50 protein-coding genes are annotated in these 56662 nt (G+C 71.8%); 29 read left to right on the forward strand and 21 right to left on the reverse strand.

What is annotated here, in order from left to right:
- Positions 1–118: 118 nt before the first annotated feature.
- The 3 genes from MMF93_RS25830 to MMF93_RS25840 form a co-directional block, all read right to left on the reverse strand.
- On the reverse strand, positions 119–490 hold the full coding sequence (locus MMF93_RS25830; protein WP_242755232.1) for a hypothetical protein: 372 nt from the start codon (positions 488–490) through the stop codon (positions 119–121).
- A gap of 104 nt (positions 491–594) precedes the next feature.
- On the reverse strand, positions 595–1380 hold the full coding sequence (locus MMF93_RS25835; RefSeq protein ID WP_242757782.1) for an anti-sigma factor: 786 nt from the start codon (positions 1378–1380) through the stop codon (positions 595–597).
- A gap of 2 nt (positions 1381–1382) precedes the next feature.
- A complete protein-coding gene (locus MMF93_RS25840; protein WP_114021356.1) occupies positions 1383–1967 on the reverse strand; it encodes a sigma-70 family RNA polymerase sigma factor in 585 nt (194 codons plus the stop codon).
- A 336-nt stretch (positions 1968–2303) separates the two neighbouring features.
- Here MMF93_RS25840 and MMF93_RS25845 point away from each other — a divergent pair, with 336 nt between their 5' ends.
- Positions 2304–3455, forward strand: coding sequence for a DUF5954 family protein (locus tag MMF93_RS25845; RefSeq protein ID WP_242755234.1), 1152 nt, complete (start codon positions 2304–2306; stop codon positions 3453–3455).
- Between the two features lie 24 nt (positions 3456–3479).
- Here the strand turns inward: MMF93_RS25845 and MMF93_RS25850 are convergent, their stop codons facing one another.
- From MMF93_RS25850 to MMF93_RS25875, 6 genes are all read right to left on the reverse strand, one after another.
- Complete coding sequence (locus MMF93_RS25850; RefSeq protein ID WP_242755236.1) at positions 3480–4922, reverse strand: amino acid permease; 1443 nt, start codon at positions 4920–4922, stop codon at positions 3480–3482.
- Positions 4923–5109: 187 nt separating this feature from the next.
- Entirely contained in the window at positions 5110–6120 is a 1011-nt protein-coding gene (gene argF, locus MMF93_RS25855) for an ornithine carbamoyltransferase (protein WP_242755238.1), read from the reverse strand.
- Positions 6121–6206: 86 nt separating this feature from the next.
- Complete coding sequence (locus MMF93_RS25860) at positions 6207–7466, reverse strand: arginine deiminase (RefSeq protein ID WP_242755240.1); 1260 nt, start codon at positions 7464–7466, stop codon at positions 6207–6209.
- A 177-nt stretch (positions 7467–7643) separates the two neighbouring features.
- A complete protein-coding gene (gene mmuM, locus MMF93_RS25865; protein ID WP_242755241.1) occupies positions 7644–8579 on the reverse strand; it encodes a homocysteine S-methyltransferase in 936 nt (311 codons plus the stop codon).
- A complete protein-coding gene (locus MMF93_RS25870) occupies positions 8576–9499 on the reverse strand; it encodes an LLM class F420-dependent oxidoreductase (RefSeq protein WP_242755243.1) in 924 nt (307 codons plus the stop codon). The genes mmuM and MMF93_RS25870 overlap by 4 nt, the downstream gene beginning before the upstream one ends.
- Before the next feature lie 44 nt (positions 9500–9543).
- Positions 9544–10182, reverse strand: a complete 639-nt coding sequence (locus MMF93_RS25875; RefSeq protein WP_242755245.1) for a TetR/AcrR family transcriptional regulator — start codon at positions 10180–10182, stop codon at positions 9544–9546.
- Positions 10183–10254: 72 nt separating this feature from the next.
- Here MMF93_RS25875 and MMF93_RS25880 point away from each other — a divergent pair, with 72 nt between their 5' ends.
- The gene (locus MMF93_RS25880; protein WP_242755247.1) at positions 10255–10659 is read left to right on the forward strand and encodes a nuclear transport factor 2 family protein; all 405 of its coding nucleotides are present in this window, start codon (positions 10255–10257) and stop codon (positions 10657–10659) included.
- Positions 10656–10928: a heavy-metal-associated domain-containing protein gene (locus tag MMF93_RS25885; protein ID WP_242755249.1), complete on the forward strand. Its 273-nt coding sequence runs from the start codon at positions 10656–10658 to the stop codon at positions 10926–10928. Before MMF93_RS25880 ends, MMF93_RS25885 begins: the two co-directional genes overlap by 4 nt.
- 80 nt (positions 10929–11008) lie before the next feature.
- Here the strand turns inward: MMF93_RS25885 and MMF93_RS25890 are convergent, their stop codons facing one another.
- The 3 genes from MMF93_RS25890 to MMF93_RS25900 all read right to left on the reverse strand — a co-directional run bounded on the left by MMF93_RS25890 (position 11009) and on the right by MMF93_RS25900 (position 13295).
- Entirely contained in the window at positions 11009–11467 is a 459-nt protein-coding gene (locus MMF93_RS25890) for a DUF6099 family protein (protein ID WP_114017473.1), read from the reverse strand.
- Between the two features lie 104 nt (positions 11468–11571).
- On the reverse strand, positions 11572–11901 hold the full coding sequence (locus MMF93_RS25895; protein ID WP_114021513.1) for a nucleotide pyrophosphohydrolase: 330 nt from the start codon (positions 11899–11901) through the stop codon (positions 11572–11574).
- 158 nt (positions 11902–12059) lie between these two features.
- Positions 12060–13295 (reverse strand): AAA family ATPase, encoded by a 1236-nt coding sequence (locus tag MMF93_RS25900; RefSeq protein ID WP_242755251.1) that lies wholly within the window; start codon positions 13293–13295, stop codon positions 12060–12062.
- Between the two features lie 213 nt (positions 13296–13508).
- Here MMF93_RS25900 and MMF93_RS25905 point away from each other — a divergent pair, with 213 nt between their 5' ends.
- The 3 genes from MMF93_RS25905 (at position 13509) to MMF93_RS25915 (ending at position 17042) form a co-directional block, all read left to right on the forward strand.
- Positions 13509–14336, forward strand: a complete 828-nt coding sequence (locus tag MMF93_RS25905) for an enoyl-CoA hydratase family protein (protein WP_242755252.1) — start codon at positions 13509–13511, stop codon at positions 14334–14336.
- A 32-nt stretch (positions 14337–14368) separates the two neighbouring features.
- Positions 14369–16687, forward strand: coding sequence for a bifunctional salicylyl-CoA 5-hydroxylase/oxidoreductase (locus tag MMF93_RS25910; RefSeq protein WP_242755253.1), 2319 nt, complete (start codon positions 14369–14371; stop codon positions 16685–16687).
- Positions 16688–16772: 85 nt separating this feature from the next.
- Positions 16773–17042 (forward strand): DUF3099 domain-containing protein, encoded by a 270-nt coding sequence (locus tag MMF93_RS25915; RefSeq protein ID WP_242755254.1) that lies wholly within the window; start codon positions 16773–16775, stop codon positions 17040–17042.
- A 21-nt stretch (positions 17043–17063) separates the two neighbouring features.
- On the opposite strand, the gene MMF93_RS25920 is transcribed toward MMF93_RS25915, so the two are convergent.
- Together MMF93_RS25920 and MMF93_RS25925 are read right to left on the reverse strand one after the other, a co-directional pair.
- Positions 17064–17951 (reverse strand): PaaX family transcriptional regulator, encoded by an 888-nt coding sequence (locus MMF93_RS25920; protein WP_242755255.1) that lies wholly within the window; start codon positions 17949–17951, stop codon positions 17064–17066.
- Between the two features lie 4 nt (positions 17952–17955).
- Complete coding sequence (locus MMF93_RS25925; protein WP_242755256.1) at positions 17956–19749, reverse strand: AMP-binding protein; 1794 nt, start codon at positions 19747–19749, stop codon at positions 17956–17958.
- A gap of 169 nt (positions 19750–19918) precedes the next feature.
- On the opposite strand from MMF93_RS25925, the gene MMF93_RS25930 reads away from it, so the two are divergent.
- Positions 19919–21274 carry an acyl-CoA dehydrogenase family protein gene (locus MMF93_RS25930; RefSeq protein WP_242755257.1) on the forward strand — a complete coding sequence of 452 codons (1356 nt, stop codon included), beginning with the start codon at positions 19919–19921 and terminating at the stop codon, positions 21272–21274.
- Positions 21271–21747: a RidA family protein gene (locus tag MMF93_RS25935; protein WP_242755259.1), complete on the forward strand. Its 477-nt coding sequence runs from the start codon at positions 21271–21273 to the stop codon at positions 21745–21747. Before MMF93_RS25930 ends, MMF93_RS25935 begins: the two co-directional genes overlap by 4 nt.
- 100 nt (positions 21748–21847) lie before the next feature.
- On the opposite strand, the gene MMF93_RS25940 is transcribed toward MMF93_RS25935, so the two are convergent.
- Positions 21848–22432, reverse strand: coding sequence for a CGNR zinc finger domain-containing protein (locus MMF93_RS25940; RefSeq protein WP_423835526.1), 585 nt, complete (start codon positions 22430–22432; stop codon positions 21848–21850).
- Positions 22433–22505: 73 nt separating this feature from the next.
- On the opposite strand from MMF93_RS25940, the gene MMF93_RS25945 reads away from it, so the two are divergent.
- From MMF93_RS25945 to MMF93_RS25955, 3 genes are all read left to right on the forward strand, one after another.
- Positions 22506–23750, forward strand: coding sequence for an MFS transporter (locus MMF93_RS25945; RefSeq protein WP_242755263.1), 1245 nt, complete (start codon positions 22506–22508; stop codon positions 23748–23750).
- A 211-nt stretch (positions 23751–23961) separates the two neighbouring features.
- The gene (locus MMF93_RS25950) at positions 23962–25146 is read left to right on the forward strand and encodes an NAD(P)/FAD-dependent oxidoreductase (protein WP_242755265.1); all 1185 of its coding nucleotides are present in this window, start codon (positions 23962–23964) and stop codon (positions 25144–25146) included.
- Positions 25147–25329: 183 nt separating this feature from the next.
- Positions 25330–25692 (forward strand): Tn3 family transposase, encoded by a 363-nt coding sequence (locus MMF93_RS25955; protein ID WP_423835527.1) that lies wholly within the window; start codon positions 25330–25332, stop codon positions 25690–25692.
- 74 nt (positions 25693–25766) lie between these two features.
- On the opposite strand, the gene MMF93_RS25960 is transcribed toward MMF93_RS25955, so the two are convergent.
- Entirely contained in the window at positions 25767–26459 is a 693-nt protein-coding gene (locus MMF93_RS25960) for a TetR/AcrR family transcriptional regulator (protein WP_242755267.1), read from the reverse strand.
- A gap of 107 nt (positions 26460–26566) precedes the next feature.
- Between MMF93_RS25960 and MMF93_RS25965 the strand changes: the two genes are divergently transcribed.
- The 6 genes from MMF93_RS25965 to MMF93_RS25990 all read left to right on the forward strand — a co-directional run bounded on the left by MMF93_RS25965 (position 26567) and on the right by MMF93_RS25990 (position 32836).
- Entirely contained in the window at positions 26567–27991 is a 1425-nt protein-coding gene (locus MMF93_RS25965) for an MFS transporter (protein ID WP_242755269.1), read from the forward strand.
- 200 nt (positions 27992–28191) lie between these two features.
- Positions 28192–29361, forward strand: coding sequence for a recombinase family protein (locus tag MMF93_RS25970; RefSeq protein ID WP_242755272.1), 1170 nt, complete (start codon positions 28192–28194; stop codon positions 29359–29361).
- Between the two features lie 102 nt (positions 29362–29463).
- Positions 29464–30105 (forward strand): histidine phosphatase family protein, encoded by a 642-nt coding sequence (locus MMF93_RS25975; protein WP_114021379.1) that lies wholly within the window; start codon positions 29464–29466, stop codon positions 30103–30105.
- Between the two features lie 141 nt (positions 30106–30246).
- Positions 30247–30513 (forward strand): hypothetical protein, encoded by a 267-nt coding sequence (locus MMF93_RS25980; RefSeq protein ID WP_242755274.1) that lies wholly within the window; start codon positions 30247–30249, stop codon positions 30511–30513.
- 279 nt (positions 30514–30792) lie between these two features.
- Entirely contained in the window at positions 30793–31713 is a 921-nt protein-coding gene (locus tag MMF93_RS25985; RefSeq protein WP_242755276.1) for a sugar phosphate isomerase/epimerase family protein, read from the forward strand.
- 1 nt (position 31714) lies between these two features.
- Complete coding sequence (locus tag MMF93_RS25990; RefSeq protein WP_242755277.1) at positions 31715–32836, forward strand: Gfo/Idh/MocA family protein; 1122 nt, start codon at positions 31715–31717, stop codon at positions 32834–32836.
- On the opposite strand, the gene MMF93_RS25995 is transcribed toward MMF93_RS25990, so the two are convergent.
- Positions 32725–33738 carry an MBL fold metallo-hydrolase gene (locus MMF93_RS25995; protein ID WP_242755278.1) on the reverse strand — a complete coding sequence of 338 codons (1014 nt, stop codon included), beginning with the start codon at positions 33736–33738 and terminating at the stop codon, positions 32725–32727. The genes MMF93_RS25990 and MMF93_RS25995 overlap by 112 nt on opposite strands.
- Before the next feature lie 131 nt (positions 33739–33869).
- Between MMF93_RS25995 and MMF93_RS26000 the strand changes: the two genes are divergently transcribed.
- The 4 genes from MMF93_RS26000 to MMF93_RS26015 all read left to right on the forward strand — a co-directional run bounded on the left by MMF93_RS26000 (position 33870) and on the right by MMF93_RS26015 (position 37099).
- Positions 33870–34094 carry a hypothetical protein gene (locus MMF93_RS26000; RefSeq protein ID WP_242755279.1) on the forward strand — a complete coding sequence of 75 codons (225 nt, stop codon included), beginning with the start codon at positions 33870–33872 and terminating at the stop codon, positions 34092–34094.
- On the forward strand, positions 34081–35493 hold the full coding sequence (locus tag MMF93_RS26005) for an amidase (RefSeq protein ID WP_242755280.1): 1413 nt from the start codon (positions 34081–34083) through the stop codon (positions 35491–35493). The genes MMF93_RS26000 and MMF93_RS26005 overlap by 14 nt, the downstream gene beginning before the upstream one ends.
- A gap of 99 nt (positions 35494–35592) precedes the next feature.
- Entirely contained in the window at positions 35593–36156 is a 564-nt protein-coding gene (locus tag MMF93_RS26010) for a TetR/AcrR family transcriptional regulator (RefSeq protein ID WP_242755281.1), read from the forward strand.
- Between the two features lie 127 nt (positions 36157–36283).
- Positions 36284–37099, forward strand: coding sequence for an SAM-dependent methyltransferase (locus MMF93_RS26015; protein WP_242755282.1), 816 nt, complete (start codon positions 36284–36286; stop codon positions 37097–37099).
- Positions 37100–37190: 91 nt separating this feature from the next.
- Here the strand turns inward: MMF93_RS26015 and MMF93_RS26020 are convergent, their stop codons facing one another.
- Entirely contained in the window at positions 37191–38720 is a 1530-nt protein-coding gene (locus MMF93_RS26020) for a helix-turn-helix domain-containing protein (RefSeq protein ID WP_242755284.1), read from the reverse strand.
- 199 nt (positions 38721–38919) lie between these two features.
- Between MMF93_RS26020 and MMF93_RS26025 the strand changes: the two genes are divergently transcribed.
- Positions 38920–39378: a DNA-binding protein gene (locus tag MMF93_RS26025; RefSeq protein WP_242755286.1), complete on the forward strand. Its 459-nt coding sequence runs from the start codon at positions 38920–38922 to the stop codon at positions 39376–39378.
- A 1254-nt stretch (positions 39379–40632) separates the two neighbouring features.
- On the opposite strand, the gene MMF93_RS26030 is transcribed toward MMF93_RS26025, so the two are convergent.
- Positions 40633–42054: an APC family permease gene (locus tag MMF93_RS26030; protein WP_242757783.1), complete on the reverse strand. Its 1422-nt coding sequence runs from the start codon at positions 42052–42054 to the stop codon at positions 40633–40635.
- A 263-nt stretch (positions 42055–42317) separates the two neighbouring features.
- Here MMF93_RS26030 and acnA point away from each other — a divergent pair, with 263 nt between their 5' ends.
- Entirely contained in the window at positions 42318–45050 is a 2733-nt protein-coding gene (acnA, locus tag MMF93_RS26035) for an aconitate hydratase AcnA (RefSeq protein WP_242755287.1), read from the forward strand.
- An 84-nt stretch (positions 45051–45134) separates the two neighbouring features.
- On the opposite strand, the gene MMF93_RS26040 is transcribed toward acnA, so the two are convergent.
- Positions 45135–45458, reverse strand: coding sequence for a hypothetical protein (locus MMF93_RS26040; protein WP_242755288.1), 324 nt, complete (start codon positions 45456–45458; stop codon positions 45135–45137).
- Positions 45459–45708: 250 nt separating this feature from the next.
- Positions 45709–49104, reverse strand: coding sequence for a GH92 family glycosyl hydrolase (locus tag MMF93_RS26045; protein ID WP_242755289.1), 3396 nt, complete (start codon positions 49102–49104; stop codon positions 45709–45711).
- 484 nt (positions 49105–49588) lie between these two features.
- On the opposite strand from MMF93_RS26045, the gene ngcE reads away from it, so the two are divergent.
- The 6 genes from ngcE to MMF93_RS26075 all read left to right on the forward strand — a co-directional run bounded on the left by ngcE (position 49589) and on the right by MMF93_RS26075 (position 56551).
- Positions 49589–51016 carry an N-acetylglucosamine/diacetylchitobiose ABC transporter substrate-binding protein gene (gene ngcE / locus MMF93_RS26050; protein WP_242755290.1) on the forward strand — a complete coding sequence of 476 codons (1428 nt, stop codon included), beginning with the start codon at positions 49589–49591 and terminating at the stop codon, positions 51014–51016.
- 42 nt (positions 51017–51058) lie between these two features.
- Positions 51059–52114: a carbohydrate ABC transporter permease gene (locus MMF93_RS26055; protein ID WP_423835528.1), complete on the forward strand. Its 1056-nt coding sequence runs from the start codon at positions 51059–51061 to the stop codon at positions 52112–52114.
- A gap of 13 nt (positions 52115–52127) precedes the next feature.
- Positions 52128–53105: a carbohydrate ABC transporter permease gene (locus MMF93_RS26060; protein WP_242755291.1), complete on the forward strand. Its 978-nt coding sequence runs from the start codon at positions 52128–52130 to the stop codon at positions 53103–53105.
- Positions 53106–53386: 281 nt separating this feature from the next.
- Entirely contained in the window at positions 53387–54649 is a 1263-nt protein-coding gene (locus tag MMF93_RS26065) for an extracellular solute-binding protein (RefSeq protein WP_242755292.1), read from the forward strand.
- Between the two features lie 46 nt (positions 54650–54695).
- A complete protein-coding gene (locus MMF93_RS26070) occupies positions 54696–55646 on the forward strand; it encodes a carbohydrate ABC transporter permease (protein ID WP_242755294.1) in 951 nt (316 codons plus the stop codon).
- Positions 55646–56551 (forward strand): carbohydrate ABC transporter permease, encoded by a 906-nt coding sequence (locus MMF93_RS26075; RefSeq protein WP_114021396.1) that lies wholly within the window; start codon positions 55646–55648, stop codon positions 56549–56551. Before MMF93_RS26070 ends, MMF93_RS26075 begins: the two co-directional genes overlap by 1 nt.
- Positions 56552–56662 lie beyond the last annotated feature (111 nt).

The raw sequence follows: 56662 nt of genomic DNA on the forward strand, positions 1-56662 counted from the left end.
CAGCCGCGAGGGACCGGCCCAGCCGCAGAGGGCCTGACCCAGCCGCAAACGACCACTCAGGCCAGAAGCCCGGCCGGCCCGCAAGGGACCGGCACTCAGCCGGAACCGGGCGACCGGCTCAGCCGGTCGCCCGCCCGCCGCACAGCGCGGCCAGCGACAGCGCGCCCCAGCCCACCGACACGGCCACCGCTTTGCCGCGGGTCTTCGCCGGCAGCGTGGTGCCCAACAGCGCCGCGTCACCGAGGTCGGCGGCGATGCGCACCCAGGCGGCCGTCCGCAGCGCCGCCCCTTCGGGTGCGAGCGCCAGCGCGATGCCGCTGGCCGCGTCCCGCCAGGCCAGCGGGCGCAGCGAGGTGCGGGTGTGCGGCGCGGTGCGGCCCGCCTCGTCCACCAGCCCGGACGGCTTGGCCAGCAACTCGGGTCTGGCGGTGACGGCGATCCCGTAGGCGGCCGTGGCGACTCCGACGGCTCGTAGCAGACCGACCCGCATCCTTCTCCTCCGCTTCTCCGGCCACCGGCCGACTCGGCGGGCCCGGCTCGTCACCGTGCCGGGACCCGCGTCTTCCTTCCGTACCCCGTAGGTCCCTCCCCTTCCTAGGCCTGCTGGGCGGGGAAGTTCACCAGGACCACCGGTTCGGACGTCGGCTTCGTCGAGCCACCGCTGGGCTCCACCGTCACGCCCATGCCCGAAGCGTCGCCCAGGGGGCCTTCCAACAGCCAGGCGTCGTCGGAGGAGGCGTCCATCAGACCGGCCGAGCGCATCGTGCCGTGGTCGGCGTACCACAGCTGGTAGGTCTTGCCCTCGGGAGCCTGCGGCAGCCGGGAGGCGACGAACGCGGCACGGTCCTGGTCGCGGGAGACGACGACCGTTCCGCTGCCCCCGCCGGGGAGGTCCTTGGCGGGGACGGTCCGCGCGTCCGGCGCCGAGAGCACCTCGGCCAACCGGGCGGCCCGGTTCTGGGCGCTCTGGCCGCTCTCCTGTGCCTGTTCGGCCCGCTGGTACTGCCATACGGCCACGCCGCCGAAGCCGGCCGCGACCGCGAGGCAGGCCGCCAGCGCGAAGGTGGGCCACGTGCGCGCGGCGCGCCGCCGCAGACCGCGCGGGGCGGCCGCGCGGGGTGTGTCGCTCGGTGGCTGCTGCCGTGGCGGCGGCTCCTGGCGGACCTCGCCGATCCGGTGCAGCACCTCGGCCCGCATCCGGGGCGAGGGCTGTTCGGCCAGCGCCAGCCCCACCCTGGCGGCGGTGGCCCGCAACTCGGCGACCTCGACGCTGCACGCCGCGCAGTCGCCCAGGTGCCGCTCGAAGGCGGCCTCCTCGTCCGGCTGGAGCGCGTGCACCGCGTAGGCGCCGGTCAGCGTGTGCAGTTCCGTCGTCGTCATCGTCATGCCCCCACCCCCAGGCAGTCCCGCAGGCGGATCAGTCCGTCCCGCAGCCGTGTCTTGACCGTGCCCAGCGGCTGGGCGAGCAGTTCGGCGACCTCGCGGTAGGTCAGCCCTTTGTAGTAGGCGAGCGTCACGGACTGGCGCTGGATCTCGGTCAGTGTGCGCAGACAGCGGCGCACCTGCTCGCGCTCCAGACGGGCCTCGACCTGTTCGACGACGTGGTCGTAGTCGGGTGTGCGGTCCAGCCGGGCGGCGCGCTCCTCGCGGTCGCTGGCGGCCTGGGCCGAGCGGGCGCGGTCCACGGCGCGGCGGTGGGCCAACGTCATGATCCAGGTCATCGCGCTGCCCTTGTCGGGGTTGAAGTGGGTGGCCAGCCGCCACACCTCGACCAGGACCTCCTGGGTGACCTCCTCGGACTGGGAGGGGTCGCGGAGCACCGAGCGTACGAGGCCCAGGACGGGCCCCGCGACCCGGTCGTAGAGCTCGGCGAAGGCGTCCTGGTCGCCCTTGGCGGCCTGGGTCAGGAGCGCGTCGGGGTCGGACTGCGCCTCGGCGCGGCTGGAGATGCGGACCGGCTCCTTCACCGGATGTCACCTCCGGCCGGGGCCGAGGGGCGGGGAATGGCGGCTGCTGTCATGCGCTCCTCCTGGAAGAACTGTCCATCTCGCATTCGTCGCCCGGCGCCGCACGGATGGGTCCGTGCGGGATTCCGGGGGCCAGGAGAGACGTCCGTGCTGTGCGGAGCACGGTACCGGCCTGCGGGCGGTCTCCGGCGGTGGCGGGTCGCTCCGCCCGCACGGGGCAGAGGAGGGGTGGAGCGGGGAGGGGGAGGGGGCTCGTACGCAGGTGCGATTCGAGGCGGATCGGGGAGTACGTCCAACTCGCCCCGCACACACGGTAGTCATGAGCATACTGACGGCATGCATGGTGAGCGTGACAGTGGCTGCGGCAACGACAGCGACAGGGGCAATCGCAGGGGCAGTGACGACGTGCCGGCCTACCGGACGATCCGCGTGGCGCCCGTCGTGGAGCCCGTCGCGGCGCTGGCGGACGAGGAGGCCTGGCTGGCCCGGGAGCGCTACCCGGTCCTGATGGGGTTCCGCCCGGTCTTCGGCGCGGCCCGGGAGCGGGAGGAGGGCGGGTGGCAGCTGCTCTCCTCCTTCGGGGCGCCCACTCCGCAGAGCGCACGGGACGGGCTGGCCTCGCACTTCAGGCGCCGCGCCCGCGAGGCTCAGCAGGCAGGCCGCCAGGAGAGCGGCGCCGCCTGCCAGGCTGCCGCCGAACGCCTCGACTGGGAAGTGCTGGATGAGCTGACGGTGCTGGAGGAGCGCTACCGCGTCGTGCGCGCCGAGAACGTCATCCGTGCCGGGCGCGACGGGCCCGAGCCGCCGCGCCCCTCCGACCCCGATCCGGCCGAACCGGGCGCCGCGAACCGGTTGTCCGACCGTACCGAGGGCTTCGTGCTCGACACCGTCATCCCCACCGGGCCCTCCGAGGGCATTCTCAAGGCGGAGCTTCTCGCCCTCGCCCACCGCGAGGGCGACCCGCCGCGGGTGCGGGAGGACGCGCGGAAGGCCGCCGTCAGCCATCCGGGCGGCGTGCTGCTGCCACCCGTCTTCCTGTTCGCGGAGAAGGAGGGCGGCGCCTGGCGTTCGGAGACCGGCGACGGCGGCACCCCGCAGGAGGCGCGGGACGCGCTCACCATGCTGCTGCGGGTGCTCGCCCCGGCCATGCAGGGGCTCGACGAGGCGACCCGCACCGTCTACCGGGAGGCCGCCGACCGGCTCGACGCGGAGCGCGGGAACGAGCTGAGCTTCGGCGGGCGCCACCTGCGCCTCGTCCGCGTCGAACGGTTCGTCCGGATCGGCCCCGACGGGCCCGAGGGCCCTCGTCCCTCCGACTACGACCCGGACGAGCCGGTCATGGTCCAGGACATGCGACTGCGCGCCGAGGGCACGTCGGCGGACGAGGACCCCGAGGAGGAGGACCCGGAGTTCACGGCGCGCGTCGAGATGCTGCAACGCCTCACCGAGGAGGAGATGGCCCGCAGAGGCCGACGCGACGAGGGATAGCCCGCCCCGGCGGGCCCCGGAGCCTCAGCGCCTCGCGCTGCCGATCTCCCCGTCCGGCGCCGCCTGTGCCCGCGCCAGCCGGGAGCGCCGCCGCCCGTAGCAGGAGTAGACCAGCGCGCCGACGGCCACGAAGACCGCGAACTGGGCCCAGGTGACCAGCGGCAGTCCGTACATCAGGTAGAGGCTGAAGCCCACCCCGAGCAGGGGCGCCACCGGGTAGAAGGGCACCCGGAAACGGCGCTGGAGCCCGGGGTGGGAGCGGCGCAGCGCGAGGACGCAGATATTGACGACGGCCATGATCGCCAGCGTGCCGATCACCGTCATGTCCAGCACGACGTCCAGCGGTACGACGGCGGCGGGCACGGCGAAGACGACGGCGACGATCCACGTGTTGGCCACCGGCGTCGAGGTCTTCGGCGAGATGCGTTCGAACACCTTGGGCATCAGTCCGTCGCGGGACATGGACATCAGGATGCGTGTCTGCCCGTACATCACCGCCAGCACCACGGAGGCGATGGCCACCACGGCGCCCAGTGCGATGACGGTCGAGCCGAAGGTGGATCCCGTCGCGTGGTTGACGATGAGCGAGAGCGCCGCGGGCTTGCCGCCGACCTGCTCCCAGGGCATCGCGCCGAGGGCCGCGACCGAGACCAGGCAGTAGAGCAGCGCCACGCAGCCGATGGTCACCAGGATGGCGAGCGGCAGGTTCCTGCGCGGGTTCTTGACCTCCTCGCCTGCCGTGGAGATCGCGTCGAAGCCGATGAAGGAGAAGAACGCCAGTGACGCGCCCGCGCCGATGCCGCCGATGCCCTCGGGGGCGAACGGCGACAGATTGCCCGACTGGAACGCGGTGAAGGCGATCGCGCAGAACAGGACGAGGATGCCGACCTTGATCACGGCCATCGCCGCCGTCGCCCGCGCGCTCTCCCGCACGCCCCGCACCAGCAGGACGGCGGCGAGCAGCATCACGATCACCGCCGGCACGTTGACGACGCCGCCGTGGCCCGGCGCGTCCGCGAGGGCGGCCGGGATACGCCAGCCCACGGTGTGCTCCAGCAGCTCGTTGAGGTACTGCCCCCAGCCGATGGCCACCGCCGAGACGGAGACGCCGTACTCCAGCAGCAGGCACCAGCCCACCAGGAAGGCGGCGCGCTCCCCGAGCGAGGCGTAGGTGTAGGAGTACGAGCTGCCGGAGACCGGCATGGCGCCGCCCAGCTCGGCGAACGAGAAGGCGGTGAAGACGCAGGTCAGTGCGGCCAGGACGAACGAGACGATGACGGCGGGCCCGGCCTCGGCCACGGTGTCGGACAGCCCGACGAAGATGCCGGTGCCGACGATCGCGCCGATGCCGAAGCACACCAGCTGGAACGGGCCGATGGTGCGCTTGAGGCCGTTCCCCTCCAGGTCGGCGCCGGATTCGGAGATCAGCTGTTCGGGGGACTTCAGGCGCAGGCCGGTGCGGGGCATGGAGCTTCCAGAGGCGGTGCGGGGTGTGCACGGGGTGGGTGCACGCGGGACGTTCACAGCAGAAGGGTCCGGGCGGATGGCCCGGACCCTTCGAGCTGGTTCCATCGTAACGGCCGTTTATGCATGACCCCGCATTTATGCGTATGACTATGCACACAGGGCCGGGCACGGCGGCGCCTCGGCCGCCTCACCCCAGGGTCGCCACCAGTACGGCCTTGATCGTGTGCATCCGGTTCTCGGCCTCGTCGAAGACGACCGAGTGCGCGGACTCGAACACCTCGTCGGTGACCTCCAGCGAGGTCAGCCCGTGGCGCTCGTGGATCTCCCGGGCCACCGCCGTCCCCAGGTCGTGGAAGGCGGGCAGGCAGTGCAGGAAGCGCACGGCGGGGTTGCCCGTCGCCCGCAGCACGTCCATGGTCACCGCGTAGGGGCGCAGGAGCGCGATCCGCTCGTCCCACACCTGCGGAGGCTCGCCCATCGAGACCCACACGTCGGTGGTGAGGAAGTCCGCGCCCCGCACGCCCTCCTCGACCTCCTCGGTGAGCGTGATCCGGGCCCCGGTGCTCTCGGCCAGCGCCCGCGCCCGCGCCGTCACCGACTCCTCGGGCCACAGCGACCTGGGCGCGACGATCCGCACGTCCATGCCCAGCAGCGCGCCTGTCACCAGGTAGGAGTTGCCCATGTTGCTGCGGGCGTCGCCCAGGTAGGCGTACGAAAGATCGCCCAGGCCGCGGCCCTGCGGCGCGTGCTCGGTCATCGTCAGCGCGTCCGCGAGCATCTGGGTCGGATGCCACTGGTCGGTCAGCCCGTTGTAGACGGGCACCCCGGCGTGTGCGGCCAGCTCCTCGACGATCTCCTGACCGCTGCCGCGGTACTGGATCCCGTCGTACATCCGTCCGAGAACGCGCGCGGTGTCCTTGACCGACTCCTTCTTGCCCAGGTGGGAGCCGGACGGATCGAGGTAGGTGGTGTGCGCGCCCTGATCGGCCGCGGCGACCTCGAACGAGCAGCGCGTGCGGGTGGAGGACTTCTCGAAGATCAGCGCGATGTTGCGTCCGGTCAGCCGCTGGTCATCCCGCTCGGTTCCGGCCCGCTTGGCCTCCTTGAGCCGGGCCGCGAGCCCGATCAGGCCACGGAACTCCTCCGGGGTGAAGTCCAGCTCCTTCAGGAAGTGGCGGCCTGCCAGATCTGCTGCCATGTCGCTCCTCGTTCGCGCTACTGCTGCCGTTGGAATTGTATACGGTATGTAGAATCTCTATGCGGCCTGCCCGGGGACGGGCAGAGTCACACCGCGTCCCGCTCCACCGGGCAGCTCATGCAGCGCGGCCCACCGCGCCCGCGCCCCAGCTCGCCTCCGGGGATCTCCACCACCTCGACCCCCTCCTGCCGCAGATGGGTGTTGGTGGTCACGTTCCGGTCGTACGCCAGGACGACACCGGGCTCCAGCGCCAGCACGTTGCACCCGTCGTCCCACTGCTCCCGCTCCGCCGCCCGCACGTCCTGCGTCGGAGTGAGCACCCGGATCCGCTCCAGCCCGAGCGCGGCCGCGATCGCGCGGTGCATGCCCTCCGGCGGGTGGTCGGTGACCTTCAGCTCCGGCCCGCCCGCGGAACCCGGCACCCCCGGCTCGATCGTGTACGAGCGGAGCATGCCCAGCCCCTCGTACTGGGTGAAGGTCTCCCCGTCGACCATCGTCATCACCGTGTCCAGGTGCATGAACGCCCGCCGCTTGGGCATGTCGAGCGCCACGATGGACCGGGCCGAGCCCCGCGCGAACAGGCCGCGAGCCAGCGTCTCGACGGCCTGCGGAGTGGTCCGCTCGCTCATGCCGACGAGCACGGCGCCGTTTCCCAGCACGAGCACGTCGCCGCCCTCGATGGTCGAGGGGGAGGGGCGCCCCGACGCGCCGCCGGCCCAGGTGTGGAACCCGCCCTCCTCGGCGGCTGCCGCGGCGGCGAACAGCGGATGATGCCGGTAGACGGCCTCGAAGTGGACGGTCTCCCGCTGCCGCGCCGGCCACCGCATCGCGTTGATGCAGACCCCGTCGTAGACCCATGCCGACGAGTCGCGGGTGAAGATGTGATTGGGCAGCGGAGCGAGCAGGAAGTCGTCCTCTTCCATGACGTGGAAGCGGACCGAGGTCGGCTCGGCGTAGCGCTCCAGGTACTCCCGCTTGGTCATGCCCCCGATCAGCGCCTCGGTCAGCTCGGGCGTCGGCATCCGGTCGAAGGATCCCCGCAGGTGCCCGGCGGCCAGTGGCCCGTACTCCTGTTCGTCGAAGACCCGGTCCAGCACCAGCGCGCGGGCGGCCGGCACGTCCATCGCCCCGGCCAGCAGGTCACCGAAGAGGTGCACCTCGACGCCGCGTTCGCGCAGCGTGCCGACGAACGCGTCGTGCTCCTGGCGGGCGCGGCGCACCCACAGCACGTCGTCGAAGAGGAGATCGTCCTTGTTCGTGGGGGTGAGCCTCTTCAGTTCGAGGCCAGGGCGGTGCACGATGACGCGGCGCAGCCGCCCGGTCTCGGAGTCGACATGGAATCCCATGCGCTCATCCTGGCGGAGTGCTCGTGCCCTCGCGAGCATTCCCCGCAGCCGCCGCAGCCGCCGCAGCCGCCGCAGCCGCCGCAGCCGCCGCAGCCGCCGCAGCCGCCGCAGCCCCCCGCCTCGGAGCCGGACCGGCCCACGGCACGTGTCCCGCACCAGCTCCGCGGCGGCTCGGGCTCAGGAATCGGACACGCGGCACCGAGCGCGGTCGAGCACGACGCCGACCTCGGCGATGTCCCGCGGCCCCACCCGGCAGCACCCGCCGACCAGCCGCGCTCCCTGCGACACCCACTCCGCGGCGAGGGACGGCGCGAACGACGGTGCGCCCGTCCACGCGGCCCGCCCGGCATCCCAGCCCTCACCGCTGTTGGGATACGCGACGAGCGGCACTCCGGGACAGGCGCGAGCCGCGGCCTCCAGCGCCGGCGCCACCTCGTGCGCCGTACAGCAGTTGACGCCGACCGCGAGCACCTGCGCGTTCCCCGCGGCGACGGCGAAGGCCTCCTCCAGCGGCTGGCCCGCCCGCGTACGCCCGCCCGCGACGGTGTAGCTCAGCCACACCGGCACCCCGCAGCCGGCCGCCGCCCGCAGCAGGGCCTCGGCCTCGACCGCGTCGGGCACCGTCTCGGCGGCCAGCACATCGGGCGCGCCGGCCACCAGCGCCTCGATCCGCGGCCGGTGGAAGGCCGCGAGGTCGGCGACGCCGAGCCCGTACCGCCCCCGGTACTCGCTCCCGTCGGCGAGGACCGCTCCGTACGGGCCGACGGACCCGGCGACCCACACCGCCTCGCCGGTGGTGCGCACCGCCGCCGCACGGGCCAGCTCCACGCTGCGCCCGAACAGCGCCCGCGCCTCGTCCGCGGTCCGCCCGTGCCGGGCGAAGCCCTCGAACGACGCCTGGTAGGCGGAGGTGATCAGCACCCGCGCCCCCGCCCGCGCATAGGCGGCGTGCGCCGCCTCGATCTCCTGCGGCGCCTCGGCCAGCAGCCTGGCCGACCACAGGTCGTCGTCCAGCTGGTGGCCCTGGGCCGCCAGCTGGTTGGAGAGCCCGCCGTCGAGGAGGACGGGGCCGGCGCGCAGGGCTTCGGCGAGCGGGGGGCGGCGGGGCGTCATGCCAGCTTGGCCTGCACCTGGTCGGCGATCAGGGACAGGTGGTCCAGGTCGCTCAGGTCGAGGATCTGCAGGTAGATCCGGGTGCTGCCCAGCTCGCCGTAGCGGCCGATCTTGTCGATGACCTCCTCGGGCGAGCCTGCCAGGCCGTTCTCCTTCAGCTCGGCCACGTCGCGGCCGATGGCGGCGGCGCGGCGCGCGACCTCGGCGTCGTCCTTGCCGACGCAGGCGACCAGCGCGTTGGAGTACACCAGCTCGGAGGCGTCGCGGCCGCGCTCCTCGGCCGCCGCCCGCACCCGCCCGAACTGCCGCTCGCTGTCGTCCAGCGAGCCGAACGGCACGTTGAACTCGTCCGCGTACCGCGCCGCCAGCCGCGGGGTGCGCTTGGCGCCGAAGCCGCCGACCAGCACGGGGATCCGCTCCTGGTACGGCTTGGGCAGCGCGGGGGAGTCCTTGAGCTGGTAGTAGGTGCCGTCGTAGTCGAACTTCTGCCCGACCGGGGTCTCCCAGAGCCCCGTGATGATCGCCAGCTGCTCCTCCAGCCGGCCGAACTTCTCCTTCGGGAACGGGATGCCGTAAGCGGTGTGCTCGTCCTCGTACCAGCCCGAGCCGAGGCCGAAGTCGACCCGGCCCTGCGACATGGCGTCCACCTGGGCGACCTGGATCGCCAGCGTGCCGGGCAGCCGGAAGGTGCCCGCCGTCATCAGCGTGCCCAGCCGGATGCGGCTGGTCTCCCGGGCGAGCCCCGCGAGGGTGATCCAGGCGTCCGTGGGCCCGGGCAGACCGGCGGAGTCCCCCATGGCCAGGTAGTGGTCTGAGCGGTAGAAGGCGTCGAAGCCGAGGTCCTCGGTGGCCTTCGCGACCTTCAGCAGTGTGTCGTAGTCGGCCCCCTGCTGGGGCTCGGTGAAGATTCGCAGTCGCATGCCCCCCATCTTGCCCGGTGGACCTGCCGACCCGCCGCGCCCCCTCACCGGCGGGCCCCGCTCTTCGCCTGGTCGCACTGGCCGTCCTGCCCGTCCTGGACCTCCGCGCCGAGCAGCCGCAGCACGCTGGTGCGCAGGGTGCTGCGGGCCTCCTCGGCGGCAAGCCGTCCGGCGTCCGCCTCGCCGCTCGACGCGTGGGCCAGTGCGATCGTGGCGGCGACGAGCCAGTCGGGCGAGGCGTGTCCGTCGAACTCCCCGCTCGCCTGCCCGCGCCGCACGACCCGTCCCAGCAGGTCGGCGACGGGAGCGTGCCGGGCGCGGTCCTCTCCGGCGCTCGCGGGCACGGTGGCGGCCTGCCGCGCCAGCGCGGGGTAGTGCCCGGCGGTCCGCTCGGCGGCGTCGAGCAGCCGCAGCAGCGCTTCCGCGGCCGGCCCTTCGTCGGGGGCGGTCTCCTCCATCGCGGCGACGGTCCGCTCGGTGAGGTGGTCGACCACTCCGGCCAGCAGCCGTTCGCGGGAGGGGAAGTGGGCGTAGACGGTCTGCCGGGTCACCCCCGCGGCCCGGCCGACGGCTTCGATGCCCGCATCGGGGCGCTCGTTGAGCAGCCCGAGTGCTGCGTCGAGGATCGCGGCCCGGCTGCGGCGGGCGTCGGCGCGGCGGGGCGGGGTCGGCGAACGCGTCATCTCTTACACCTTGTCAAGAATCGAGGGCTCATCATATCTTACAAGCTGTAAGAGATCGGGAGAAGGGATCCCATGAGACCGCTCGACAGCGCCGATCCGCACGGCTTCCTCGCCGCGTTCTTCACCGCGTTCCACCACGACCTCGTACACGGCGACGAGGACGCCGAAACCGTCGTCGACCGCTACCACACCCCGGACGTCGTCCAGTTCGCCGACGGCCACCGCATGGACCGGGACAAGCTCATCGCGCACACCAGGCCCACCCGCAAGCACAAGCCCTCGCTCACGGTGGAGGTCCACGACGCGCTGGCGGACGGCGACCGGATCGCCGCCCGCTACGCGCTCCACGTGCGCGACCGCGGACGGAACCTCAAGGTCGAGGTCTCCTTCTTCGGTCGGTTCGCACCCGAAGGGCGCCTGCGCAGCGCCCACATGCTCACGCGCACCCTTCCGCGAGAGCAGAAGGACACCGCATGACCACGCGGACCTACACCGTGCTCGGCATGGCCTGCGGCCACTGCGCCGGCTTCGTCACCGAGGAGCTGCGAGGCGTTCCCGGGGTGACCGCCGTGGTGGTCGACGTCGAGGGTGATGCCGTCACCGTGACCAGCACCCGCGCTCTCGCCCTCGGCGAGGTCCGTGCCGCCGTCGACGAGGCGGGTTACGAACTCGCCTCCGAGGAAGGAGGGGAGGGAGAGGAAGCGGGGGAGGGAGGGGAGCCGGCGCGGGCGCGGCGGCGCCAGTAGCGCGCGCCGTCACCGTGCCGACCGCAGGCGTACACGCGTGTGCGACCAGGGCGCACCTTGGTCCCGCGCACCGCCGGGCGCTACGCCAGGCTGCCGCGCTCGCGCATCGACAGGGCGCGCAGGATGGCGGCGACGCGGTCACCGGACTCGTCGGCGGCGTCGATGGCCTCCATGCACTGCCAGTAGAGCGCCTCGTCCTCGGCGGTGACCGCGACACCCACCAGTGCGACCCCCGCCTCGCCGAGGAGGGCGCCGAGGTCGTCGAGGGTGCGGCGGGGATCGTCGATCGCCGACAACTGGGCCGCGCGGACGCCGCCCGCGCGCGCGACGGTGTGGTGTCTGGAGCCACCGGCCCTGGTGCCCACCTCGCTCAGCCCCAGCGCCTCCGACCGCACCGCCGGTGGACCGCTGACCGCGAGATGGCTGCCCACCGCCACGGCGAGGGCCTGGGCCTGCCAGGCTTCCGTCACGATCTGGGCGACGTCGGCGCTGAGCGCGAGCGCCTGCCGTGTGGCGGCGATGAGCCGTACAGCATCCATCTGCTTCCCCCTCACTGGTCGCTACCCAGCGTGACTGTCAATGGCCAGCTCCGCCAGGGGGTTTCGGGTTTTTGTGGATAAAAAGGCTCGTGTGGATAACTCCGTCACTCCATAGAGTGACCGGTTCCGGGCCTCGGGAAACGCGTTTCGTTCCTCTCGATCTTCGCTTCCAGTGCCGCGAGGGGATCGACCCCCACCACGTGGCAGAACTGGAGGAGGTAGGCGAGCACATCGGCGACCTCGTCCTCCACCCGTGCGGCCGATGCGCTCTCGGCCATCACGCGCGCCGACTGCTCCGGGGTCAACCACTGGAAGATCTCCACCAGTTCGGCCGCCTCGACGCTCAGCGCGGCCGCCAGGTTCTTCGGCGTGTGGTACTGCCCCCAGTCCCGTTCCGCCGCGAACCGCGCCAGGCGCTGCTGGAGCCCGGTCACGCTGCGGGCCCCCGCCCCTGCGGGTGCATCGCCGTCCGCGTGCGCGCCCCCGTCTGCGTGTGCGCCGCCATTCCGGGGCGCGCCGGAGTCACCGCGCGCCCCGTCCTCGCGGCCGCCGTCGCCGTATGTGCCGTCGTGCGTCTCGTCGTGCGTCTCGTTCACGCTCCAAGGTCTACCAGGCACACGCCCTCCCTCCGCGCGGCCTCCCGTGCCAGGAGGCCGCCCTGTGTGCCCGTCGCCAGCAGCCGTACGTGGCCGCGCTCGCTCATCCGGTCCGCCAGCGCCAGCAGCGCGGCCGTCTGGCGCTCGTCCAGCCCGCCGTCGAGGCCGTCTGCCAGTACCGTCATCGCCCGCCGGGCGGCAGGCACCTCCTCCACCGTGTCCACCGACAGCACGCCGGGGCCCGTCAGCAGCACCAGTGCCAAGGCCAGGAAGCGCAGTTCGCCGTCGCCCAACCACGCCACTGGTGTGACGGCGCCCGCCTGCTCGCGCGCCAGTACGGCCCGCACCAGGCCCGACCCGCACTCCTCGGCGCGCAGTTCGGCCACCGTGCCCGTGCCGCCGTCGCGCACCGCCGCCAGGAGCGCCGCGTGCCGGGTGGCGCACTCCGCGCGCGTGCGGCGCAGCACGTCGGCGAGGTTGGCGCAGTCACCGTGCAGCATCCCGTCCCGCACCGCGACCGGGTCCCGCATCCTGGCCGGTACCGGAGCGCAGCCGAAGGCCGACCGCAGCGCGACGACGACCTGTTCGGCGGCCTGGAGCAGCGCCCGTTCGGCCCGCGTCGTGCCCGCCATGCGCAGCGGCAGCAGGGGGAGCGTCAGCCGGTCGTCGGGGAAGGGCGTGCGCAGCGCGCGGGCCGCTCCCGCCGCACGGCAGGTGGCCTCCACCGCGTGCCGTGCCGGGTCCCGCAGGGCGGTCGCCAGCAGCGTGGTGCCGTGCGCGTCGGTCAGCCGCTCGCCGACCACGCGCAGTTCCGGTTCGGCCTGCACCGCGACGTCGAACCGCAACGGCCCCGCGGGCCCCGCCACGGCGCAACCGAGCCGGAAGCCGCGCCGGCCCTGCCGGTCCGGGCGCGCGGCCTGCGGTACGTACGGGGACGGCTCGCCGCGGCCGGCCGTGAAGACGTCGTCCAAGGCGGCTCCCGCCGCGAGCCGGGCCAGGGCCTCGTAGCCCTGGAGCACGCTGGTCCTTCCGCTCCCGCTGGGGCCCGTCACCACGGTCAGCGGCTCCAGCGGAACGGTCCGTGCCCGCAGTGCCCGGAACGCCGACAGGTGCAGCGCGGTGACCACCGGTGCCCGCACGGCTCGTGTGTCCGGCACGGCTCGTGTGGACTGCCCGGCGTGCTGTGCCGCCGCCGTGGGCGCCGTGCGGCGCTCCGGTGCCGTGGTTGCCATACGGCAGACCGTACGCAGCCGGCCGCGCGGCGAACCGTTCCCGCGCAGCGGGCTTCGCCCGATCCGGTGAACTCCCGCTGGGCGCAGGGACATCCGGCAGCTCGCGTCTATCGCGTACTCGTGACGGTGGTCACGGACAGGTGATACTTTCGGGCGCGTGGTGGCCCGGGTGCCCACCCGGGCGCGTTCGCCGATCCAGCGACGGAGGCCCGTATGAGCCCGTTCACCGGTTCCGCTCAACGCACCGCCCGCTGGCGGCATCTGGAAGTGCGCGAAGAGGACGGGGTCACCACCGTCACGCTGGCGCGGCCCGCGAAGCTGAACGCCCTGACGTTCGAGGCGTACGCGGACCTGCGCGACCTGCTCGCGGAGCTCTCGCACCGGGAGCGCCCGCGGGCGCTCGTGCTGGCGGGCGAGGGGCGCGGCTTCTGCTCGGGCGGTGACGTGGACGAGATCATCGGCGCCACCCTCGGTATGGACACCGCCAGGCTGCTGGACTTCAACCGGATGACGGGGCAGGTGGTGCGGGCGATCCGGGAGGCGCCGTTCCCCGTGGTGGCCGCCGTGCACGGCGTTGCCGCGGGCGCGGGCGCCGTGCTGGCGCTCGCCGCCGACTTCCGGGTCGCCGACCCGAGCGCGCGGTTCGCCTTCCTGTTCACCAAGGTCGGCCTCTCCGGCGGCGACATGGGCGCCGCCTATCTGCTGCCCCGCGTCGTCGGCCTCGGCCATGCGACGCGGATCCTGATGCTGGGCGAGCCGGTGCGGGCACCGGAGGCCGAGCGCATCGGACTGCTGAGCCAGGTGGTGGACGAGGGCGAGACCCAGCGGGCCGCGGGGGAGCTCGCCCGGCGGCTGGCGGACGGCCCGGCACTGGCCCACGCGCAGACCAAGGCGCTGCTCACCGCCGAACTCGACCTTCCGCTCTCCGGCGCGGTCGAACTGGACGCCGCCACCCAGGCGCTGCTGATGCACGGTGAGGACTACCAGGAGTTCCACGCCGCCTTCACCGCCAAGCGACCGCCCGTCTGGCGGGGACGGTGAACCGCAGGCCCGGCGGGGACGGCGGTCCGCCGGTGACCGCGCGGCCCGCCCAGCCGACCGGAGCCAGGGCCCTCCGGGTCGCCGTCATCGGTGGCGGGCCCGGCGGGCTCTACGCGGCACTGCTGCTCAAGCGCCTCGACCCGGCGCGGGAGGTCACCGTCTACGAACGGGGCGCGCGAGAGGACACGTACGGGTTCGGCGTCGTCCTCTCCGACGAGACCGTCGGCGGCATCGAGAACGCCGACCCCGACGTGTTCGCCACGCTGCGCGCCCACATGGTGCGCTGGGACGCCATCGAGGTCGCCCACCGCGGCCGCGTCCTCAGCTCCGCGGGGCACGGATTCGCCGCGCTGGGCCGCCGCACCCTGCTGTCCGTGCTGCACGAGCGGTGCCGCGAGCTGGGGGTCGGGCTGCGCTTCTCCACCGAGGCGCCGCCGGCCGCCGAGCTGGCACGCTCCTGCGACCTCGTCGTCGCCGCCGACGGCGTGCACAGCGCCACCCGCACCGCGCACGCCGACGTGTTCGGACCCACCGTCACCCCCCACCGCTGCCGTTACATATGGCTGGCCGCCGACTTCGCTCTCGACGCCTTCCGCTTCGAGATCGCCGAGACGGAGCACGGGGTGGTGCAGCTGCACGCCTACCCGTTCGCGGGAGACGCCTCCACGGCCGTCGTCGAGACCCGGGAGGAGGTGTGGCGGGCCGCCGGGTTCGACGCGCTGGACGAGCACGCCTCGGCCGCCGCCTGCGCGCGGCTCTTCCCCGAGACCCTGGGCGGGCGGCCACTGCGCGGCAACACCTCGCAGTGGACCGCCTTCCGTACCGTCGTCAACGAGCGCTGGTGGCACCGCGGCGCCGCCGGCGGCCACATCGTGCTGCTCGGCGACGCGGCGCACACCGCGCACTTCTCCATCGGCTCGGGCACCAAGCTCGCGGTGGAGGACGCGCTCGCGCTCGCCGCCTGCCTGCGTGAGCAGCCCGACCTGCCGGCGGCGCTGGCCGCGTACGAGGCCGAGCGGCAGCCGGTCGTACGCTCCACGCAGCGGGCGGCGAGCGCGAGCCTGACCTGGTTCGAGGAACTGGCCGAGTACACCGGGCAGCCGCCGTACAGGTTCGCCTTCAACCTGCTCACGCGCAGCCGCCGTGTCACCCACGACAACCTGCGGCTGCGCGACGCCGCCTTCGTCGCGGCGGCCGAACGCGAGGCGGGCGTACCCGAGGGCACGCCACCGATGTTCACGCCCTTCAGGATGCGCGGGCTGACCCTGCGCAACCGCGTCGTCGTCTCCCCGATGGACATGTACAGCTCCCAAGACGGTGTGCCCGGCGACTTCCACCTCGTCCACCTGGGCGCGCGGGCGCTGGGCGGGGCCGGACTGGTCATGACGGAGATGGTGTGCGTCTCCCCGCGCGGGCGCATCACACCCGGGTGCGCGGGGCTGTGGAACGACGCACAGGAGGACGCCTGGCGCCGCGTCACCGCGTTCGTGCACGCCCGATCGCCGACGGCCGCCATCGGCGTCCAGCTCGGTCACGCGGGCCGCAAGGGCTCCACGAAGCTGATGTGGGAAGGGATCGACGAACCGCTGCCCGAGGGCAACTGGCCGCTGGTCGCGCCCTCCCCGCTGCCCTACCGTCCGGGTGTCAGCCAGGTCCCGCAGGCGCTCACACCGGTGCAGCTGGCAGCGGTGCGCGACCAGTTCGCCGCGGCGGCGAGCCGCGCCGCACGGGCGGGGTTCGACCTGCTGGAGCTGCACTGCGCGCACGGCTACCTGCTGTCCGGGTTCCTCTCCCCGCTGACCAACCGGCGCACCGACGCCTACGGCGGCGCACTGGCCGCCAGACTGCGCTACCCCCTGGAGGTGTTCGACGCGGTGCGCGAGGCCTGGCCCGCCGACCGTCCCATGACGGTGCGGATCTCCGCGACCGACTGGGCGGAGGGCGGCACCACGGGCGACGACGCGGTCCGCATCGCCGCCGCCTTCGCCGAGCACGGCGCGGACGCCGTCGACGTGTCCACCGGGCAGGTCGTCGCCCACGAACGCCCCGACTTCGGCCGCTCCTACCAGACCCCGTACGCCGACCGCATCCGCAACGCACTGGGCGTCCCCGTCATCGCCGTCGGCGCCGTCTCCTCGTGGGACGACGTGAACTCGCTCGTCCTGGCGGGCCGCGCCGACCTGTGCGCACTGGCCAGGCCGCACCTGTACGACCCCCACTGGACGCTGCACGCGGCGGCCGAGCAGGGCTACACCGGGCCGGGGGCGCCCTGGCCCGAGCCCTACCGTGCGGGCAGCCGCCGTCCCCCCACGGGCCGCACCGACGCACCCAAGCCCCGCCTCGCGCTGTGAAAACGACACCCCAAAGCCGCGGCCCCGGTCCGGCCCGCGCACGTCCCCGCCTGACGGACGGCCGAGCCCGCCGTACCGTGGAGACATGTACGCACGAAGGCGGCGGCGCTACTTCGCGCTGATGGCGGTCTGCCTGGTGCTGTTCGTCAGCGCCTGGGCCTTCGTGCGGCTCTGGTCGGTGCCCGCGGCGATCGGGATGTGCGTGGTCGCCATGGTCATCCCGCCCGTCGCCGCGATCGTCGGCAACCGCAGGGAGCCCGACGACCGCTGGTGGGACGAGCCCCCGGGGGACGAGAACGCACCGCCCTCCGAGCGCCCGGGTCAACGGCGCGGCGACGACCGGCGGCACCGCTAGGAGCGCCTTCCGACGGGCGGCTCAGCGGTCGAGAGCGCCGGCGTAGGCCTCCCGTACGTACGCGAGGCCGGCGTCCCGCAGCGCGGCGTGCAGGGCGAAGAACACCTTCGCGGCGCGCTCACCGGGCCACCGCTTGGGCAGCAGGTCCTGCGGCAGTCCCGGATCCGCGTACGGCAGGCGCCGCCAGGCGTCCAGGGCGGGAAGGTAGTCGCGGTAGGCGGCCTCCGCGGGCGTGCGGGCCCGCCGCGACCAGCGCCTGAGCACCGGCTCGTGGACGGTGAGGAACGCCCGGTGACGCTCGGCGAGCCCCTCCAGGTCCCACCAGCGGGCCACGGAGCGCGCGGTCAGCGTGAACCCGGCGTGCTCCCCCCTGAACAGGTCGACGTAGGGCGCGAGGCCGAGGCGGTCGAGGGCGTGGCGGGTCTCCTCCTCCAGGTGGGAGGGGGCGATCCAGACGCCGGGGGCGGCGTTGCCGAAGCCCAGCCTGGCCAGCCGGGAGCGCAGCACGTGCCGCCTGTCGCGTTCGCTCTCCGGCACGGAGAAGACCGCCAGCAGCCAGGAGCCGTCAGGATCGGGGCGGGTGTGGATGCGCCGGTCGCCGTCGGCGAGGAGCTGCGTGGCGGCCGGGGAGGGCCGGTATCCGGCGGACTTGCTGCCGGGCCGGTCGGCGGTCAGCAGGCCGCGCCGTTTGAGGCGGGATACGGCCGAGCGCACCGAGGGCGCGTCCACGCCCACGGTCTGCAACACCCGGATGAGAGTGGCGACGGGTACCGTTCCCGACTCGTTCAGCTCGCGCCCGTAGGCGCCGTAGAAGGTGAGGATGAGGGAACCGGGGGACGGCCTGCTCGGCTGCGGGGTCTCCGGACCGCGAGGTGCCGTATCGAAGTGTTCGGACGCTTTCTGTACCACGCGGTCACTCTAGATCCGCAGCTGAGCCGCCCGAACGGGGCGCCTGATCCGGCTCGTGCGGCTGCTCGGACGCGCGGCGCGCCTCGGGCGGCCCGTGCCCCGCGGCGTCCTCCCCGCCCTCGCGCAGCCGGAAGCGCTGGAGCTTGCCCGTGGGCGTGCGCGGAAGGCCCGCGGTGAACACGAACGCGCGAGGACACTTGTACGGGGCCGCCCGCGCCAGCGCGTGCTGCCGCAGCCGCTCGGCCGTCGCCTCGTCCGCCGGCACGCCGTCAGCCAGGACCACGTGCGCCACCGCGATCTGCCCCCGCCGCGCGTCGGGGCGCCCCACCACGGCCGCCTCCCGCACGTCCGGATGGCCCAGCAGCACTTCCTCGACCTCGGGTCCCGCGATGTTGTACCCGGCCGAGATGATCATGTCGTCGGCGCGCGCGACGTAGCGGAAGTAGCCGTCCTGCTCCCGTACGTACGTGTCACCCGTCAGGTTCCAGCCCTCCCGCACGTACGCGCGCTGCCGCTCGTCCGCCAGGTAGCGGCAGCCGACCGGGCCGCGCACGGCCAGCAGCCCCGGGGTGCCGTCCGGCACGGGCACCAGCGCGCCGTCCGGGCCCTCCGCGACGATCCTGGCCTCGAAACCGGGCACCGGAACGCCCGTGCACCCGGGCCGGATCGCCTCGTCCGCGGCGGAGAGGAAGATGTGCAGCATCTCCGTGGCGCCGATGCCGTCGATGATCCGCAGGCCCGTGCGCGCGTGCCACGCCTGCCAGGTGGCGGCGGGCAGATGCTCCCCGGCGGAGACGCAGCGGCGCAGCGTCGAGAGGGCGCGCGCCGCGCCCCGGTCGCCCTCGGCCAGCCGCGCCAGTAGGGCACGGTAGGCGGTCGGTGCCGTGAACAGCACCGATATGCGGTGCTGTGCGATCACATCCAGCGTCTGCGCGGCGCCCTTGAACTCGTCCAGCAGCGTCGAGGCGCCCACCCGCAGCGGGAAGAGCACCAGGCCGCCGAGGCCGAAGGTGAAGCCCAGCGGCGGCGTCCCCGCGAAGACGTCGTCAGGGCGTGGGCGCAGCACCTGCGCGGCGAAGGTGTCGGCGACGGCCAGCACGTCGCGGTGGAAGTGCACACAGCCCTTGGGGACGCCGGTGGTGCCGGAGGTGAAGGCGATCAGCGCCACGTCGTCGGCGGCCGTGGCCACCGCGCCGAACCGGTCGGGCTTGCCGGCGGCGAGCCGCAGCACGTCGCCGGCGTCGCCCGTGCCGAACAGCCACGTGCGCAGGCCGGGAACCTCGGCCTGGGCCAACTCGTCCGCCGACCGCGCGTCGCACAGCGCGTGCGAGACGCGGGCGAGGCGGCAGAGGGTGGCCAGCTCCCGCGCCCGCTGCGCCGCCAGCACGGTGACGGCGACCGCCCCCGCCTTCATCACCGCGAGCCAGCAGGCGGCCAGATACGGGCTGGTCGGCCCGCGCAGCAGTACCCGGTTGCCGGGCACCACCCCCATCTCGTCCCGCAGCACGTGTGCCAACCGGTCGACGAGCGCACGCAGTGCGCCGTAGGTCCAGGTGCGGCGCGGGGTTCTCTCACCGGAGGGGGAGGTCACGCCGCCGGCGTGGACGGCGGGGCGGTCGGGCCCCAGCCGCGCGATGGTACGGTCCAGCAACTCCTCGCCGCAGTTGACGCGTTCGGGATAGTCGAGGGCCGGATTGTCCAGCAGGAGGTCGGGCCACTGGCCGGGTGGTGGCAGGTGGTCCCGGGCGAACGTGTCGACGTGAGCGGTGGCGACGGGCGTTGACGGAGTCGGTGGCATGACCGATCTACCCCCTCGCGGGCGGCTCGGGAGGCGGCGGCGCCGGTGGTGGCGAGTGGCGTTGAGCGTAACGCGATGGTGACGGCAGTCAATGGTCCGCGATAGACAAGAGGGCGGGCGGCACGGGGAGAAGGGCCCGTGCCGGGGCCCGACGCCGAGAGGAGCCGCCATGTCCGCCACCGAGCCGCCGCCGGGCCGGGCCACGCCGCCCTCGCCCCCGCCTTCGTCCTCACCTCCGCCCGCTTCCGTCCCTTCGGCCGACCCCGCTGCTCCGCCACCGCACGCAGCCGCCTCCGCCTCGGCGTTCGCGCTCAGCCGCGCACAACAGGAGTGGAGCGCGCGGTTGCGCACCCTGGGTACCGAGCGGCTGCGCCCGCACGCCGAGTCAGGCGACCCCGGGCGCGTCAACCGGCCCCTGCTGCGGGAGCTGGGCGAGTGGGGGTTGCTCGGCCACGCCGTTCCCGGTGCGCGTCCCGGAGAGCGCGTCAGCGCGCTCGACCTGTGCCTGCTGCGCGAGGCGCTGGCCTACTCCTGCCCGCAGGCGGAGACCGCGCTCGCGCTCCAGGGGCTCGGTGCGGGGCCCGTCGCCGACGTGGGCACAGCCGGGCAACGCGCGCGCTGGCTGCCCGAGGTGGCGGCAGGGCGCGCGGTCGCGGCGTTCGCGCTGAGCGAGCCGGGTGCGGGCAGCGACGCGGCCGCCCTCGCCCTGCGTGCCGAGCCCGACCCCGGAGCGGGGCCGGAAGACGGCGGCGGTGGAGAACACGCCGCGAGGCGGTGGCGGCTGAGCGGACGCAAGACGTGGATCTCCAACGCCCCCGAGGCCGACTTCTACACGGTCTTCGCCCGCACGGGAGAGGGCCCGGGCTCGCGCGGTGTGAGCGCCTTCCTCGTCCCCGCCGACCGGCCGGGCCTGACGGGCGAACCCCTGGACATGCTCGCGCCGCACGCGCTGGGCACCCTCACCTTCGACGCCGTGCCCGTCACGGGCGCCGACCTGCTCGGCGCGCCGGGGCAGGGCTTCCCCGTCGCCATGCGCACCCTCAACCTCTTCCGCCCCAGCGTCGGCGCGTTCGCCGTCGGCATGGCGCAGGCCGCGCTGGACGCCTCCCTCCAGCACGCCGCCGAGCGGCCCGCCTTCGGCGGCGTCCTGCGCGACCTGCAATCCGTCTCCCACCAGTTGGCCGAGATGGCGACCCGCACCGAGGCGGCACGGCTGCTGGTGTACGCCGCGGCGAGTGCGTACGACGCGAGCACCGGCACCGGCGGTGACGTCGCCCGGCGCGCGGCCATGGCCAAGCTGATGGCGACGGAGACCGCGCAGTACGTGGTGGACACCGCCGTCCAGATCCACGGCGCGGCAGCGCTCCAGCGCGGCCACCTTCTCGAACACCTCTACCGGGAGGTCCGCGCGCCCCGCATCTACGAGGGGGCCAGCGAGGTGCAGCGTTCGCTCATCGCCAAGGAGCTGTACAGGACACGCCCGCCGCGCACCGGCAGGCCGCACACGAAGGAGTCGCCCACATGAGCGGCAGCCAGGAGCCACCGGCCGGCAGCCAGGAGGTGCGGGGCGGTAACAGCGAGAGCGCCGTCTCCCGGACGGCGGTGACCCGCGTCAACCCGGCGGAGCTCTCCCCGCCCCGCGGGTTCTCCCACGCGGTGACGGCCCGCGCCGGCACCCGGCTGGTCTTCCTCGCGGGCCAGACGGCACTCAACGGGGAGGGCCGGGTCGCGGCCACCTCGCTCCCCGACCAGTTCAGGATCGCCCTCACCAACCTGCTGGCCGCACTGGACGCGTGCGGGGGCGAGCCGTGCGACCTGGCGCGGGTCACCGTCTACACCACCGACGTGGCCGCCTACCGCCACCACGCCGCACACCTGGGCCGGATCTGGCACGAGTTGGCCGGGCGCGACTACCCGGCGATGGCCGTCATCGGGGCGGTACGGCTGTGGGACGAGGACGCCGCGATCGAACTCGACGGCATCGCCGTGCTGCCCTGACCCCGCACCCAACGGTCCACCGCTCCGCTGTCCGTACTCCGTGCACCGTCACGGTGCTCGGCTGTCCGTCAGTGCGTCATGTGCGTCTCTCCGTACACCGTCACGGTTGCGCGTGGCGCCGTCGGTGGGCGGCCACGCGGGTGCGGGTCGCGCATGTGCGGGAGCAGTAGCGGCGCGGGGCTCCGGGACCGCCGCCGAGGAAGAGCCTGCGGCAGCCGGAGGCCGCGCACTCTCCCCACGCGATGCCACCCTGTTCGCTCAGCATCCTGGCCAGCGCGAGCGCGCCCGACGCGGTCAGCCACTCGGCCCAGCTGGCCTCGTCGTCCCGGTCGACGTGCAGGTGCCAGGCGTGACCGTCGTGTCTGCTCAGCCGCGGCCGGGCACCGCAGCGCTCCAGCAGGGAGTTGAGCGCGGTCGCCGCGCGGTCGGTGTCGGTCTCGGTGAGGACGCGGTCGGTCAGCTCCGAGACGGCGCCGCGCAGGGCGCTCGCCTCGGGTGCGGTGAGGCTCGCCAGGTCGCGCTCCGTCTCGCCGTGCCGGGCGAGCACGGCGGCCAGTACGTCCCTGGACGCCTCCGGATCGTCCCGGACCGCGTTCGCCAGGTCGACCAGCCGCTCACCGGGCCTGAACCCGCCCGCGCGCCCACCGCCCCCGTGCACACTCGTGCTCTCGCTCATGTAACGCATTATAAAGGTGGGGCGTTACATTGGCGCCTGTCCGGGCATGAGCCCGTGCGGCATGAGCTCATGAGGGGGAGCGGTGAAGGCGTATCTGGCGACGGCCTTCCTGGCGCGGCTCGCGGACGAGGGCGTCGCCGTCGCACTCGCCCTCCTCGCGCTCGAACGCACCGGCAGCCCCGCACTGGGCGCCTACGTCCTCACCGCCTGGCTGGCGCCGCACGCGGTGGCCGCTCCCGTGGCGGGCGCCCTGGCCGAGCGGGCCCGCAGGCCCCGGCTCTTCCACGGTGGCGCGCTCGCCGTCTTCGGCACGGCCATCGCCGTACTCGGCCTGACGGTGGGACGCGCACCGGCGTGGCTCCCCGTGACCGCCGCGGTGCTCGGCGGCTGCGCCGGGCCCGTCGTCACCGGAAGTCTCTCCAGCCTCCTGGGCTCCCTGGTCCCCGAGGGCCGCGCCCGCTCCCGCGCCTACGCGCTCGACGCCGCCAGCTACAACGCCGCCGCCGTCACCGCCCCCGCCGCCGTGAGCACCACCGTCGCCGTCTCCTCCGCCGGGCCCGGCGCAGCCCTGCTGGCCGTCTCCGCCGGCTGCGCGACCCTGCTGGCTGCCACCACGCTGCCGCACCCCGCACGGCTCGCCGCGGTGGACGCGGGCCCCGCGCGCTCCGCCGGCGCACTGCGCGACCGGCTCACCGCCGGGGTGCGCGTACTCTGGTCGGTTCCGCAGCTGCGCGCGCTCACCGTGGCCACCTGCGTCGCTTTCCTCGGGATCGGCGGGCTGCCCGTCGCGGCCGTACTGCTGGCGGGGGATGCCGGGACCGCCGGGGCCGCCGGGAACGCAGCGGCAAGTGGCCGGGCCGACGGAGGTGGTGTCCTGATGACCGCGTTCGCGGTGGGCGGGCTGGTCGGCTCGCTGGGTCTCGCCAGGTGGCGCGGAGCGCCCGAGGCCGGACGGCTCGCTCTGGGCAGCCTGTGCGCGACCGCGCTCGCACTGGCGGGCGCTGCCCTGGCCCCCGCCTTTCCGCTGACCGTCGCGCTGTTCGCCCTCGCGGGTCTGGGCGACGGGCCGCTGTTGACGGCCACCTTGCGGCTGCGCGCTGAGCACGCGCCCGCCGGCGCGCGCACCCAGGTCTTCACCCTGGGCGCAGGTCTGAAGCTGACGAGCGCGGCGGCGGGCTCCGCCCTCGTCGGCCTTCTCGCCCAGCTGCCGCCCGCAGCCCTCGTACTGGGCGTGGCCGCGTCGCAACTCGCCGCCGCGGCCGTGCTGCGCGCACTCGACCGGCCACCGCCCCGCGTCGAGGGACGGTCCCGCCACCGGTCGTCCTGACGGGCCGACGAGGGGCGAGGTCCCCTCCGCGCGCGGTGGCGTCCTCCTCGGTCGAGCGGTGGGAACCGTGCGCGAGGGGGCGTTGACGGGCGTTCGGGAAGGGTGGTGAGCTGGGCCCGACCAGGGCCGAGTGCGGGGGCTGAGCAGGGCCGAGCAGGAACCTGAACAGGGCCGAGCGCGGGGCTGATCGGGGCCGAGCGGAGGAGGCGGCGTGCGGATCGTCGTTGTCGGAGCGGGGATCGTCGGTGCGGCCGCCGCCTACGAACTGGCACGCGCGGGCGTCGAGACCGTACTGGTGGACGCGGCGCACGAGGGACGCGCCACCTCGGCGGGCGCCGGCATCATCTGCCCGTGGTCGGGGCGCGTGGCGGAGCCGCTCGCCGTGGCCGGTGCCGGGTACTACCCGGACCTGCTCAAAGCCCTCGCCGAGGACGGGCAGGACGACGTCGGCCACCGCCGGGTCGGCGCGCTCGTCCTGCTGCCCGCGGACGGGACCGAGGCGGCGCGGGTGCGCGAGAGAGTGTCAGCGCGTGCCGCGGCGGACCCGCACGCGGGCGAGGTCAGCGTGGTGGGCGCGGTGGACGCCCACCGGATGTTCCCCGCCCTCGCACCCGCACGGACCCACGGTGACGAACCCGAGGACCATGCCCTCGGAGCCGGCCGCCACCGCCACGCCTTCGCGGAAGAAGCGCTGCACCTCTCCGGGGCGGCGCGGCTCGACGGCCGCCGGATGCGGAGCGCGCTGGTCGCGGCGGCCGAGCGGCACGGGCTGCGCGTCGTCGGCGGTACCGCTGCCGTCGAGGTCCGCGGCGCCCGGGTGCGGGGAGTGCGGGTGGACGGCGACGTGCTGGAGGCCGACACGGTGGTGGCCGCCGCGGGCGCCTGGTCGCCCGCGCTGTTGGAGCCTTTCGGCGTGCGCGTGCCCGTCGTGCCGCAGCGTGGCCAGATCGTCCACCTGGGGCTGTCCGCCACCGACACCGCGCACTGGCCCGTCGTCCTGCCGGGAACCGGGCACTACCTGCTGACCTTCGACGACTCGCGTGTCGTCGTCGGCGCCACCCGGGAGAGCGGCACCGGCTTCGACCACCGTGTCACCGCCGCGGGCCTGGGGGAGGTGCTGGAACAGGCCATGGCCGTGGCGCCGGGACTCGCCAGGGCCACCCACCTGGAGACCCGGGTGGGCTTCCGCCCGACGACCCCGGACGGGCAGCCGGTGCTGGGCACGGTTTCCGGTGGTTCGGGCATCCCCGAACTGGTCGTCGCCAACGGACTCGGCTCCGGTGGCCTGACGGCAGGACCGTTCGCGGGCGCTGTCGCCGCCCGGCTGGCGCTCGGCCGTGAACCGGGCATCGACACGGGGCCGTACGACCCGCTGCGGTTCGCCTCGTCGGCGTGACGGGAGGCGGGCACCGCGGCGGCGGGCGGGGCCGACCCACCCCGACACGCGGCGGAGCCGCCCGCCCACACGCCTCAGCCTGACCGGAACCCGCTCGCCGCGAGCTCCGCTCTGGCCGGCCTCTCTGCCCGGCCCGTGTCCGCCCCTGCTCCTGTCCCGCCCTGCCTCCGCACCGACACCTGCGTGCCGCCCCGCCGTTCGCGGCTTCTGCCTACCCGGCGCTGTTCCTACGGCAAGGACGGCGACCTGGCCGGTGCGGACAAGGAGTCCCAGGAGGTCAGCATGCTCGCGCTGCACCTGCTCCAGTCCGCGCTGGTGCACGTCAACACGCTGCTGATGCAGGAGGTCCTGGCCGATCCGAAGTGGGCGGACAGGCTCACCGACGCGGACCAGCGGGCCCTGTCGCCGCTGTTCTGGACCCATGTCAATCCGTACGGCCGGTTCGAGCTGGACATGAACAGCCGTCTCGATCTGGACCTGTCCGTTCGGGCAACTGTGCCCGGTCCTCGTACCCCGAGCGGGGAAGCAGCCGTAGCGCCGACGTGACACCCGCGTTGAGGGCAGCACGCGGGGTGCGGCCGCGCTATGCCGGATTCCCTGGCATCGGGGCTGGTGGGCTCTTATGTTGAGGCGTCGAGATGGCTGCGGATCTGTGCGATGACGACGGAGACGAGCTGGTCGAACTGGGTGTCCGCGGTGGGGATGGGCAGCGCGGCGGCCTGGCGCAGGGCAGGGAGGTCGAGATCGGCGTGGGCGGCCAGCCATACGTCGGGGACGAGCGTGCCGCGGTCCGTCGTGGCGTGCGTGGCGGGGCGGTCGACCACGAGCGCGAAAGAGAGCATGAGCAGGGAGAGGTGGCGGTGTACCTCCAGGGCAGTCGGGAAGCCGATGCCGATGCCGTGCAGGAGTTGGAGGAAGCGGTCGAGGTTGAGCAGGCGGTTGGGGTGCACGGAGGTGGGGGGCGCGTCCTCGTCGAGGGAGACCAGCAGGGCGCGCGGCCAGCGCCGGTACAGCTTGCGCAGCGACCTCGCATAACCGGCGACGGATTCCTCCCAGGCCGTGGGGTCCAAGGGAGGGGGATTCCAGGAGTCGAGCATGAGCCCCAGGGCGAGATCGACGACGTCCTGGCGGTCCTCGACGTAGTTGTACAGAGCGCGCACGGTCACATTGAGTTCAGCGGCCAGGGCGCGCATGGTGACGGAACGGAACCCCTGCGTACCAGCCATCTCCAGCGCCTTCGCGGCGATGGCCTCCCGGGTGAGGACAGGGCGGCCCTTGCGTGTCGTGGGGCGGCGGCGGGAGGTGGCAGGCATGGCGCCATCGTACGGGCCTCGCTTGAACTTCACACGTGTTGACTTTTAGCGTCGGGAGACCGCAGGCTGGCGACACCGCCCGCTCCCGCCTGGAGGTCGTATTCCGCATGGCAGCTCAGAAGTCCCGTCGTCTCCCGCCGCTGAGCGGGGTCCTCGTGCTGGTGATGGCCTCCACGGGGCTGGTCGTCGTGGACCTCACGATCGTGGCCATCGGACTCCCGCTGATCAGCGCCGACGTCGCGGACGGGGATTCGGCGGAGTCGGTGGTGGTGACCTACATGGTCGCGATGGGTGCACTGACTCAGGCGGCCGGAAGCCTCTCGGACCGCTGGGGGCGGCGGTCTCTGTTCCTGGCCGGGATCGCCGTGTTCACTCTGGCCTCCCTGGCCGCGACTTTGGCGCAGGACCTGTGGTGGCTGAACGCCGCCCGGGTGGTTCAGGGCTGCGGAGCCGCAGTGATCATGGTGAACGGCATTCCGCTGATCTCGGACCGCTACACCGGTGAGGAGCGCAATCTCGCGATCGGTGCCTGGGGATCGTTCGCGACCGCGGCCGGGCTCCTCGCCCCGACCCTCGGTGGAGTGCTGATCGACGCCTTCGGATGGCGCGCGGTTTTCGCGATCAACCTCCCGCTCGGCGCAGCGGCCTGGGTGCTGGCCGCCCGCGTGCTGCCGCCAACCGCCCCCGCACCCTCCTTGACCGGGCGGCCGGACTGGCCCGGAAGCCTGCTGCTCATGCTCGGCCTCGGTACGGCGACCCTGCTCATGCTCCGCCCCGACGACACACCATGGGCAGGTCAGGACACCGTCGCACTGCTCACCGCCTGCCTGGTACTGGCCGCCTTCCTGGCCCTCCAGCTCCGCGTGCCCATGCCGACGCTGGAGCTACGGATGTTCACCCGACCCGCGTTCTGCGGCGCGATGCTGGCCGTCCTCCTCTCACGCGTCCTGACCATTGGCGGCTCGGTCTACTTGGTGCTGTACCTGTCGGACGGCCTGGGCCTGAGCCCAACCTCGGCGGGGCTGCTGATGACGCCGATCTTCCTCGCACAGATCGCCACCGGCATGGTCGGCTCCAAGCTGCTCAGCCACTGGGCCCCCGGCCTGGTGATCGGCTCCGGCTACTTACTCAAGGGCGTCGGCTTCACGGCCCTGGCACTGCTGATCACACCCAGCACACCGTGGTGGGCGCTGCTCGGGCCGCTGCTGGCCTGGGGAGCCGGCGGCGGAATCGCCGGCGCCCCCGTGATGGCCGTGGCGGTCGAGGTGACCGAACCCGAGCGGGTCGGCATGGTCGCCGGGACCGTCTCCACCCTCGCCTCCCTCGGCGCCGGCGTTGGCACAGCGGCACTGGGCGCGATCTTCACTCTTCATGACGGCACCAGTACAGGCAGCCAGGCAGTCGCTGACGGCACCCGGGCCGTCCTCACGGTCTCCGCCGTGCTCGCGTTCATCGCGGTACTCACCACACTCGTCCTCATCCATCCGCGCCGCGTCCCTCGCCCCGACCGAAGCCAGGAACCCGCCCGGTGACCATCAATCTCGCCCGTTACCGCGCCCGCACCGACGCCGGGACCTGGCACCTGTCACACGGCACCCGCACCTCGCATAAACGACCAGATGCGAGAGTTCCGAGAACACCCTCCGGGCGATCACGTTTCCGCAGGTCGCCATTGGCAGAAGTCCTCTCAAAACTGGCACATTGTGCGAGACAGTTCTGACAGACTGCCGGGGTGGAACTGGCGCCCGATCAAGCAGCAAATGCGGTAGAACGAAAAGACTGTCCGAAGTGTGAAGCCCCGGCCGGGAGTCCGTGCCGCACCCGCGGCGGGAAGACCGCGACGAAGTACCACACCCCGCGCTTCATCCTCGTCCCCGCGCTCCGCGAAGAACTCGACGTCCGCATCCCCGAGGATCGCGGACCCGGACGGGCATGGAAGCCGGGCCCGCCCATCGAGGCGGCGCCCCCCACGCCTGCCGCAAAGCCGATCCGGATCGGGTACGCCCGGTGCTCGACCGCCCAGCAGGAACTCCAGTCCCAACTCGAGGCGCTTGCCCTCGCGCAGTGCAAGCGTGTCTTCTCCGAGAAGATCAGCACCCGCGTCAAGGTGCGGCCCGCACTGGAGGAAGCACTCAAGCTCGCGTACGACATCCGGGAAGCCGCCCCGGACCAGGAGGTCATCCTCACCGTCCACGAGCTCAAGCGCCTCGCCCGCAACGCAGCCGAGCTGATGACGCTGTCCGGCCAGCTCCAGACCGCCGGCGTCCAGCTCGAACTCCTCACCGGCCCGCTCACCGGCATCTACGACCCCAACGGCATGGGAGCGATGTTCTTCGCCGTCCTCGCGGCCGCCGCCCAGATCGAGCGCGACTACATCCGCGAGAAGACCCTGGAGGGCCAGCAGGCCGCCGCCGCCAAGGGCAACCACGGCGGGCGGCCGAAGGTCATCGACGACGACTCCCTCCTCTTCGCCCGCGCGCTCAAGGACAAGGGCGTACCCGTCCCCGAGATCGCGAAGAAGCTGATCATCAAGACCGGCAAGACGCGGGCAAGAACCCCTCGGTCGCCTTGCTGTACCGCGCACTCGCCGAAGCCGAGCAGGCCGAGGCACCGGCCGGGCCGGAGATCATCGCTCCGCGCCGGCCGACGCGGGTGGACCTCACCGGCCCCGGCAGCGGCACCGACCCCGAGAGGTCATCGGCCCTCGGCGGCCGGTCCGCGCCCGCATCACCGGCCCCGGCAGCGGCACCGATCCAGAGCTGATGGAACGGCCCCGTCGAGACCAAGTCCCGTGAGAACAACGTCCAGGTCAACACGTTCACCGGCTCCGAGGAATCCGACCTCCTCCACGCGGCCGGCTCCTGGATGGCCGAGCACCTCGACGCCGTCCTCGTCGGCCTGAACTGGATCGGCGACTTCCTCTCCCCGCACGACATCGACCCGCCCGGCCCGCCAGGCCACCGCCTGGACCTCACCGTCGACCTCTCCAACGGGAGGGCAACTGATGCGCACTCTTTACGTCGTCACCCATCCGGAGGCGACGCACCACGTCGAAGAAGTCGTCGGCGGATGGCATGACTCGAAGTTGACGCCCGCTGGCGTCCGTGCGGCCGTCTCCATCGCGCAGGCGTTGCGGGCCCAGGTCCCGGACGGCGCCGAAGTGGAGCTGTTCTCCTCGGATCTGCAGCGCACTCTGCGGACGGCCGAGGAAGTGGCCGAACTGTTCGGCGTGAAGCCGATTGTGGATCGCAGGCTGCGGGAGAAGTCCTATGGTGAGGCAGGGGGAAAGCCGCAGGAGTGGCTGGACCGGCGCTTCGTCCCCCCGCCGGCTGTCGGGGAGCGAATGGACCACGACGAGGGCGTGCAGGGTTCCGAGACCAAGGCTGCGTGGGCGCAACGCGTCTACGCAGCAACGGACGAGATCCTGCAGAACCCTTGCGAACATCAGATCATCGTGACGCACGGCGGCTCCCTGACGTTCGTCGTGGCGTCCTGGATCAAGATGCCGATCGAGTCGGCCGGCTATGCCAGTTTCCGGGCCCCCTCCGGCAGCATCACCACGCTCCGCGAAGACGACTTCTTCCACAACCGCCAAGTCGTCAGCCTCGGTGACACTCTTCATCTCGACTCCGCACAAGCTGGCTGACCTCAGCCTGGCCCGCTTCGACGGTCCGTCGCCCTCGTGGGCGACGGGCCGTCCCACACTGACGTCAGTTCTCGTGAACATTCCCGAGCCCGTCGACGTCCCTCTGCTGCGCAAGGTGCTGGACAAACGCTGCTATTGCAAGTGAACGAAGACAGTTCGGCTTCTTCGCCGCGATGGCCGAGACGGAGCGGGAGAACATCCGAGAGTCGACGCTGGGGCGAGTCCGTCGAGCAGATCCAGCCCGCCCTGATCATCCCCACCGGCAGGCGCAAGGGACACAGCCCGTCCGTCGCCAGCATCTACCGGGCCCTCGCCGAACACCAGAAGCCCCAGGCGTACCCCGAAGCCGTCGAGACGGCCCACGCCGACTTCGCCGCCCTCCAGCAATACGACCGCAACCCCAAGTAGTTACTCAGCGCTACACGCCACCTGGCGGTAGCTATACGAGAACAGGGCCTACCCGGGGGCGCCCTGCCTGGCTTTCCTTCCCGCCGTTCCTTCCCGCCGTTCCTTTTCCCGCCCCTCCGGCCGATTCCGCGACCGCACGTGCTTTCGAGAAAGTCCTTAAGTCCTTATGTCAGGACGAAGCCTTGACAGTGCTCGTCGCGGCGCCGCAGGCTGAGCCGACGACAACGTCGACGCCGCAACTGCCCGGTCGCCGCGGACCGGGGGGAGGAGACCCCAGCCATGTCCGCACCGCGTACGGGTGCCCCCGTCCTCGACCGGCTCCGCGTCGGATCGGCGCCCGACTCCTGGGGCGTCTGGTTCCCCGAGGACGCACAGCAGGTCCACTGGCGGCGTTTCCTGGACGAGGTCGCCGAGGCCGGGTACGAGTGGATCGAGCTGGGCCCCCACGGCTATCTGCCGACAGAGCCGGACGTCCTGCGCGAGGAGACCGCCCGGCGCGGCCTGCGGGTCTCCGCCGGTACGGTCTTCACCTCGCTGCACCACGGCCCGGCCGTCTGGGACGCCACCTGGGCGCACGTCGCGCAGGTGGCCGCGCTCGCCCGCGCGGTGGACGCCACCCACCTCGTCGTCATCCCCTCCTTCTGGCGGGACGACAAGACCGCGCGGGAGCTGGAGCCGCGCGAGCTGACCGCCGAGCAGTGGCGCCACCAGGCCACCGGCATGGAACGGCTGGCCCGGCAGGTCCGCGAGGAGTACGGCCTCGACATCGTCGTGCACCCGCATGCCGACACCCACATCGACACCGAGGAGAACGTCACCCGGCTCCTGGACGCCACAGACCGCGACCTGGTCCGACTCTGCCTGGACACCGGCCACTACGCCTACTGCGGCGGCGACAGCGTCAAGCTCATCAGGACCTACGGGGAGCGCATCGGCTATCTGCACCTCAAGCAGGTGGACCCGGGCATCCTGGAAGACGTCCACGCCCACGGCACGCCCTTCGGACCGGCCGTACGGCAGGGTGTGATGTGCGAGCCACCGCGCGGTGTGCCCGAACTGCCGCCCGTGCTGCACGCGGCGCAGGAGCTGGGGGTCGACCTGTTCGCCATCGTCGAGCAGGACATGTACCCCTGCCCCCCGGATCAGCCCTTCCCCATCGCCGACCGCACCCGCCGCTTCCTGCGCTCCTGCGGAGCCTGACATGAGGCTCGGTCTGATCGGAACCGGACGCATCGGGGCCTTCCACGCGGCGACTCTCAGGTCCCTCGCGGGCGTCGACCGTGTCACGGTCGCCGACGCGGACGCGGGCCGCGCGCGGGCGCTGGCCGCCTCGCTGGAACTGGAGTGCGCGGGCGGCATCGAGGAGCTGTACGCCGCGGGGCTCGACGGTGTGGTGATCACGGCGGCCACGAGCGCGCACGCGACGCTGATCCACCAGGCCCTCGACCACGAGGTGCCGGTGTTCTGCGAGAAGCCCGTCGCCCCGGACGTGCCGGGCACCGTCGCCGTCGTCGAGCGGGCCGCGTCCGGCACCGTGCCCGTGCAGATCGGCTTCCAGCGCCGCTTCGACGCCGGCTACCTGGCCGCCCGCCAGGCGCTGCGGTCGGGCGAGTTGGGCTGGGTGCACACCCTGCGGGCCTGCACCAGCGACATGGTGCCGCCGCCCGCCTCCTACGTCCCCACCTCCGGCGGTCTCTTCCGGGACTGCGGCATCCACGACTTCGACATCCTGCGCTGGGTCACGGGGCGCGAGGTGGTGTCCGTCTTCGCTGCGGGCGCCAACAAGGGGGAGGACTTCTTCGCCGCGGGCGACGACGTGGACACCTGCGCGGCGCTGCTCCGCTTCGACGACGACACCCTCGCCACCGCCACCGCGACCCGCTACAACGGTGCGGGATACGACGTCCGCCTGGAGGTGTGCGGCTCCCGGGACACCCGGATCGTCGGCCTGGACGACCGGGCTCCGCTGCCCTCCGCCGAGCCGGGACGGCCCGGCCCGCATCCGACCGGGCCGGACCAGGCAGGGGCGCAGGGGACAGGACCGGGCGCGAACGCGGTGGCGCCGGGCCCGGCAGGGGAGCGCGGCACCCCCTACGCCACGTTCCTGGAGCGCTTCCACGACGCCTACGTCGCCGAACTCGCCGCCTTCGTGGACGTCGCCGCCGGGCGCGCCGCCAACCCGTGCCCGGCCGCCGAAGCCCTCGAGGCCCTCTACGTCGCCGAGGCCTGTGACACTTCCCGCCGCACAGGGCTGCCGGTGGCCGTCTCCGACGTCCGCTCGCGACGCGCCCCGGGCGCCGGGGTGACGGGCTCAAGCCGGTAGGTGTCGCCGTGCGCCCGCACGCGGCCGCCGGTGGGCGCCGGGAAGTGGGTGCCGAGAAGAAGAGCGCCCGAGGCCGCTGACGTGGCGAGCAGGGAACGGCGTGTGTCCTCGGCCTGCTGCGGGTCGATGTCGACGCAGGCGCCGAGGTCCGGGCGCGCGAACTGCACGGGGTGGTGGACGGCGTCCCCGGTGATCAGCGCCGTCTCGCCGCGGCTGCTCACCTGCACGGCCACGTGCCCGGGTGTGTGTCCCGGCGCGGGCAGCAGGCGCAGCCCGGGGGCGACTTCGGTGCCCTCCGCGGGGACGTCGACGAGGTCGAGGAGCCCCGCCCGCTCGACGGGGTGCACCGAGTCACGGAACATCTGCCGCCGCGGCTCGTCCATGGCGTAACCGGCCCAGAACTCCCGCTCCGCGCGGGAGACCAGGTAGCGGGCGTGGGGGAAGGTGGGGGCCCAGGTGCCGTCGGCCAGAGCCCGGGTGTTCCAGCCGACGTGGTCGGTGTGCAGGTGGGTGAGGATGACCAGGTCCACCGAGTCGGGGGCGAAGCCGGCGTCGGCGAGGCGTCGCGGGTAGTCGGTGCGCAGGTCGTGCCATGCGGGGTTGGCGCGCTGCTTGCCGTTGCCGATGCCGGTGTCGATGAGCACGCGGAGGCCGCCCGCGGTGAGCGCGAAGCTGTGGCTGTCCAGGCGCAGCACGCCCGCGTCGTCGGCGAAGTCGGGGTGCAGCCACTCCTGCCGGTTGACGACGTCCGCGGTGGCGTCCGGCAGCAGCCAGGTCCCGGTGGCAGGGGGCAGTGCCACCTCGTCGATCCGGTGGACGGTGACGTCGCCCACGCTCCACGAGGGGGCGGTGGGCGGGGCGTCGGAGCCGTCGGCCGGTGGGGTGAGCGCGTCGGTGGCCATGGTGGTTCCCCTTCTCCCGTGCGGGTTCTCCCTCAAACGCAACATCTTTGCGTTTACCCACCGTAGGCCCTACAGTCCTCTAAAGCCAAGTAATTGCTTTTAGGTGCCCGAGGGAAAGGAAAGGGGGCTCCATGCCCACCACCGACGCGCTCACCCCACCGGAGGCGGCCCGCTGGGCCGACCGCTCCGGGCTGCCGCTCGACGCGGCCCGCCATGCCGAGGTCGCGGCCACCGCCCAGTACATCCACTCCGTCGTCTCGGTCCTGCGCGAGATCGACTTCGCCGACACACCTCCGGCCCCCGCCTACCGCGTGCGGGAAGAGGTGCGAGGAGGGCGGCACCGTGCGCGCGCATGAACTCTCCCTGGCCGCCGCCGCGGAGGCGATACGGACGCGACGGCTCTCCCCGGTCGAACTGACCGAGGCGGTACTCGACCGCCTCGACCGGACGGAACCCCTGGTCGGCGCCTACGCCACGGTCACCGCCGAACGGGCGCTGCGCACCGCGCACGAGGCCGAACGGGAGAGCGCCGCGGGCCGCCCGCGGGGGCCGCTGCACGGGGTGCCCATGGGGGTGAAGGACCTGATCGACGTGGCCGGCGTGCCCACCACGGCCGGCTCGCGGGTACGGGCCGGACACCGCGCGGAGTCCGACAGCGCGGTCGCCGCGCGCCTGGCGGCGGCCGGCGCGATCCTCGTCGGCAAGACCCACACCCACGAGTTCGCCTACGGGCTGACCACACCGCAGACCCGCAACGCCTGGGACCGGGGGCGTGTCGCCGGCGGATCCAGCGGCGGCTCGGCCGTCGCCGTGGCCGCGGGTTCTGCGACGTTCGCCCTGGGCACGGACACCGGCGGATCGATCCGGGTGCCGGCCGCGCTCAACGGCGTCGTCGGGCTCAAGCCCACCTACGGACTCGTGCCCCGCACCGGGGTGACGTCGCTGTCCTGGTCGCTGGACCACGTCGGCCCCGTCACCCGCACCGTGGAGGACGCCGGCCTGGTCCTGGCAGCCCTGACCGGACCCGACGCGGGCGACCCTGCCTCCCTGCCCGCCCTGCCCGAGCCGGGGACGGGCCCGGCCCGCCCGACCGCCCCCGCCCACCCCTCGGACCTGACGGGGCTGCGCGTCGGAGTACCGCGCACCTACTACTTCGATCACGTCGACGGACAGGTCGAGGCGGCTGTCCGAGGCGCGCTCGCCCACCTGGAGGCACTGGGGGCGCGGCTCGTCGAGGTCGACACCCCCATGGCGCGCTACGTCCAGGCGGCGCAGTGGGGCCTGATGGTCCCGGAAGCCACCGCCTACCACGAACGCACCCTGCGCGCCGCGCCCGACCTGTACGGCGCCGACGTCCGCGTCCTCCTCGAAGCGGGCGCGCTGCTCGGCGCCGGAGACTACCTGCGCGCCCAACAGGCCCGGACCCTGATGCGGCAGGCGTGGGAGCACCTGCTGGAGGAGGTGGACCTGGTCGCGGCCCCGACCGTCCCCACGACCGCCACCCCCGTCGACGAGGAAACCGTCACCTGGCCGGACGGCACCACCGAGGCCGTCTCCGACGCCTACGTACGCCTCTGCGCCCCCGCCAACCTCACCGGGATGCCCGCGCTCACGCTCCCCGTTGGGCACGACGCGGACAGCCTGCCGATCGGCATGCAGCTCATCGGGCGGCCGCTGGGGGAGCCGGACCTCCTGCGGACCGGCCACGCCTACGAGGCGACCCGCCCCGTGCGCGAGCTCGCCAGGGCTGCATGAGACGGCGTTGCCGTGACCCTCGCCCCCGCTCCACTCCCTCGTGGCGCGGGGGCGGCCCCTGCGAGCTAGTAGCAAGGATTTCGCTTTAAGGTGGGCGGTATGAGCCGTCGACCGATGGTGCGCCCCGGTGGACGCAGCGCCCGGGTGCAGGAAGCAGTCCACACCGCCGTCCGCGAACTGGTGGCGGAGGTGGGCAGGGACGCGCTGACGGTGCCCCAGGTCGCCACCCGCGCCGGAGTCACTCCCTCGACGGTCTACCGCCGCTGGGGCGACCTGAGGGAACTGCTCTCGGACGTGGCGGTCGAACGGCTGCGCCCCGAGACACCACCGGACGACCTGGGGAACCTGTCCGCCGACCTGACGGCCTGGGCGGAGGAGTTCCTCGACGAGATGTCCTCCCCGCCGGGCCGCGCCTACATCAGGGACGCGCTGCTCGGCGACCCGGACGGCGGCAACGGCGGCCAGTGCTCGGCCTACGCCGCCGAACAGATCGATGTCGTCCTCGCCCGCGCCGCCGACCGCGGCGAGCCGGCCCCCGGCGTCGAGACGGTCATCGACCGCGTCGTCGCCCCCATGATGTACCGCATCCTCTTCCGCCCCGACGGACTCGACCCCGCCTACGCCCACCGACTGGTGACCGGCCTGCTCGCCGCGGGGGCGTAGGTCCCGCACCTTCCCAGCCGTTACGCCGCACCGCTCCCCGCTCCGAAACGGGCGCCACGTGCGCGAGTTCACCCCTCGCGGACCGGCGTAGGCTCCCGGGCGAGCGGGACGACGAAGGGACAGCGCAGTGAGTGAGCACAGCATCCCGTCGAGCGGCGTCGGCGGACGAGCGACCACAGTGGCCCACAACGCCAGGGTGTGGAACTACTGGCTCGGCGGCAAGAACTACTACCCCGTCGACAAGGAGATCGGCGACCACGTGCTGAGCATGTTCCCCACCATCGCCGAAGCGGCCCGCGCCGACCGGGCGTTCCTCCGCCGCGCCGTCACCCACCTGACGGAGACGGCGGGAATCCGGCAGTTCCTCGACATCGGTACCGGGCTGCCCACCGTCGACAACACGCACGAGGTCGCCCAGCGCATCGCGCCCGAGTCACGGATCGTGTACGTCGACAACGACCCCACCGTCCTCGTGCACGCCCGCGCCCTGCTCACCGGCTCTCCCGAGGGCGCCACCGACTACATCGACGCGGACGCGCACGAGCCGGAGACCATCCTGCAAGGCGCCGCCCGCACCCTGGACTTCGACCGTCCGGTGGCCGTGATGATGCTCGGCATACTCAACTTCGTCCTGGACACGGACACGGCCAAGGGCATCGTGCGGCGGATCATGGACGCCGTACCCTCCGGCAGCCACCTCGTCCTCACCCACCCCACCCTGGAGATCGGCGGCGAAGGCGGCGCCGCGATGATGCGGTTCTGGAACGAGAACGCGACACCGCCGATCACCGGCCGCGACAGCTCCCAGATCGCGGACTTCTTCGCGGGCCTCCAGATGCTGGAGCCGGGCATCGTGCCCTGCTCGCAGTGGCGGGCCGAGCAGCCGGCGGACCTGAGCGAGCGGGAGGTCGCCGAGTTCGGCGTGGTGGGACGCAAGCCGTGAGAGGCCGGGCCGTGACCCGCGGCGCTCGCCCCTCGCCGACCCCGCCTGCGTGCGGGCCGGAAAGGGGCGCGGCACCACAGCGCGCGGGCCCTCAGATGTCCCTGAACGTCTCGATCTGCGCGCCCACCTCGTTGAGGCGCTCCGCCAGGTCCTCGTAGCCGCGGTTGATGACGTACACGTTGCGCAGGACCGAGGTGCCCTCCGCCGCCATCATGGCCAGCAGGACGACGACGGCAGGACGCAGCGCGGGCGGGCACATCATCTCGGAGGCGCGCCAGCGGGTGGGGCCCTCGACCAGGACGCGGTGCGGGTCGAGCAACTGGAGCCTGCCGCCGAGCCGGTTGAGGTCGGTCAGGTAGATGGCCCGGTTGTCGTAGACCCAGTCGTGGATGAGGGTCTGGCCCTGCGCCGAGGCGGCGATCGCGGCGAAGAACGGCACGTTGTCGATGTTGAGGCCGGGGAACGGCATGGGGTGGATCTTGTCGATGGGCGCCTCCAGCTTGGAGGGCCGCACCGTCAGGTCCGTCAGCCTCGTACGCCCGTTGTCGGCCGCGTACTCGGGGCTGCGGTCGAAGTCGAGGCCCATCTCCTCCAGGACCGCGAGCTCGATCTCCATGAACTCGGCGGGCACGCGCCGCACCGTCAGCTCCGACTCGGTGACGATGGCGGCGGCCACCAGGCTCATGGCCTCGACCGGGTCCTCGGAGGGCGAGTAGTCCACATCCGTGTCGATGACCGGGACGCCGTGCACCGTCAGCGTGGTGGAGCCGACGCCGTCCACGCGCACGCCGAGCTGCTCCAGGAAGAAGCACAGGTCCTGGACCATGTAGTTGGACGAGGCGTTGCGGATGACCGTGACACCCTCGTGCCGGGCGGCGGCCAGCAGCGCGTTCTCGGTGACGGTGTCCCCGCGCTCGGTCAGCACGATCGGGCGCTTGGGCGCGACGCCGGCCTCCACGTCGGCGTGGTAGATGCCTTCGGTGGCGGTGACCGCGAGCCCGAAGTGGCGCAGCGCGCTCATGTGCGGCTCGACCGTACGGGTGCCCAGATCGCAGCCGCCCGCGTAGGGGATGCGGAAGTGGTCCATCCGGTGCAGCAGCGGGCCGAGGAACATGATGATGCTCCGCGTGCGCCGCGCGGCCTCCTGGTCGATCGAGTCGAGATCCAGCTCGGCGGGCGGCACGATCTCCAGATCCGCGCCGCCGTTGATCCACCGGCACCGCACTCCGATGGAGGAGAGCACCTCCAGGATGCGGTAGACCTCCTCGATCCGGGCGACTCGACGCAGCACCGTGCGGCCGGAGTTGAGCAGCGAGGCGCACAGCAGCGCCACGCACGCGTTCTTGCTGGTCTTGACGTCGATGCTGCCGGACAGGCGGCGCCCGCCCACCACGCGCAGATGCATCGGGCCCGAGTACCCCAGCGAGACGATCTCACTGTCCAGCGCCTCGGAGATCCGGGCGATCATCTCAAGGCTGATGTTCTGGTTGCCGCGCTCGATGCGGTTCACCGCGCTCTGGCTGGTGCCGAGCGCTTCGGCCAGTTGAGACTGCGTCATACCACGGTGCTGACGGGCATCGCGGATCAACTGGCCGATACGGGCGAGGTAGTCGTCGGTCATGTGAGGAGACTATCTCAGATGTGAGATAGCGGCTCACCCGGGGGGTCGTGACGCACCGGAGCGCCGAAGAACCGCCCGAATGCCACGGCCGGCTTGCGTCCAGACCTCGGAAGCTTCCGCGGATGCCGGATGTGACGTGCAAACGAAATGTTCACAATGGAATGTTGACAACGTGCGCTGGGCGACGCAGGCTGTTCCCATGACGTCCGCCGACGAACCGCAGCCCACGGGCCAGGACCCCTTCACGCCCCCGCACCCCGACCAGGCCCGAGCCCTGCGCGCACACGCCGCGCTCTTCCGGATCGCCGAGCGGCACGCGGCGACCGAGGCGCAGCGGGCCCGGCAGGTCCACCCCGCGATGCCGGGCCCGCACGAGGCCGTACGGCTGGTCGCCTACCTGCTCAGCGGCGCCGCGAGCGCCCAGGAAGGCGAACCTGCGGTGGACGAGGCGGACATCACCGCGGCGCTCACCCTCGTGCCCCGCGTACGCGGAGAGCTGGACGAACTGGAGGAGGGCCTGGTGCGGATGGCGCGCGGCCGCGGCATGACGTGGCCGCAGATCGCCTTCGGCCTCGGCCTGGGCACCCCGCAGGCGGCTCGCCAACGCCACGAACGGCTCGCCGAACGGACCCGCTCCGACGAGCCCGGGGACGCGTAGCGTCCCCGGGCGGGTGAGGGAGCACCACCCGGCCACGCTGGCCGGACAACCGCTACGCCGCCTGACCGGCCAGGCGAGGGCCGCCCGCTCAACCGGGCGGCCATCGATCCGGCGGCCACAGGCCCGTCTGCGAGGCGCCCGTCACCGGTGTGTCGGCCAGGGGCCGGGGTCCGTCGGCCACCGGCCCGTCGGCGAGGTGCCTGCGGCCGGCCTGTCGGCCAGAAGCCCTTCATCGGCCTGTCGGCCAGGGCCGGGGTCACCGGTCCGCCGGCCACCGGTCCGCCGGCCACCGACCCGTCGGGCACCGGCCCGTCGGGCACCGGCCCGTGGGGCAGGGGTCGGATCACCGGCCCGTCGACCGCTGTCCTGTCGGCCAGCGGTGGGGTCGCCGGTTCCTCGGCCACCGGCCCGGCAGCCAGGGGCCCCTCGATCAAGGGTCGGGTCAGTGGTTCGTTGGTCACCGGCCCGTCGGGAAGCGGCCGGTGACCGACCCGTCGGCCACCGGCCGGGTCACCGGCCTGTCGGCGACCGACCCGTCAGCGAGGGGCCGTCGGTCAAGGGTCGGCCACCGGTTCGTCGGCCACCGGCCCGTCTGCGAGGCGCCCGTCACCGGTGCGTCGGCCAGGCGTCGTCACCGGCCTATCGTCCAGGGGCCGGGTCACTGGTCTGTCGGCCATCGGCCATCGGCCATCGGCCATCGGCCAGCCGGCGAGGCGGCTGTCGCCGGCCTGTCGGCCGGGCCCGCCGGTCCGCCGGTCACCGATTCCTCGGCCACTGGTCCGTTGGCTACCGGCCGGATCACCGACTCTTGGCTAGAGGGCGGACGACCTGTTCGTTGGCCATCGGACCGTCGGACAGCGGCCGGGTCACCGACCTGTCGGGCAGCGGCCGAGTCGCCGGCTTGTCGGTCTCTGGGCCGTCGGTCACCGGCCCATCAGCGAGGGGCCGTCGGTAAGGACCGGCCACCGGTTCGTGCGCCAGGCCTGTCGGCCACCGGTCCGTCGGCGAGGCGTCCGTAACGGTCCGGCGGCCAGGGCTGGGTCACCGGCCCGTCGGCCAGGGGCGGGGTCGCCGGGCTGTCGGCTAAGGGGCCGTCGGCCGTCGGCCGGGTCCGCCGGCCAGGGGGCCGGGGGAGGGCTCGTCGGTCACGGCCCGGCCGGGGCCGGACAGCCACCGGGGCCGGGCGCCCGTCGGGGTCGGAGGCCGACGGGTGTCCGGCGGCCAGGGGCGGCGGCCCCGACGATGGCCGGCCGGTCAGTGACCGGCCGCGTCCTCGCCGTGCACCCTCAGCACCAGCTTGTTGAGCGCCCACAGGGCGACGCCGATCAGTACGAGGACTCCCGCCCTGACGTAGACGCCGGGCTCGCGGTCGGCCAGTGGGCTGGCGAGGATCAGCGCGGTGACGGCGCCCAGTACGGGCACCGCTGTGGGCGCCCGGAAGTGGTGCTGCTTCACTCGGTCGCGGCGCAGCACCAGGACGGCCACGTTGACGACGGCGAAGACGCACAGCAGCAGGAAGGAGGTGGTGTCGCCCAGCCCCGCGATCTCGCCGGTGGACACCAGGCCGATCGCCAGCAGGGTCACGAAGACGATGCCGACGATGGGGGTGCGGCGTCCGGGCAGCACGCGGCCCATGGCGCGGGGCAGGATGCGTTCGTTCGCCATGCCGTAGCACAGCCGCGAGGCCATCATGATGTTGATCAGTGCTGAGTTGGAGACGGCGAACAGGGCGATCACGGCGAACAGTTCGTGGGGGAAGTCGACACCGCCCGCCTTGACCACCTCCAGCAGCGGGCCGCTCGACTTCTCCAGCGTGCTCGTCGGTACGAGCAGCGAGGAGACGAGCGCGACGAGGACGTAGACGGTGCCGGTGACCGCGACGCCGAGGAAGATGCCGCGCGGGAAGGTCCGCTGCGGGTCCACGGTCTCCTCCGCCATGTTGACGGAGTCCTCGAACCCGACGAACGCGAAGAAGCCCAGCGCGGTGGCGCCCAGGACGCCGGAGAAGAGCGCGTAGCCGGTGCCGCCGGTCTCCAGGTCGCCCAGCCGTGCGGGGTCGCCGTCCCCGGAGAGGGCCGCGTAGAGGCCGATGCCGAGGATGATGGCGAGTCCGGTGATCTCGACCAGGGTGAGGACGACGTTCGCCTTCACCGACTCCGAGACGCCGCGCAGGTTCAGTGCCGCGAGGGCGAGTACGAACAGGATCGCCATCAGCGTCGAGGGCAGGGCGCCGTTCGTCAGCTCGTCCAGGTAGTCGCCGCTGAAGGCCAGTGCCGCCGCGCTCGCGGAGGACAGGCCCGAGCACATCACCATGAAGGCGACGATGAAGGTCAGGAAGGGCACCTTGAACGCGCGCTGCGTGTAGAGCGCGGCGCCGGCCGCCTTCGGGTACTTGCCGACCAGCTCCACGTACGAGGCGGCGGTCAGCAGCGCGACGACGAAGCCGATCGCGAACGGCAGCCACAGCGCGCCGCCGACCTTCCCGGCGACCTTGCCCGTCGTGGCGTAGATCCCGGTGCCCAGGATGTCGCCGATCACGAAGAGAATCAGCAGCTTCGGCCCGATGGCCCGCTTCAGCGCGGGCTCTTCCGGCCGGCCGGGTCCGCGCGGCGCGGGGGCCGCCGGGTCTGTGGAGGACACGGCACCACTGTGCGGCAGGGGGCGCCGCGGGTCCATGGGTCGGACGGGCATCGGCGCGCCGCCGCCGCGGGCGTGTCGGCGAGGTCGGGTGGGGGCACCCGGGGGCAGGCATGACCGGCGCGCGCTCGTGTACTAGAGTTATCTCGACATCGAGATAACTGGCGACGGCAAACGTCGCGGTCGCTGTCGCGAGGCGGCACGGGTGGACGGGTGAGTCAAGTAAGGCTTACCTAACTTCGTGGCTCGCTCACCATAGCGCACCGGCGGCCGATGCACACAAGGCACTGAAGGAGACTGTCGTGTCGGCGAACAGCTTCGACGCCCGCAGCACGCTGCAGGTGGGCGACGAGTCGTACGAAATCTTCAAGCTGGACAAAGTGGACGGCTCCGCCCGGCTGCCCTACAGCCTGAAGGTCCTGCTGGAGAACCTGCTCCGCACCGAGGACGGCGCCAACATCACCGCCGACCACATCCGCGCCCTCGGCAACTGGGACCCGAACGCGCAGCCGAGCCAGGAGATCCAGTTCACCCCGGCCCGCGTCATCATGCAGGACTTCACCGGCGTGCCCTGCGTCGTGGACCTGGCCACCATGCGCGAGGCCGTCAAGGAGCTCGGCGGCGACGCCGACCGCATCAACCCGCTGGCCCCGGCCGAGCTGGTCATCGACCACTCCGTCATCGCCGACACCTTCGGCACCTCCGACGCCTTCAAGAAGAACGTCGAGCTGGAGTACGGCCGCAACCGCGAGCGCTACCAGTTCCTGCGCTGGGGCCAGGGCGCCTTCGACGAGTTCAAGGTCGTCCCGCCCGGCACCGGCATCGTCCACCAGGTCAACATCGAGCACCTGGCCCGCACCGTCATGGTCCGGGGCGGCCAGGCCTACCCCGACACCCTGGTCGGCACCGACTCGCACACCACCATGGTCAACGGCCTCGGCGTGCTGGGCTGGGGCGTCGGCGGCATCGAGGCCGAGGCCGCGATGCTGGGCCAGCCCGTCTCGATGCTCATCCCGCGCGTCGTCGGCTTCAAGCTGACCGGCGAGCTGCCCACCGGCACCACCGCCACCGACCTGGTGCTCACCATCACCGAGATGCTGCGCCACCACGGTGTGGTCGGCAAGTTCGTCGAGTTCTACGGCGAGGGCGTCGCCTCGGTGCCGCTGGCCAACCGCGCCACAATCGGCAACATGTCGCCGGAGTTCGGCTCCACCGCGGCGATCTTCCCGATCGACGAGGAGACCATCAACTACCTCAAGCTGACCGGCCGCAGCGCCGAGCAGCTCGCGCTGGTCGAGGCCTACGCCAAGGAACAGGGCCTGTGGCACGACGCGTCCCGCGAGCCGGAGTTCAGCGAGTACCTGGAGCTGGACCTGGCCACGGTCGTTCCCTCGATCGCCGGCCCGAAGCGCCCGCAGGACCGCATCGCGCTCGCCGACGCCGCGCACCAGTTCGGCCTCGACGTGGTCAACTACGTCTCCGAGACCGACACCGACGAGGCGGGCAAGGAGTCCTTCCCCGCCTCCGACGCGCCCGCCGTCTCCAACGGTGTGCCCAGCAAGCCGGTCCAGGTGACAGGCCCCGACGGCGTCACCTACGACCTGGACCACGGCGCCGTCGCCGTCGCGGCCATCACCTCCTGCACCAACACCTCCAACCCCTACGTCATGGTCGGCGCCGCGCTGCTGGCCAAGAAGGCGGTGGAGAAGGGGCTGACCCGCAAGCCCTGGGTCAAGACCACGCTGGCCCCGGGATCCCAGGTCGTCATGGACTACTACGACCGCGCGGGCCTGACCCCCTACCTGGACAAGCTCGGCTTCAACCTCGTCGGCTACGGCTGCACCACCTGCATCGGCAACTCCGGACCGCTGCCGGACGAGGTCTCCCAGGCCGTCAACGACAACGACCTGGCCGTCGTCTCCGTCCTGTCCGGCAACCGCAACTTCGAGGGCCGGATCAACCCCGACGTCAAGATGAACTACCTGGCGTCCCCGCCGCTGGTCGTCGCCTACGCGCTGGCCGGCTCGATGAAGGTGAACATCACCGAGGACGCCCTGGGCACCGACCAGGACGGCAACCCGGTCTACCTGAAGGACCTGTGGCCCTCCGAGCAGGAGGTCGAGCAGGTCGTCGCCTCCGCCATCGGCCAGGAGATGTTCACCAAGGACTACGCCGACGTCTTCGCCGGCGACGCCCAGTGGCAGGCCCTCCCGGTTCCCACAGGCAACACCTTCGAGTGGGACACCGAGTCCACCTACGTGCGCAAGCCCCCCTACTTCGAGGGCATGGGCATGGAGCCGGCCCCGGTCACCGACATCTCCGGCGCCCGCGTCCTGGCCAAGCTGGGCGACTCGGTCACCACCGACCACATCTCCCCGGCCGGTGCGATCAAGGCCGACACCCCGGCAGGCCAGTACCTCACCGAGCACGGCGTGGCCCGCCGCGACTTCAACAGCTACGGCTCGCGGCGCGGCAACCACGAGGTGATGATCCGCGGCACCTTCGCCAACATCCGCCTGCGCAACCAGATCGCGCCGGGCACCGAGGGCGGCTTCACCCGGGACTTCACCCGGGCGGCCGAAGGTGGGGAAGCCCCGGTCTCCTACATCTACGACGCCTCCCAGAACTACCAGGCGCAGGGCATCCCGCTGGTCATCCTCGCGGGCAAGGAGTACGGCTCCGGGTCCTCCCGCGACTGGGCGGCCAAGGGCACCGCGCTGCTCGGCGTCCGCGCCGTCATCGCCGAGTCCTACGAGCGCATCCACCGCTCGAACCTCATCGGCATGGGCGTCCTGCCGCTCCAGTTCCCCGAGGGCAGCTCGGCCCTCGACCTCGGCCTGAGCGGCGAGGAGACCTTCACCCTCACCGGCATCACCGCCCTCAACGACGGCGAGATCCCGGCCACGGTCAAGGTCACCACCGACACGGGCGTCGAGTTCGAGGCGCCCGTCCGCATCGACACCCCCGGAGAGGCGGACTACTACCGCAACGGCGGCATCCTCCAGTACGTCCTCCGCTCCCTGATCCGCGACTGACGTCCTCCGGACGCCGCACGCGTATCCGACGGGCCGCACCCTCCTGGGGAGGGTGCGGCCCGTCGGCCGTTCATCCGCCGGCCCTCACCGGCACGGCGCCTGCTCCTTCACCGCCTCGGCGAACGGCACGATGAACCGCTTCATCGCCTTCTTGCTCTCCGCCCCGTCCTCGGGGACGTGCCGGGACTCCACCTCGACGATGTAGGTGTCGGCGGGTACGGTCTGCGGCTTTCCGTCCTTGGCGGGTGCTCCCAGGTGGACCTCGGGGTTGCGGCACGCCAGGTTCGCGGCGGCAGCTCTCTCGCCGACGAGGTAGGTGCGGCCGTGCAGCCAGGTGGGGTTCCTGATTCCGTAGCCGCGACCGCTCTGACGAAGGGGCGCGTCACGTCGGCGTTGACACTGGACCACCGGGCCTTGTGCGCCTTCTTGAGCATGCCCCGGCGGGCTTCCGTGGTCCGAGGTCGATCTGGTAGACGTTGCGCCAGTTCGGTTTCGCCACGGTGCTCCCTCACTTGATCCGCCAACTACCAGCGCGCGGGGGTCCGGGTGGTTTGTCATGGACGCGCACGTGGGGGAGTGGCGCGGACGGGTGTGATGGAGAAGGCCGACGGGCCGCACCCGCGAGGGTGCGGCCCGTCGGTGGTGCGGGCAGGCGCGGTCAGTGGCCGAGCAGTTCGATCTCCGCGAGGCGGGAGCCCGGCTCCGCCGGGACCAGGCGGTAGCTCGTCCAGTGGCCGGCGTGGCGGAGGGAGAAGACGCGGGTCTGCTTGTCCCAGCTGAAGGTCTCACCCTTGCGCCGGTCCACCGTGTGCCAACTCTTGCCCCCGTTGCGGGAGCCCTCCAGTTTCCAGCCGGTCGGTGCGTCGGCGTGGTCGTCGGAGGTGAGGGTGTAGGAGGTGACGCGGGAGCCCCGCTCGACGGTGACCGGCGCGTCGCCGACCTCGGCGGCCGTGTCGGAGGTGTCGTCGGTCAGTGGGGAGTTCCCGGGTTCGCTCACGTCACCCTGCGGCGAGGGCGCCTTGTCGCCCTTGGTGAGGGAGGTCGGTGCCTGGCCGGGTCCCGCGCCCCACTTCGAGGGCTTGGGGCCCATGTCGAACTCCAGGGTGCCGCCCTTGGCCAGCAGCTTGTGGGGCAGCGCGGTGGAGCGCCACTTCTTGCCGTTGACCTTCAGTCCCTGCACGTAGACGTTCTTCGCGCTGTTCTTCGGCGCCTTGACCACCAGGTCCCGGCCGTTCTCCAGGTGCACGGTCGCCTTGGTGAACAAGGGCGAGCCGACGGCGTACTCGGGCGAGCCCATCACCAGCGGGTAGAAGCCCAGGGCGCTGAAGACGTACCAGGCGGACATCTCTCCGTTGTCCTCGTCGCCCGGGTAGCCCTGGCCGATCTCGCTGCCGACGTAGAGCCGGGAGAGGACCTCGCGGACCTTCTCCTGGGTCTTCCAGGGCTGTCCGGCCGCGTCGTACAGGTAGGCGATGTGGTGCGCGGGCTGGTTGCTGTGCCCGTACATGCCCATGCGTACGTCGCGGGCCTCGGTCATCTCGTGGATCACGCCGGGGTAGCTGCCGGCGTACTTCTCCTCGCCCGTCTCGGGGGTGGCGAAGTAGGTGTCCAGCTTCTTGGCGAGGCCGCCGCGGCCGCCGTAGAGGTTGGCGAGGCCGCGGGTGTCCTGGGGTGCGGTGAAGGCGAAGTTCCAGCCGTTGGTCTCGGTGTAGTCGTGGCCCCACACACGCGGGTCGTACGCGTCGGGGGACAGCCGCCGGGTGCCGTCGGCGTTCCGGCCCTGGAAGAAGTCGATCTTGTCGTCGAAGAGGTGGACGTAGTTGCGGGCGCGCTGCGAGAAGTAGGCGGACTCCTCCTTGTACCGCTTCTTGCCGGTCTTCTTGTAGAGGGCCTTGCCCATCTGGGCGATGCCGAAGTCGTTGAGGTAGCCCTCCAGCGCCCAGGACATGCCTTCCTTGGTGTCGGTGCTGGTGTAGCCGAGGAAGGGGGAGGTGTTCATGCCCTTGCGGCCCACGCCCGGGTCCGGCGGGGCGACGGTGGCGTTCTTGAGGGCCGCCTCGTAGGCGGCCTCCGCGTCGAAGTCGACGCCTTTGAGGTACGCGTCGGCGAAGGCGACGTCGGAGGAGGTGCCGGTCATCAGGTCGGCGTAGCCGGGGGAGGACCAGCGGGAGACCCAGCCGCCGTCCTTGTACTGCTGCACGAACCCGTCCACCATCTTCCCCGCCGCCTTCGGGGTGAGGAAGGAGTAGGCGGGCCAGGTGGTGCGGTAGGTGTCCCAGAAGCCGTTGTTGACGTAGACCTCTCCGTCGACGATCTTCGAGCCGGTCTCGGTCGGGGTGTCCGGCTTCTCGGCGGGGGAGAAGGGGCTGGCGTACCGGACCCTGGAGCCGGCCTTCTCGTGGCCGGCGTTGGGGTAGAGGTAGAGCCGGTAGAGGTTGGAGTAGAGGGTGGTCAGCTGGTCGGGGGTGGCGCCCTCGACCTCGATGACGTCCAGCAGGTCGTCCCACTGGTGCTGCGCCCGGTCCCGGACCTGGTCGAAGGAGCGTGAAGCCGGGATCTCGTCGCGCAGGTTGGCCTCGGCCTGGTCGACGCTGATGAGCGAGGTGGCTATGCGCATCGTCACGGTGCGGTCGCTGCCCGGCGCGAAGCGCAGGTAGCCGGCCGCGTCCTTGCTGCCGCCGCCGGACAGTTCGCCTCCGTCGGTGACGGGCGCGTCGAACTCGGCGTGGACGAACATCCGCGTCGCGCCCGTGGACAGGCCGCTCTTGACGTCGGACCAGCCGCTGACGACGCCCCGTTCGGGGTCGAGGGTGAGTCCGGCGTTGTCGTCGACGTTGTCGAAGATCAGGCTGGCGTCCCGCTTCGGGAAGGTGAAGCGCATCATGGCCGCGTGGTCGGTCGGGGTGATCTCGGCCCGCAGCTTGTTCTCGAACGTGACGCCGTAGTAGTGCGGCCGCGCGGTCTCGTTGGCGTGCCGGAAGGGCAGGGCGCGTGCCGTGCGGTCGGCGTCGGGGGTGCCCTTCGCGGTCGAGGGCATCACCTGGAACGTCTGCCGGTCACCCATCCACGGGCTGGGCTCGTGGCTGGCGCTGAAGGCCTGGAGGGAGGGCAGGTTGTCGGCGTTGTTCTGCTGCGCGTAGCTGTACAGCCAGTCCTTGGCGCCCGCGTCGGTCACCGGCGTCCAGAAGTTGAAGCCGTGCGGGACGGCGGTCGCGGGGAAGTTGTTGCCGCGCGAGAACGAACCGCTGGAGTTGGTGCCGCGGGTGGTGGTGACGTGGTCGGAGAGGTGGTCGGAAGAGGGGGCGGCCGCGGCGGACTGGCGCGGGGCGATCCGCACGTCGTCGAGCCAGCCGCCGAAGGGCCGGGTGCCGTCCTTGGGGCCGGTGGACGCGTCGTAGCCGAGCAGTACCCGGTCGACGGTCTTGCCTTCGGCGACGCGGCCGATGCGGGCCTCGGTGTTGTTCCACTGGTTGACGTACAGCGTCTTGGAGGCGCCTTGGGCGGCCGGGGCCAGCCGGTTGCCGTGCTGGTCGGTGGCGCGCAGTTCGCTCAGGTAGGTGCCGTCGGTGAAGGCGAGGTCGACGGCCACGTGCGTCGCGGCGTAGCTGCGGTCGCCCTCGGGCATCTCGGGGAAGAGCCGGTAGGAGAGCACCGTGTCGCGGGTGACGGTGACATCGACGTCGAAGACCTTGTTGGTGGCGTGGCCGCGCCCCGCTGTGGAGTGCTCGCCGGCGAAGCGCAGTGCGTGGGTTCCGGTGAAGCCCGCGCCCGTCTTGGCGGTGGGGGACTTCTCGGGGCCCGTGCCGGTGCGGGTGGCGAGTCCGGGTTGGCCTTCGTGGGTGACGTGGTCGGCGCGCGGGCTGCCGTCGGGGCCGGTCTCGACGGTGTCGTTCCAGTCGGGGGCGGGGGTGTCGGGCTCGAAGGAGGAGGCGAACCGGGTGGGGTGCGCTCCGGAGCCGGGGTCGGGGCGGGCGACGGCGCTGGTGGCCTCGATCGTGGAGGTGGCGACCAGGGCGAGGACGAGTGCGACGGCGGTCCTTCGTACGGCCGTCATACGGGGCGCGGCGCGGAAGCCGGAGGGTCTGCGGCGGCCGGCTCGCCCGTCGGGTGGCGGCCGGTGTCCGGGTCTGTGCCCGGACGGCATACGGAGTCGGAGCAGGGGGCTGTGCGACACACGGACCTCTCAACGGGCCGACAACGTTGTCAGTTGTGATTTTCGACGACCAGTAATGTACGCGAGCCCGCTGGTGTCAAGGGTGTCGGGGAGTCTGAACTGAAGGGGAATTCGGTACAGGTCTCAACTCGGGAAAGATGACGGGCCGGTCCGTTCTTGATCTTGCCCAGATGGCGAAGAGTGGACTATACCTGTCCGCACCTTGAGCGGTACCCGCGCGCGGGAGGCCGTACTCCTGGCGCACCATCGCACAACCCGCACCAACCAGCTTGAACTTCACCCGCGGTGTCGGGCCCTTCGCCGGTGGCGAGTTGACGGGAGACCGGTACACCGCCTGAGTCCTTAAGAAGGCGAGGACTTGAGCATGGGAACCACCAACGTCAACCGTCGTGACGTGATGAAGCGGGCCACAGCGGCCGGTCTTGTCGCGGTACCCGCACTCGGATCGCTGACCTCCTGCGCCACCGGCGGTGGCGAGGAGAACAAGGCCGAAAAGGGAAAGAAGTCCGCCGACAATCCGCTCGCGGTCAAGAAGGACGCCGGACTCCAGGTCTATATCTTCAACGGCGGCTACGACGACAAGTACGCGCGCTACGTCAGCGACATATACGAGAAGAAGTACCCGGACGCGAAGGTCGACCAGAAGAAGACCGAGAAGATCGCCACGCAGACGCAGCCGCGCATCGTGAAGGGCGATCCGCCGGACGTGATCAACAACTCCGGCGCCGACAACATGAACATCCTCTCGCTCGTCCAGAACAAGCAGGCCGCGGACGTGAGCGACCTGCTGGACGCGCCGAGCTGGGACGACCCGGACGTGAAGGTCCGCGACACCTTCGTGCCCGGCGTCGTGGAGATGGGGCAGTTCGGCAGCGACGCCGTCTACCAGCTCAACGTCGCGCAGACCGTCTACGGCATCTGGTACTCGGACACCATGCTCAGCAAGACGCTGGAGGTCGAATACCCCAAGACCTGGGACGAGATGCTGGCGGTCTGCAAGACGGCGAAGAAGAAGGGCGTGCACGGCTGGACGTATCCGGCCGGACACCCGCGCTACATGTTCTTCAGCATGTACGCGATGTTCGGACAGGCAGGCGGCCGCAAGCAGCTGGAGGCCATGGACTACCTGGAGCCGAACGCCTGGAAGTCCGACGCGGTCAAGGCCGTCTTCGAGGCCTACGAGGAGCTGCTGGCCAAGAAGTACGTCCTCCAGGGGTTCGACGGCGAGAAGGCGCACATCGAGGCCCAGACCGCCTGGACGAAGGGCAAGGCCGTCTTCATCCCGGACGGCTCCTGGGTGGAGAACGAGGCGAAGCCCACCACGCCGAAGGACTTCGAGATGCGGGTGGGCGCCACCCCCTCCCTCGACAAGGGCGACGCCATGCCGTTCGGCACCCTGTACGCGCCGCCCGGCGAGCCGTTCCTCATCCCCGAGAAGGCCAAGAACAAGCAGGGCGGGATGGAGTGGATGCGGATGATGTACAGCAAGAAGGCGGCACAGAACTTCTTCCGCGAGGTCTCCTCCATGCCCGTGGTCAAGGGCGCCATCGACGGCCTGGATCTGCCCCCGGGCGTCGCCAGCTCGCAGAAGGCCATCAAGGCGGCGGGTGACAACATCGTCATCGCCTTCTTCAAGGAGTGGTACACGGCGCTGTGGAACGAGGAGTTCAACAACGTCGTCGGCTCCTTCATGAACGGTGACTCGTCGGTCAAGGAAGCGATGAACACCATGCAGAAGGCCGCCGACCGGGTCGCCAAGGACCCCGACGTCCACAAGATCAAGAAGGCCTGAGGCAGGGCGTCGGGAACGGGGAGTGGGGGAGAGCGGAGCGGCGTGAGGACTCGGACACGGCCGGCCCCGAGCGGGCCGGCGACACAGAAAACGGTTCCGTGGCGGAAACTGCCGCCCGGCGACAAGCTGGCCTTCGCGGTGGCGGTCCTGCTGCCGCCCCGGTTCACCCCGGCGCGGGTGCGTGCCGACCGCAGGTACCGGACGCTGGACAAGTACCGGTTCATCGTGGGATTCCTGATCCTGCCGCTGGCCTTCTACGCCGTCTTCGTCATCTCCCCGTTCTTCCAGGCGATCTACTACTCGTTCACCGACTGGGCGGGCGGCGCCACGGCGAACTTCGTCGGCTTCGACAACTACGTGAAGATGTGGAACGACGAGAAGTTCTGGTCATCGGTCCAGACCAGTCTGCTGCTGCTGGTGTTCGTTCCGGTGGTCACGCTCGCGCTCGGCATCTTCTTCGCCTACATGATCACCGCGGGCGGCCGGCACCGCAGGGGCGAGGCCGTCTCCGGGGTCGTCGGCTCCTCGTTCTACAAGGTCGTCTACTTCTTTCCCCAGGTCCTCTCCATCGCGCTGATCGCGGTGGTCTGGCAGCAGGTCTACAGCTCCCGCAGCGGCCTGCTGAACGGGCTGCTGGGCGAGGTGGGCCTGGGCTCCCTCGAACAGCGCTGGCTGGGCGGCGACTACAAACTGGGCCTGTTCGCCACGATGGCGGTGATCGCCTGGAGCTTCGTCGGGTTCTACGTGGTGCTCTTCTCGGCCGCGATGGGGGCGATCCCCAAGGACATCTACGAGGCGGCGCTGCTGGACGGCGCGGGCCGGGGCGCCACGTTCTTCCGGGTCACACTGCCCCTGATCTGGGACACCGTGCGCACCGGCTGGATCTACATGGGCATCCAGGCGCTGGACGCCTTCGCCGTCGTCCTGATCATGGTGCCGGGACACGTGCTGAAGGTGACCCCGGTCTACCTGTACGAGCGCTTCCGTGAGGGCCAGTTCGGCTACGCCACGGCCATCGGTGTGGTGCTCCTCGTCCTGAGCATGGCGTTCACGCTCATCGTGATGAGGATCGGCCGCCGTGAGACGATCGAGTACTGAGAAGCGGGTTGCGATGAGTGCCGAACCGATGAGCACGGACGCGGCGGCGGTGGCCGAGAAGGCGGCCGCGGACCCGGCGTCCGGGAGCACCACCCGCCCGCGCGCCGCGGGCGGCGGCAGGGGCGGGAAGGGCGGGAAGGAGGCCAGGGGCCTCAAGGGCGGCGAGAGCCGCACCCTGAACGCGTTCTCGCACGGCTTCCTGGTCCTGTGGGTGATCATGGCGGCGGGCCCGCTGGTCTGGGTGGCGCTGACCGCCTTCCGGCCGACGGCGGACTACCTGGGCGACCCGATGGGCCTGCCCACCTCGCTGCACTGGGAGAACTTCGTCAACGCCTGGACCGAGGCGAAGGTGGGCCGCTACGCGCTCAACTCGGTCATCATCCTGGCGGGCTCGCTCACGGGCACCATGCTGCTCGGCTCGATGGCCGCCTACGTGATCGCCCGCTTCACCTTTCCCGGCAACCGGTTCATCTTCCTGCTGTTCGCCGGCGGAATGATGTTCCCGGTGATCCTGGCGCTGATCCCGCTGTTCACGATCATGGACAACTTGTCCCTGCTGGACACCCGTCCCGGGCTGATCATCGCGTACATCGCCTATTCGCTGCCGTTCACCACCTTCTTCCTCACCTCGTTCTTCCGGACGCTGCCCAGCGGGGTGCAGGAAGCGGCGATGATCGACGGGGCCTCGCACACCCGGACGTTCTTCCAGGTCATGCTCCCCATGGCCAAGCCGGGCCTGGTCAGCATCGGCATCTTCAACTTCCTCGGCCAGTGGAACCAGTACCTGCTCCCGCTGCTGCTCAACAACGACGACGAGAACAACTACGTGCTGCCCCAGGGGCTCGCGGCGCTGACGGTCTCCCAGTGGTACGCGGGCGACTGGGGCGCGCTGTTCGCGGGGCTGACTCTGGCCATGGTGCCGGTGCTCGTCGTCTATGCGGTTTTCCAGCGCCAGGTGCAGGCGGGGCTGACCGCGGGCGCGATCAAATAGGCCGTACGGCGGTCGCGAACCGGGTGGGCGGCCCGGGGGCCGGGGGGAAACGCGCCGGTCAAACTAGCCGCCCACAGCGGTGATTTCAGGTTGGCCACGAAAGTGGCCTAGACCTGTCGAGGCGGAATCCGCCATGGATAGTCTGCGCCGTGACTGCTGCGGGATCACCGTGCCGGGCAGTCGGGGCTCCTCGCCCGAGCGTTGCGTGGGGGACCGGGTGGCGCCCGGTGTGACGCATCACCTGCGAGCAAGTCGACACCGATGTCGAAGGGTTGAGCAACATGAACAAAAGAGCAGTGGCGGCCGGCGCCGCAGCGCTCGCCATGGCACTGAGCGTGACCGCCTGCGGCGGTGACAGTGGGAGCTCCGGGGACAAGAACACCATCAAACTGGTGGCGGCCGACTACGGCGACAAGAAGTCCAACGCCTCGAAGATCTACTGGGACTCGGTGGTCAAGGACTTCGAGAAGCAGAACAAGGACATCAAGGTCGAGGTCCAGGTCATCAACTGGAACGACATCGACAAGCAGGTCAAGACGATGATCCAGAGCGGCAACGTGCCGGATCTGCTGCAGACCGGCGGCTACGCCGACAAGGTCGCCGACGACCTGCTCTACAAGGCCGACGAGGTCCTCTCGCCCAAGACGAAGAAGAACCTCATCCCGTCGTTCGCCGAGGCCGGCGAGGTGGACGGCACCCAGTACGGCATCCCGTGGGTCTCCTCCACCCGCGTGCTGTTCTACAACAAGGAGGTCTTCAAGAAGGCGGGCATCAAGACTCCGCCCAAGACCTGGGACGAGCTGGCCGAGGCCGCCGAGAAGATCAAGAAGTCGAAGGCAGCCGACACCCCCTACGCGCTCCCGCTGGGCCCCGAGGAGGCGCAGGGTGAGTCGCTGATCTGGGAGCTGGGCAACGGCGGTGGCTACACCGACTCCAGCGGCAAGTACACCCTCGACAGCAAGAAGAACGTCGAGACCTTCGACTGGCTCCAGGACAACCTGGTCAAGCCGGGCCTGACGTACTCCAACCCGGCCTCCACCGACCGCAAGACGGCCTTCGCCGACTTCGCCGCGGGCAAGGCGGGCATGCTCAACGGCCACCCGAGCCTCGTTCAGATGGCGAAGGCGGGCAAGGTCGACTACGGAGTCACCACCATCCCGGGCAAGGACGGGCCGCTCAAGACGACCCTGGGCGTCGCCGACTGGATGATGGCCTTCAAGGACGGCGGCAAGCAGGAGCAGATAAAGAAGTTCCTCGACTTCGTGTACTCGAAGAAGATGCTGAAGTTCGACGAGATGTACAACTTCATGCCCGTCACCAAGGACGCGCTGGAGACGATGCAGTCGAACGGCAAGCACAAGGACCTGCAGCCCTTCTTCGACGAGCTGGACGGCGCGCGGTTCTACCCGCTGGGCGACCCCGCCTGGGACATCGTCTCCGCCGAGATGAAGAAGACCGGCGGCAAGGCGGCCAAGGAGGACCCGAAGAAGATCCTCGGGGACCTGCAGAAGAAGGCGGAGGAAGCGGCGGCGAACACCAAGTAGGCCGCCCGACGCCCCACTTCGCCCCTCCGTACCGCAAGGAGACCCCGTGTCATTGAAGGCCCCGCCGTCCCCGGCCAGCAGGAGCCGGGGGCGGGGCGGGCAGTCGACCAGGCCGGTCCGCCGCTCGCGCGGCGGGCTGGCCCGGCTCGGCCCGCTTCCCTGGATCGCCCCGGTCGTCCTGCTCATCCTCGCCGTCGTCGTGTGGCCCATCGTCGAGCTGATCAGGACCTCGTTCCAGAACATCAGCATCTCGGGGGTCGTGCGGGGCTCGGCCGGCACCGAGAAGTACGAGAAGCTCTTCGACGAGTCCGGCTTCGGGCACGTCATCGGCTACACCGTCCTGTGGACGGTCGTGGTCGTCAGCGTCACCATGCTGGTGTCGCTGGGCCTGGCCCAGCTGTTCAACCAGCGCTTCCCGGGGCGCAGCGTCACCCGGTGGGCGCTCATCGCGCCCTGGGCGGCCTCGGTCCTGATGACCGCCATCGGCTTCAAGTGGATGCTCAACCAGACCGCCGGTGTGCTCAACACGGTGATGCTGGACCTGGGCATCATCGACAAGTCCACGGACTGGCTGGGCTCCCAGTCCACCGCCTGGCCGTGGATGATGTTCGTGGCGGTCTTCGTCTCGCTGCCCTTCACCACCTACACCCTGCTGGCCGGGCTCCAGACGATCCCGGGCGATGTGTACGAGGCGGCCCGCATCGACGGTGCGGGCCCCTGGCAGACCTACCGGAGCATCACCCTGCCCCTGCTGCGCCCCGCGTTCCTCGTCGGTGTGGTCATCAACCTCATCAACGTCTTCAACTCGTTCCCGATCATCTGGGCGATGACGCAGGGCGGCCCGGGCAGCGACACCTCGACGACCACCGTGTTCATGTACAAGCTCAAGGAGACGGACATCGCCGAGTCGGCGGCGATGTCGGTGGTCAACTTCGCCATGGTCGTCGTGCTCGTGCTGCTCTTCCTCAAGGTCAGCCGGTGGAACGAGGAGGACTGATGGCGACCGCAACACAGACCGCCGGGCCCGGACCCGTCAAGGAGGGGCCCGCGGGCCCCGCCAAGCGCACCGTGCGCCCGCCCAGGCGCGGCTTCCGGCCGCGCAGCCTGGTGATCGCCGCCTTCGCGTGGCTGCTCGCCGCGCTGTTCCTGGCGCCGTACCTGGAGATGATCGTCACGGCGCTGCGGCCCGCCGACGAACTGCGCGACCGCACCTACCTGCCCGACAAGCTGGACTGGTCGAACTTCATCGAGGTCTGGCGCGAGTCCTCGCTCGGGAACAACCTCCAGGTCACCCTGTTGGTGGCGGGCGGCTCCACGCTGCTGGTGCTGCTCGTCTCGCTGCCGGCCGCGTACTACACGGCGCGGATGAAGTTCAGGGGCCGCAAGTGGTTCCTGCTGCTGGTGCTGGTCACCCAGATGTTCCAGCCGACCGCCCTGCTGGTGGGCCTCTACCGCGAGTTCTACCAGCTGGACATGCTCAACTCGGTCTGGACGCTGATCCTCACCAACGCCGCGTTCAACCTCGCCTTCGCCGTGTGGATCCTCACCGCCTACATCGGGTCCATTCCGCAGGAGCTGGAGGAGGCGGCGATGGTGGACGGCACCAGCCGCTTCGGGGCGATGACGCGGGTGACGCTTCCGCTGGCACTGCCCGGTGTCGTCACGGCCGTGATCTTCACCTTCATCTCGGCCTGGAACGAGTTCGTGATGGGTCTGACCCTCTCCACCGAGCCGGACAAGCAGCCGCTGACGGTCGGCATCAACAACTTCATCGGTGCCTACACGGTGCAGTGGAACTACCTGTTCGCCGCCTCCGTCGTCGCCATCGTCCCGGTGATCATCCTGTTCGCGTTCATCGAGCGGCACGTGGTCTCCGGGCTGACGGCGGGCTCCGTCAAGTGAGGTGAGCACCGCTGCGACGGCCCCGAGCCCGGGTCCCCGGCCACCGGCCGGGGACCCGGCGCGTTGAGCCCGCTCACCTCCGTATGATGAGGCACAAATGAGCGCCGACCG

The sequence above is a fragment of the Streptomyces tubbatahanensis genome, assembly GCF_022699385.1.
In the GTDB taxonomy this organism is placed as follows: Bacteria; Actinomycetota; Actinomycetes; order Streptomycetales; family Streptomycetaceae; genus Streptomyces; species Streptomyces diacarni.

Bases quoted from the DNA above. Each gene is read 5' to 3' on its own strand.
- MMF93_RS25940 (WP_423835526.1), bottom strand. From the start codon at position 22,432: ATGCGTTACATGAGCGAGAGCACGAGTGTGCACGGGGGCGGTGGGCGC.
- MMF93_RS26075 (WP_114021396.1), top strand. From the start codon at position 55,646: ATGGCGACCGCAACACAGACCGCCGGGCCCGGACCCGTCAAGGAGGGG.
- MMF93_RS25985 (WP_242755276.1), top strand. From the start codon at position 30,793: ATGTCCGCACCGCGTACGGGTGCCCCCGTCCTCGACCGGCTCCGCGTC.
- MMF93_RS26010 (WP_242755281.1), top strand. From the start codon at position 35,593: ATGAGCCGTCGACCGATGGTGCGCCCCGGTGGACGCAGCGCCCGGGTG.
- MMF93_RS25850 (WP_242755236.1), bottom strand. From the start codon at position 4,922: ATGCCCCGCACCGGCCTGCGCCTGAAGTCCCCCGAACAGCTGATCTCC.
- MMF93_RS25995 (WP_242755278.1), bottom strand. From the start codon at position 33,738: ATGGCCACCGACGCGCTCACCCCACCGGCCGACGGCTCCGACGCCCCG.
- MMF93_RS26065 (WP_242755292.1), top strand. From the start codon at position 53,387: ATGAACAAAAGAGCAGTGGCGGCCGGCGCCGCAGCGCTCGCCATGGCA.
- MMF93_RS25975 (WP_114021379.1), top strand. From the start codon at position 29,464: ATGCGCACTCTTTACGTCGTCACCCATCCGGAGGCGACGCACCACGTC.
- MMF93_RS25960 (WP_242755267.1), bottom strand. From the start codon at position 26,459: ATGCCTGCCACCTCCCGCCGCCGCCCCACGACACGCAAGGGCCGCCCT.
- mmuM (WP_242755241.1), bottom strand. From the start codon at position 8,579: ATGACGCCCCGCCGCCCCCCGCTCGCCGAAGCCCTGCGCGCCGGCCCC.
- MMF93_RS25845 (WP_242755234.1), top strand. From the start codon at position 2,304: ATGCATGGTGAGCGTGACAGTGGCTGCGGCAACGACAGCGACAGGGGC.
- MMF93_RS25915 (WP_242755254.1), top strand. From the start codon at position 16,773: ATGTACGCACGAAGGCGGCGGCGCTACTTCGCGCTGATGGCGGTCTGC.
- MMF93_RS25835 (WP_242757782.1), bottom strand. From the start codon at position 1,380: ATGACGACGACGGAACTGCACACGCTGACCGGCGCCTACGCGGTGCAC.
- MMF93_RS25860 (WP_242755240.1), bottom strand. From the start codon at position 7,466: ATGGGATTCCATGTCGACTCCGAGACCGGGCGGCTGCGCCGCGTCATC.
- MMF93_RS25990 (WP_242755277.1), top strand. From the start codon at position 31,715: ATGAGGCTCGGTCTGATCGGAACCGGACGCATCGGGGCCTTCCACGCG.
- MMF93_RS25905 (WP_242755252.1), top strand. From the start codon at position 13,509: ATGAGCCCGTTCACCGGTTCCGCTCAACGCACCGCCCGCTGGCGGCAT.
- MMF93_RS25965 (WP_242755269.1), top strand. From the start codon at position 26,567: ATGGCAGCTCAGAAGTCCCGTCGTCTCCCGCCGCTGAGCGGGGTCCTC.
- MMF93_RS26025 (WP_242755286.1), top strand. From the start codon at position 38,920: ATGACGTCCGCCGACGAACCGCAGCCCACGGGCCAGGACCCCTTCACG.
- MMF93_RS25930 (WP_242755257.1), top strand. From the start codon at position 19,919: ATGTCCGCCACCGAGCCGCCGCCGGGCCGGGCCACGCCGCCCTCGCCC.
- argF (WP_242755238.1), bottom strand. From the start codon at position 6,120: ATGGCAGCAGATCTGGCAGGCCGCCACTTCCTGAAGGAGCTGGACTTC.
- ngcE (WP_242755290.1), top strand. From the start codon at position 49,589: ATGGGAACCACCAACGTCAACCGTCGTGACGTGATGAAGCGGGCCACA.
- MMF93_RS25900 (WP_242755251.1), bottom strand. From the start codon at position 13,295: ATGGCAACCACGGCACCGGAGCGCCGCACGGCGCCCACGGCGGCGGCA.
- MMF93_RS26020 (WP_242755284.1), bottom strand. From the start codon at position 38,720: ATGACCGACGACTACCTCGCCCGTATCGGCCAGTTGATCCGCGATGCC.
- MMF93_RS26030 (WP_242757783.1), bottom strand. From the start codon at position 42,054: ATGGACCCGCGGCGCCCCCTGCCGCACAGTGGTGCCGTGTCCTCCACA.
- MMF93_RS25880 (WP_242755247.1), top strand. From the start codon at position 10,255: ATGAGACCGCTCGACAGCGCCGATCCGCACGGCTTCCTCGCCGCGTTC.
- MMF93_RS25885 (WP_242755249.1), top strand. From the start codon at position 10,656: ATGACCACGCGGACCTACACCGTGCTCGGCATGGCCTGCGGCCACTGC.
- MMF93_RS25830 (WP_242755232.1), bottom strand. From the start codon at position 490: ATGCGGGTCGGTCTGCTACGAGCCGTCGGAGTCGCCACGGCCGCCTAC.
- MMF93_RS25890 (WP_114017473.1), bottom strand. From the start codon at position 11,467: ATGGATGCTGTACGGCTCATCGCCGCCACACGGCAGGCGCTCGCGCTC.
- MMF93_RS25870 (WP_242755243.1), bottom strand. From the start codon at position 9,499: ATGCGACTGCGAATCTTCACCGAGCCCCAGCAGGGGGCCGACTACGAC.
- MMF93_RS26000 (WP_242755279.1), top strand. From the start codon at position 33,870: ATGCCCACCACCGACGCGCTCACCCCACCGGAGGCGGCCCGCTGGGCC.
- MMF93_RS25925 (WP_242755256.1), bottom strand. From the start codon at position 19,749: ATGCCACCGACTCCGTCAACGCCCGTCGCCACCGCTCACGTCGACACG.
- MMF93_RS26060 (WP_242755291.1), top strand. From the start codon at position 52,128: ATGAGTGCCGAACCGATGAGCACGGACGCGGCGGCGGTGGCCGAGAAG.
- MMF93_RS25935 (WP_242755259.1), top strand. From the start codon at position 21,271: ATGAGCGGCAGCCAGGAGCCACCGGCCGGCAGCCAGGAGGTGCGGGGC.
- MMF93_RS25875 (WP_242755245.1), bottom strand. From the start codon at position 10,182: ATGACGCGTTCGCCGACCCCGCCCCGCCGCGCCGACGCCCGCCGCAGC.
- MMF93_RS26045 (WP_242755289.1), bottom strand. From the start codon at position 49,104: ATGACGGCCGTACGAAGGACCGCCGTCGCACTCGTCCTCGCCCTGGTC.